This window comes from Microbacterium sp. LWS13-1.2 (genome assembly GCF_040144835.1).
GTDB lineage: Bacteria > Actinomycetota > Actinomycetes > Actinomycetales > Microbacteriaceae > Microbacterium.
The window spans coordinates 728,446-784,282 of sequence record NZ_CP151632.1 but is presented as its reverse complement, the minus strand read 5'-3'; the positions used below and the strand labels follow the sequence as shown (position 1 = coordinate 784,282).

The window sequence follows — 55,837 nt, the reverse complement described above, 5'->3', positions numbered from 1 at the left end:
CGTGGGGCTACGGCGCATCGCTCGAGTGGGCGACCTCGTGCCCGCCGCCGCGTCACAACTTCACGTCCATCCCGCGCATCCGCAGTGAGCGGCCCGCATTCGACCTGAACCACCCCGAGGCGGGCATCCCGGTCGGCGTCGGTCCGGCGAAGGACGCGCCCGAAGCCCCGGTTGCCGACCTCGCCGAGGGAGAGGTGAAGTAAGGTGCGCACCAACACCGGACTCTGGTGGCTGCTGTCCGCGTTCTTCCTGTTCGTGGGAGCCGTCTACACGGGCTGGAGCATCATCGCCCACCCCGACGTGCCGTGGTACCAGGGCATCGAATGGGTCGGCAGCGTGGCACTGCTGTTCACGGCGCTCATGGGCGCACTCATCGCGTTCTACATCGGTCGGGTGCACAACGCCCAGGGCGGCGAACTGCCCGAGGACGTCCTCACCGCCGACATCGACGACGGTGACCCGGAGCTCGGCGAGTTCAGCCCGTGGTCGTGGTGGCCCATCGTGCTCGCCTTCTCGGCGGCGCTCGGCATGATCGGCCTGGCGGTGGGCGCATGGCTCATGCCCATCGGCATCGGCGTCTTCGTCGTGGCGATCGTCGGCTGGGTGTACGAGTACTACCGCGGATACTTCGCCCGCTGATCGGCGAGCCGACGCTCCGCGTGACCTTCCGCACGACGTGCCCGGAGGCCCGTTCATGACGGGCCTCCGGGCACGTCTGCATGCCGCCGCCCGCTCCGACACCGGCCCGCACCGCGCGACCAACCAGGACGCCGCGTTCACGGCGCCATGGGGTGCGGCGGTCGCAGACGGCGTCGGCGGCGGTCCCGCCGGCGACTTGGCCTCGGCCACCTTCGTCCATCGCCTCGCGGCGGGCCGGCTGGACGGACTCGAGCCGGTGCAGCTGGCCGACAGCGTGCGTTCGGCCAACTGGGATCTCCGCGCCCACGTCGAGCGCGATCCGTCGCTGAGCGGCATGGCGACGACGTTCACGGGCCTCTTCGCCGACCGCGACGGCGGGGTGCTGCTCGCACACACGGGCGACTCGCGCGCCTACCGGCTGCGCGGAAGCGAGCTCACCCAGATGAGCCGCGACGACTCGCTCGTGCAGGCGCTCGTCGACCAGGGACTGGTCTCGATCGCCGAGGCAGCCTCCCACCCGCGCCGCAACCTCATCACCGCGTCGCTCAGCGGCGCCGAGCGCGACGCCGCGGTGGTGACGGCCTTCGACGCGCCGGTCGGCGATCGCTGGATGCTGTGCAGCGACGGCCTCACCGATTACGTTCCGGATGCCGACATCCGCGCGATCCTGAACGGCATCGGCGATGCGGACGCGGCCGCCGAGGCGTGCGTGGCCCTCGCGCTGGACGCCGGCAGCCGGGACAACGTCACCGTCGTGGTGTGCGACGTCGTCGATCCCGCGCTGGACAGCGCGGGCGCGTTCGCCCAGACGTCCTTCTACGGATCGGCCGCCACGCGGTACATGGAAGGGCTCGAGTCGGCCTGAGGCGGTCGGTCAGCTCTCCACCTTCGCGCGGACGACCATCACCTGTGGGTCGAACACGCGGGGGAGTTCGCCTTCGTCGTTCTCGGTCGGCTGCCCTTCACGCATCCAGTACTCGTAGCCGCCGATCATCTCCTTGACGGAGTAGCCGAGCTTCGCGAACTCGAGCGCACCCTTCGCGCCGGCGTTGCAGCCGGGGCTCCAGCAGTACACGACCACCGGTGTCGCGGCGTCGATCTCGCGCGGCGCGCGCTCGGCGATCTCTCGATAGGGCATGTGAACGGCCCCACGGATGCGCCCTTGCGCCCATGCCTCGTCACCGCGGACATCCACGAGGATGAACCGCTCCCCGTCCTTCTGCGCGGCGTACACATCGGATGCGTCCGTCTCGAGGGCGAGCTTGGCGGAGAAGTAGGAGAGCGCGTCGGTCATGAACCCACGGTACGACAGCGCTGTGCTGCGCGATCGCGGATGCGCGGTCAGAGGGCGTGCGATTCCTGCCGTTCCGGGAGACGGCCCGCGACGGGGGAGCGAGGAGCATGCGTCGTGCCGGCGACGATAATGCCGGATGCCCCGGCACGATCCTGGTGATCGTGCCGGGGCATCCGGCGGCGCAGCGGAGACGACCTACTGGTCGGACTCCTTCTCGCGGTTCTTCGGCGACTTCGTTCCCTGCTCCGGCTCCGGCACGATGACGTTCGAGGGGCGCACCGGCACCTCGCTGTTCCTGCCGTCGTCGATCGGCTTGTGCGGGGCATCCGGGACACCTGCGCGCTCGTGCGCACCCTGGATCTCGAGGTCCTCCTCCTCGGCGATGTGGCCGAGCTCGTGGTGCTGATGTGCCAGCGCCGCGTCGAGCTCGCTCTGCGAGACCGGCGTGAGGCGGTCCTCGAAGAACCAGCGCGAGATGGACGCGCGGAGGTTCTCATGCCACGGGATGCGTCCCTGAGCGTTCGGGCGGACCACGAGCGGCTCGTAGGTGTCGAAGTCGGCGAGCTTGAAGCGCTCGTACTCGTCGACGGGCTGGTGCACCTCGATGTACTCGCCACCGGGCAGGCGGACGATGCGTCCCGACTCGTAGCCGTGCAGGGCGATCTCGCGATCCTTCTTCTGCAGCGCGACGCAGATGCGCTTCGTCACGAAGTACGCGATCACCGGCCCGATGATCAGCAGCGCCTGCAGCGTGTGGATGACTCCCTCCATCGTCAGCCAGAAGTGCGTGGCGATGATGTCGGAGGCCGCCGCGGCCCAGAGCACTGCGTAGAACGTGACACCGGCTGCACCGATGGCGGTGCGCGTCGCGGCGTTGCGGGGACGCTGTGCGATGTGGTGCTCGCGCTTGTCGCCGGTGACCCACGACTCGATGAAGGGGTAGATCAGCACGAGGACGATGAACAGACCGAGGACGACCAACGGCACGATGATGTTGAACGACCACGTGCGGTTCAGGAAGACGAACTCCCAGCCCGGCGGCACCAGTCGCAGCGCGCCGTCCGCGAAGCCGATGTACCAGTCGGGCTGGGTTCCGGCGGAGACGGGGGACGGGTCGTAGGGGCCGTAGTTCCAGATCGGGTTGATCGTGAACAGCGAGGCGATGAGCACGATCACGCCGAACGTGATGAACAGGAACCCGCCCATCTTGGACATGTACACCGGCATCATCGGGTAGCCCACGACGACGCTGTTGGTGCGCCCGGCACCCGCGAACTGCGTGTGCTTGTTGATCACCATCAGCATGAGGTGGACGACGAGCAGGCCGACCAGGATCGCAGGCAGCAGCAGGATGTGCAGGGTGTACAGGCGCCCGACGATCGCGTCGCCCGGGAACTGCCCGCCGAACAGCAGGAACGAGGTCCACGTGCCGATGATCGGGATGCCCTTGACCATGCCGTCGATGATGCGCAGGCCGTTGCCCGACAGCACGTCGTCGGGGAGCGAGTAGCCCGTGAAGCCTTCGCCCATCGCCAGGATGAAGAGGATGAAGCCGATCACCCAGTTGAGCTCGCGCGGCTTGCGGAACGCACCGGTGAAGAACACACGCAGCATGTGCACGCCGATTCCGGCGACGAACACGAGCGCGGCCCAGTGGTGCATCTGGCGAACCAGGAGACCGCCGCGAAGGTCGAAGGAGATCTCGAGGGTCGATGCCATGGCGGCCGACATCTCGATGCCTCGCATCGGGATGTACGCGCCGTTGTAGTGCGTCTCGACCATCGACGCCTGGAAGAAGAACGTCAGGAACGTGCCGGAGAGCAGCACGACGACGAACGCCCAGAGAGCGATCTCGCCGAGCATGAACGACCAGTGGTCGGGGAAGATCTTGCGGCCGAGCTCTTTGACGAAGCCCGAGAGACTTGTGCGCTCGTCGATGTAGTTCGCGGTGGCGCCGATGAAGCGGCCGCCGAGGGGCTTGTCGCGCCCGTTCGGCGACACGGGCGCCGCGGGAGGAGCCTCAGGCTGCTCGGTGACGGTTGAGGTGCTCAATGACGCTCCCAGAAGCTCGGGCCGACGGGCTCGTTGAAGTCGCTCCTCGCGATGAGGTAGCCCTCGTCGTCGACGGTGATGGGCAGCTGCGGCAGGGGACGCGCGGCCGGTCCGAAGAGGACCTTCGCGTGGTCGGTGACGTCGAACTGCGACTGGTGGCATGGGCACAGGAGGTGGTGCGTCTGCTGCTCGTACAGGGCCACCGGGCAGCCGACGTGCGTGCACACCTTGGAGTACGCGACGATGCCGTTGTACGACCACTCCTTACGCTCCTCGGACTCGACCAGCTGCTCGGGGAGCAGGCGGACCAGGAGGACGATCGCCTTGGCCTTCTCGTCGAGGTAGCCCTCGCTGTGCGACACCTCGGCCAGAGCCTCGGGGATCACGTGCACGGCGGAGCCGAGGGTGAGGTCCGCAGCGCGGATGGGCTCGCCCGAAGGGTCGTGGGCCAGGCGCATGCCCTCCTTCCACATGGTGTGCTCGAGGAGGTATACCGGGTCGCCCGCGTGCGGCTTCTCGGGCGAGTTGAAGGGTGCGAGTCCGCGGAAGAGCACCACGCCCGGGACGACCGAGGCGACGAGTGCGGCGATCAGCGAGTTGCGGATCATCACGCGGCGGCCGAAGCCGGACTCGGCATCCGCGTCGGCGAAGGCCTTGATCGCGGCTTCACGCGTCGTGTCGCGACCACGCGTGGCGTGACGGGGCTCGACGAACTCCCGGTCGGACATGACGGCCTTGGACCAGTGGATCGCGCCGACGCCGATGGCGAGCAGGGCGAAGGCGATGCCGAGACCGATGAAGAGGTTGTTGTTGCGGATGTCGACGATCCGCCCGCTCTCGATCGGGAACAGCATGTACGCCGCGATGGCCCAGATGCTGCCGGCGATCGACAGGTAGAAGAGCGTGTAGACGCCCCGGACGGCCCGCTTCATCGAAGCGGGATCCTTGTCTGTCATCCGCTCGCGATGCGGGGGGAGGCCAGGGTTGCGCACCGGGTCGGGGACCGCGACGGCGAGCCCGGGGGAGGGCTTCCAGGAAGCCCTCTCGTGCTCGAGCGGGTCGTCCTCGTGGGCCATGCTGCTCCTCGTCAGTGTTGCGTGTGTAATACGTAGATCAGTTGGACTTCGCCGTGATCCACACGGTGATGGCGATCAGCGAACCGATCCCGAAGATCCAGATGAAGAGGCCCTCGGAGACGGGGCCGAGCGAGCCGAGCGAGAATCCGCCGGCCGACTCGTTGTCCTGCAGATAGAGCAGGTAGGTGATGACGTCGCGCTTCTCTTCGGTGGTCAGCGTCATGTCGTTGAACACCGGCATGTTCTGCGGTCCGGTGACCATTGCCGCGTACATGTTGAGCGGAGTCGTCGTGTGCAGGTTCGGCGCGTACTTGCCCTCGGTGAGCGCACCGCCGGCGCCGGCGACGTTGTGGCACATCGCGCAGTTGATGCGGAAGAGCTCGCCGCCCTCCGATGCGTTGCCCTCGCCGTCCAGCACCTCGTCGTCCGGGTAGGTGGGACCGGGGGCGATGGACTGGATGTAGGCGCCCACCGCGGCGATCTGCTCGTCGGTGAACTGAGCCGGCTTCTGCGGAGCCTGGGGCCCCTGCATCTGCAGCGGCATACGACCGGTGCTCATCTGGAAGTGCACCGCGAGCTCGCCGACGCCGTACAGCGACGGACCGTCTTCCGTGCCCTGCACGTCCAGGCCGTGGCAGGTGGCGCAGTTCGCCTGGAACAGCTTCTTGCCGTCCTCGGCGGTGAGCGCGGAGTTCGTCACCGTCTCAGGTGTCGTCGCCGCCATCGCGGCGGATGCCCCGGCGTAGACACCGCCGGTGATGAGCAGGCCGATGCCGATCAGTGCGGCTGCGGCCCAGGGGCTGCGGCGGCCTTTCGAGCGGCGCGTGGACTCTCGTGCCATTTCGGGTTACAGCTCCGCTCTCACTTGAGGAAGTAGATGACGAGGAACAGGGCGATCCAGACGACGTCGACGAAGTGCCAGTAGTACGACACGACGATCGAGGACGTCATCTCTTTGCGCCCGAAGTTCTTGACGGCGTACGCGCGGCCGATCACGAGCAGGAAGGCGATGAGGCCGCCCGTGACGTGGAGGGCGTGGAAGCCGGTGGTGAGGTAGAACGCCGAGGCGTACGAGTTCGCGCTGATGGGCATGCCCTCGGCGACGAGCTGGGCGTACTCCCACACCTGGCCCGAGACGAAGATCGCGCCGAGCGCGAAGGTGAGCCAGAACCACTCGACCATGCCCCAGCCGAGCCAGCCGCGCTTCTTCAGCGAATACGGCTGGAAGCGCTCGGCGGCGAACACGCCCATCTGGCACGTCACGGAGGACAGCACCAGGATGATCGTGTTGACGGTCGCGTAGGGGATGTTCAGCAGCTGCGTCTCCTGCGCCCACAGTTCGGGCGAGGTGCTGCGCAGGGTGAAGTAGATCGCGAACAGGCCGGCGAAGAACATCACCTCGCTGCCGAGCCACACGATGGTTCCGACAGCGACCGGATCCGGCCGCTTGACGGACCGCATGGCCTGGGAGTAGGTCGCTGTGGAGGTCGTCACGCTCCCCATTATGGCCGATTCAGGGCCGTGATTTTCGCATCGGAGGGCATGTCTTCACCCGTGCTGGAACTTAGGGGAGCCTAAGAGGACCCTGCGACTCTGCCGTGAACACGTGGTGAAGACGCAGAATCGCACGAGGCGGGACGCCGTGTCACGAAAAGGTTCCGATTCGCGTGCCCGGCTAGGCTTCTCGGTTATGGCGGAGCTGTACACCTGGCCGGGAATCCTCACCACGCTGCTGGAGCGGCGCGACCTCAGCGTCTCGGAGTCGACGTGGGCGATGCGCCAGATCATGTCGGGCAGCGCCACGCCTTCCCAGCTGGGCGGATTCCTGGTCGCGCTGCGCGCCAAGGGCGAGACCGTCGACGAGATCGTCGGCTTCCGCGACGCGATCCTCGAGGCGGCGCTGCCGCTGCCCGTCGACGCCGCGGTGCTCGACATCGTCGGCACCGGAGGCGACCGCTTCGGCACCGTCAACGTCTCCACGATGGCGGCGCTCGTGGCCGCGGCATCCGGAATCCCCGTCGTCAAGCACGGCAACCGGGCGGCCAGCTCGTCGTCGGGCTCGTCGGACGTGCTCGGCGCGCTCGGCATCGACCTCACGCTCTCACCGGACGCCGTCGCCGAGACGCTCTCGCGGGCCGGCATCACGTTCGCGTTCGCGGCCGCATTCCACCCCGGCTTCAAGCACGCCGGCGCGACGCGCAGCGAGCTCGGCGTGCCGACCGTGTTCAACTTCCTCGGGCCGCTGTGCAACCCTGCGCGGGCCGAGGCGAACGCCGTCGGCGTCGCGCACCTCGACCGGGTGCCGCTCATCACCGGCGTGTTCCAGACCCGCGGCGCGACGGCGCTCGTCTTCCGCGGCGACGACGGACTGGACGAGCTCACGACGACCGGACACAGCCGGCTGTGGGAGGTCAGCCGCGGCGACATCCACGAGCACGACCTCGACCCGCGCGACCTCGGCATCCCGCTGGCGGACATCGACGACCTCCTCGGCGGCGATCCCGCGCACAACGCCGCTGTCGTGCACCGCGTGCTCGGCGGCGAGCAAGGGCCGGTGCGCGACATCGTCCTGCTCAACGCGGCGGCCGGCATCGTCGCGTATCGGCTGTTCCGTGACGCCGCTCAGGTGCAGCGACCGATCCTCGAGCGGCTCGCAGAGGCGCGCGACGACGCCGCGGCCGCGATCGACTCGGGCGCGGCCACCGCGACGCTCGAGCGCTGGGTCGAGGCCACGAAGGCGCTCGCGCGCTGACGCCGACACGCCGCTTCTGCACGGCGCGCGGTCTTCCATCGCGCCGGGGGGCGCCGATAGCGTGTGCGACAACGCACCCCGTGATCGAGGAGGACGCATGAGTCAGGAAGAGCCCCGCACCGCCGACGTGATCGAGCCTCCCGAGAAGAAGGTCGGGCTGGTGAAGGCGATCGGGATCCTCGGCATCGTGGGCGGCGTCCTGCTGATCGTGGTGGGTGTGATCGCATGGATCTGCGTCACCAACCAGCTGATGGCGGAGAACATCACGATTCCCGACGACGCTGCGGCGTTCCAGGGCCAGCAGGTGACCGGGCCCTTCACCGCGTACGTCCAGGCCGACATCATCAACCACCATGCGCTGGAGGCGTCGGACGGCAAGACGTACGCCGAGCTCGACCAGGACGATCCGGTGCGCGCGACGGTGATGCAGGCGTCGTTCCTGCGCGCCTCGCTGTTCACCTCGGTCGTCGCGTACGGCGTCGCGCTGTTCGCCGCCGGCATGGGCGTGCTGGCGATCCTGTTCGGCTGGGCGATCCACCGGCTGGCGAGCGTGCCGGTGGTGATCAAGCGGGCGACCGTCGTCTGACCAGGCCGCCGTACACGACGTGAACCCCCACGACGCTCTCACCGAGATCGCGACGCTGCTCGAACGGGAGCGGTCGTCGCGGTACAAGTCGAAGGCGTTCCGGGCGGCGGCCGACGCCATCGAGGGTGTGACCGACGCGGAGCTGCGGGACTCCGCAGCCCTGCGCCGGCGCAAGGGCATCGGCGAATCCACCTTCGCGGTGATCCAGCAGGCGTTGGGCGGCGAGGTGCCCGGCTACCTCGTCGATCTGCGTGAGCGGGCCGGCGTGCAGCGCGACTCGACGCTGCGACCGCTGCTGCGCGGCGATCTGCACGCGCACAGCGACTGGTCGGACGGTCTCACCTCCATCGACCTGATGGTCGAGGCCGCGCGGGCGCTCGGCCATGAGTACCTCGCGCTCACCGACCACTCGCCGCGGCTGCGGGTAGCGAACGGTCTCTCCTCGGAGCGCCTGCGCGCGCAGCTCGAGGTGGTCGCGGGGATGAGCGGCGACGGCTTCACGCTCCTGTCGGGCATCGAGGTCGACATCCTCGAGGACGGCTCGCTGGACCAGGAGAGCGAGATGCTCGAGCGGCTCGACATCGTCGTGGCCTCGGCCCATTCGAAGCTGCGGATGGAGCGCGGGCCGATGACGAGGCGGCTGGTCACCGCGGTGTCGGATCCGCACACCGACGTGCTCGGCCACGTCACGGGCCGGCTCGTCGAGGGCTCCCGGGGGACGAGACCGCCCTCGACGTTCGATGCGCGTGCGGTGTTCGAGGCGTGCGAGGCGCACGGCGTCGCGGTCGAGATCAACTCCCGGCCCGAGCGCCAGGACCCGCCCGATGAGCTGATGACCCTGGCGCTGGAGATCGGATGCCTCTTCTCGATCGACTCGGACGCGCACGCGCCCGGGCAGCTCTCGCTGCTCGACTACGGCGCCGAGCGCGCCGAGCGGCTGGGCGTGCCGCCGGAGCGCATCGTCACGACGTGGCCGCTGTCGCGGCTCCGCGAGTGGACGGGACGCGATCGCGGCGCCTGACCCGCCTGATCAGACGGCGTCGAGCGCGCCGACGATGCGCGTCATCGCGGTGCCGAGCGCCCAGCGTTCGGCGAGGGCCGCGGCATCCGTCTTCGCCCGCTCGTCGAGTGGACGCAGCCGAGAATCGGGCACCTCGAGCGGCAGGTCGCGGACGACGGCCACGACCTGCGCGGCGACGGAGAGGTACTGCAGGCCCGCGAGCACCTTCGATCGCACGCCGGCGGACATCCCCTCGCCGAGCTCGGCGGCGGCGACGATCCCCTCGAGATCGCCGAAGGTCGCCAGCAGCCCCGCCGCGGTCTTCTCGCCGATGCCGGCGACACCGGGCAGGCCGTCCGAGGAGTCGCCGCGGAGGGTGGCGAAGTCGGCGTACTGCGACGGCAGCACGCCGTACTTGGCGACGACCGCGGCGTCGGTGAGGACCTCGAGGTTGCTCATGCCGCGGGCGGTGTACACGACGCGGACATCGCGCGCGTCGTCGACGAGCTGGAAGAGATCACGGTCGCCGGTCACGATGTCGACGGGCATGGTGGCGGTCGTCGCGAGCGTGCCGATGACGTCGTCGGCCTCGTGTGCCGCCGCGCCGACGATGCGGATGCCGAGGGCGTCGAGCGCCTCGCGGATCACGGGCACCTGCACCTCGAGGGGATCGGGCACCTCTTCGACGTCGGGGCCGCCGGCGACGACCTCGGCGACGCGATGCGTCTTGTACGTCGGGATCAGGTCCACGCGCCACTGCGGCCGCCAGTCGTCGTCCCAGCACGCCACGAGGTGCGTCGGACGGTAGGTCGTCACCAGCCGCGTGATGATGTCGAGGAATCCGCGGACCGCGTTGACGGGCCGGCCGTCCGGGGCACGGACTGTGTCGGGCACCCCGTAGAACGCGCGGAAGTAGAGGGATGCGGAATCGAGCAGCATCAGGCGGTCGGTCACGCGTTCATCCTGGCACGCGGCTCCGACGCCCGCACGAGCGCGCGGCGACACCTGTCGTTCATCTGCCGGACCGGCGAGCGTCGCCCGTCGGCACCCGTCGCGTTCACGTCTCGCACCCACCGTGGGGAGACAGCCGTCAGCCCCTTGCGAGGGCACGGCCGCGAGAGGAGACGCCATGGGTCGCGAGGATGTGCTGGCCTGGGTCGAGTCGCCCCTGCAGCTGATCGGCGCCGCCGAGTGGGCCGCGTCGCACCGCACGACCGTGCCCGTCGCCGGACGGCTGACCCCGCAGATCTCCGCCACCGCGGACGAGCTGCTCGCGCGCGGCGCACGTTTCGGCGAGCTGGCACCGTACCTCGGCATCCCGTGGAGCCTGCTCTCCCGTCACGGCCACTGGCTCGTCGGCGACGGCTTCTCGGGGCAGTTCCGGCTCGCCGCCGCCGTGCTCCGCCCGCACCGCATCACGTTCCTCGACGACGGCGCGTACGCCATCGCCTACGCCGACGCCCTGCTGGGCCGCCGTCCCTACGCGCGTCCGAACGTCGCAGAGCGGGGGCTCACCACCGCTGTCGCCCCGTTCGCCGCCGAGCTCGTCCATCGCCGGGCGGTATCGCGACGCACCGGCATGTTCACGGCGTTCGACCTCGGCGAGGATCGCCTCGACGCCCTCGCCGACCGCGGATTCGGCATCCGGCGCCACGACTTCTCGTGGACGCGGGCCGCCGCGCCCGCCGCACCGGCGCTCGGCCGCCGCATCGTGCTCGGCAGTGCGCTCCCGGTCGACGGACGCATGATGCTGATCGACTACATGCGGTGGGTGCGGGATGCCGCGGCCGGCGGCGCCGTGTACCTCCCGCACCGCAGGGAGTCGCCCGAGCAGCTCGCCGCCGTCGCGACGGTGCCCGAACTGCGGATCCATCAGACCGGACTGCCGGTGGAGCTCGTGCTGGCCGGAGCCCGGCATCCGCTCGACGTGCACACGCTGCCGTCGAGCACGACCACGACGCTTCCCCTCGTGCTCGCGGGAACCGGGTCGACGGTGTTCACCGATGTGATCGGACGCAGCGGACGCGCGCGCCGCTCAGCGCGGACGGCAGCCGCATGAGCGAGACGGTGGCGATCATCCCCGCGCGCGGCGGCTCGAAGGGCATCCCGCGAAAGAACCTGCAGCGCGTCGGCGGCGTGCCGCTCGTGGCGCGCGCGGTCGAGGCGGCGCGGACGTGCCCGGCGATCGACCGGGTCGTCGTGACGACCGACGACGCCGACATCGCCGCGGTCGCCGCGGAATGGGGCGCCGAGATCGTCGAGCGACCCGTCGACCTGTCGGGCGACGAGGCGCGCAGCGAGACGGCCGTGCTCCACGCCCTCGACACCCTCGAGGAGCGCAAGGTCGACGTGGGCGTGGTCGCCTTCCTGCAGGCCACCTCGCCGTTCATCGACGTCGAGGCGCTCACCGCGGCCGTGCAGCTCGTGCGATCGCGGCGTCGCGACAGCGTGTTCTCGGCGGTCGAGACCTACGGCTTCCTGTGGGAGAAGGGCATCGGCGACGCGGCCGAGCCGGTCAACCACGAGATCGACGTGCGGCCGCGCCGGCAGGATCGGGAACCCCACTACCTCGAGACCGGCGGGTTCTACGTGGTGCGCGCCGCCGGATTCCGGGTGGCGCAGCACCGGTTCTTCGGCAGCGTCGGCATCGCCGAGGTCGGCCCGCGCACAGCGATCGAGATCGACACCGTCCACGAGTTGGAGCTCGCGCGGCGGCTTGCAGCCGTCGTCGACCGGAACGCCCGGGGCGATCGGGCGATCTCGGTCGACGCCGTCGTGACGGACTTCGACGGGGTCCATACCGACGACACCGTGCGCGTCGACCAGAACGGCCTCGAATCGGTGACCGTCAGCCGATCGGACGGCATGGGCGTCTCGCTGCTGCGTGCCGCCGGCATCCCCGTCCTGATCCTGTCCACCGAGGCGAATCCCGTCGTCGCCGCCCGCGCGCGCAAGCTCGGCGTCGAGGTGCGCCAGGCCGCTGCCGACAAGGCGGCCGTGCTGCGGGAGTGGGCCGACGACCAGCGCATCGCGCTGTCGCGGATCGCGTACCTCGGCAACGACGTCAACGACCTCGCCTGCCTCGAGCTCGTCGGGTGGCCGGTGGCGGTGCCCGACGCCCACCCCCTCGTCCTCTCCGCCGCGCGCGCAGTCCTCGACCGCCGAGGCGGCGACGGCGCCGTGCGCGATCTCGCCGAGCGCGTGCTCGCGGGCGCGTCGTCGACCGCCGGGGCCGCCCTTCGTGCGGCCGCAGGCCCGGCCGGGCGAGGCGAAGCATCCGATCACCCCACTGCACCACTGGAGGCCTCATGACCGTCACCATCGGATCCCGCGTCGTCGGAGGCGGGCGTCCCGCCTACGTCATCGCCGAAATCGGTCTCAACCACAACGGCGACGTCGAACTCGCCAAGCGGCTCATCGATGTCGCCGCCGATGCCGGCGCGGACGCCGTGAAGTTCCAGAAGCGCACGCCGGAGATCGCCACCCCCGAGCACATGCGCGACATCCCGCGCGACACGCCATGGGGTCGGATGACGTACCTCGAGTACCGTCGCCGCGTCGAGTTCGACCGCGAGCAGTACATCGAGATCTCGGACCATGCGCTGCTGCGCGGCCTCGAGTGGTTCGCGTCGCCGTGGGACGTGCCGAGCGTCGCCTTCCTCGAAGACCTGGGCGTCGTCGCGCACAAGGTGGCCTCGGCGTCGCTCACCGACGTGGAGCTGCTCCAGGCGCTGCGCGACACCGGCAAGCCCGTCATCCTGTCGACCGGCATGTCGACGAGCGAGCAGATCGACGCGGCGATAGAGGTGCTCGGCACCGACCGCCTCGTCCTCATGCACGCGACCTCGACCTATCCGATGGAGCCCGAAGAGGCGAACATCCGCATGATCCCGGCCCTGCGCGATCGCTACCCGGGTGTACCCGTCGGCTATTCGGGACACGAGCGCGGGCTTCAGATCTCGCTCGCCGCGGTCGCGCTGGGCGCGGTCGCGGTCGAGCGGCACATCACCCTCGACCGCACGATGTGGGGCTCCGACCATGCGGCGTCGCTCGAGCCGGCGGGCCTGCAGCACCTGGTGCGCGACATCCGCGTCATCGAGGCAGCGCTCGGCGACGGCGTCAAGCGCGTGTACCCCGGTGAGCTCGCGCCCATGGCGAAGCTGCGCCGCGTCCCCGCGTGAGTCCGCACGCGCCGGGCGACGGCAGGCCACGCGTCGTCGCGATCGCCGACACCGACTCCTACGTGAAGTGGGCGGCGGCGCTCCTCGGCGGCGTCGCGAAGCGATGGGATGCCGCGCTGCTGGTGCTCGAGACGCCCCTGGTCGTCAGCGACGGGCAGCTCGCCTCGGCCCTCAGCGGCAGCCGTCTTCCGCGCGAGCGTGTGGAGCGCGTCTCGTACGGCCGGCTGGGCGCTCGTCTCGCCGAGCTGGGGGCAGACGTGGTCGTACTGGGAGGGCGCGGTCCGCTGGTGCGCGTGCTGGCCCGTGAGATCGCGGCGCTGCCGCAGCGACCGGTCGTCGTGACGGGTCTCCCGGGGATCTCGATCCCGGCCACGCGCCGGGCCGTCGTCTACCGACTGCAGTGCGACCTCTTCGTGGTGCACTCACGGCGCGAGGTGCGGGAGTTCGGCGCGCTGTCGGCGCGCACCGGGTACGCGCACCGCTACGCCCTCGCCACGCTGCCGTTCGCCCGCGGCGCGCGCGTGTCGGGGTCGGTCACCGGTGCGAGCAGCGGAGCAGGCGGCGACCTCGTCTTCGCCGCGCAGGCCAAGGTCCCCGCCGAACGCGCTGAGCGTCTGGGGATCGCCCGGATGCTCGTGAGTGCGGCCGAGGCCGACCCGTCGCGGCGGGTGGTGCTGAAGCTGCGCGCCGCGACCGGTGAGCATCAGACGCACGCCGAGCAGGACGGCTACCCCGAGCTTCTCGCCGCCCTCGGTCCGCTGCCGCCGAATCTCGTCACCTCGACGGCCCCGATGCGGAAGGCCCTCGCGACCGCGGAGGGCCTCGTCACCGTCAGCTCGACCGCCGCGATCGAGGCGATCGCGCGCGGCATCCCCGTCATCGCCCTCGACACGTACGGCGTCTCGCCGCAGCTGATCAACGAGACGCTCGCCGACGCCGACCTGCTCGCGAGCGAGGAGGACGTCGTCGCGCGCCGGTTCCGGCATCCGGATCCGGAATGGCTCGACGAGAATTACTTCCATCCGCCGGACGCCGACGACTGGACCGACCACGTGGAGGTTCTGCTGGCGCAGCGGTCGGCCGGCCGCCTGCCCCCGCGCGCTGGGTTCGTGCGACGCGGCGGCGCGCTGCGCGACGCCTGGGAGCGCCGGATCGCCCTGGGGCGCGGCGACACGTCGGCCGCCGGCACCCTCGCGTACGCCGTCGGCCTGCCGCTTCGTTCCGCCGTGCGCCTCGCACACGGCGCACGCCGGCTCGTCGTGGGCGGGGCTCAGCAGCCGGGACCGGTGGGGTCCTCTGCACAGGTGCGGTCGACGAGCGCCGTCCGCACCTCGACGACGCGCACGCCGTAGCCGCCGGCCTCGGCGCGGACCACGCCCGGCACCTGTCGCCAGCCGGTTCCGAAATCGACGGATGCCGCATACTCGACGGTCACCGACACCGCGTACGTTCCGCGGGCACGGTAGGCGTGACTGGTCGCGGTGGGCGTGAACTGCCCCTGCCCGAGGCTGGCCCAGGCCGAGCCGCCCGTGGCGGCGCGGGTGGTGGTGCCGTCGCCGTTGTCGAACACGTACGCGGTGGGCACGAACCGCACCGTCACGTCCCAGCCGAGCACGGTGCCCGGGATGCGCTCCTCGGATGCCGAGGCCAGCAGGTTCGTCGGCATGCCGACGACGCCAAACCCCGCGGGCTCGCCGCCGAGGGCCGGAGCGGCCGGCCGGAACGACGCGAGGTCGGCGAGCGTCACCTCAGGGAGGCCGACGACGGTGTAGTCGATGCAGCGGTTGAGTGGCCCGCAGTCCTCGGGAGGGGGAGGGGTGGCAATCGGGTCGCTGGGCCTCCCCTCCTGGGCCTTGGAATCGCGAGCGACATCTTCGCCTCCCGTGCCGGCAGACACGTCAACGCTGGAGCCGGAGTTGTCCACATCGCAGTACGTCCACGCGCTCGATCCAGCGCAGCCAGAGGTTGGTGCGTCTTGGATGGGTAACACGCCGGCGATTGCCACGATGGCGGCCGCGATTATGCGCACCGCTCGTCCTCCACCGCCGTGCTCTGGCTGATCACGAAGCTCGTTGTGGTCGGCGACATCTGGAATATCACCTCGAGCGCGTAGACGTCTGGCCTGTCTGCGGACACCACCGAGTGTCCGTTCGCGTCCAGAACCTCAACCGCTGCGACGTCGCTACAGACCACCGCCTGAAGAGTCTCGCCAGAGTACGAATCACCCAGGAACGCTTTGATGCCAGTGTCGCCTGCGACAGTCCACCCATCGGCGTGCATTTGGGAGAGCGATTTTCGTTCGTTGGCGTTCGCCTCCCCAGTGGTCAGCTCGTACACGGCCTCGAACGTCTCCGGGTCGCTCAGGTCCACCTGGTTCAGCGCGTCCACGTACGCCCGGTATGTCGCCTCGGCTGCGGCGAACGCCTCCTCTTCCGAGGAGAACGCGGGCGTCGGCGTCGGCTCCGGCTGCTCCGGGGTCGTGCAGCCGGCGAGCGCCAGCACGAGGATGGCGCCGAGCGCCGCGGCCGTGACCCGAGTCCTCACGTCCCCACGTTAACCGGTGGCACCGGCGCGCTTCCCGAGTTATCCACAGCGGGGATCGAAGAAGCCGGCGATCGCGTCCGGGGGGTGGCGGATCGCCGGCTCCGGGGCGGGTCGATGAGACCGCCCCTCGTGCCCATCGGGTTGGGCACGAGGAGCGGTCCCCGGCGACACAGCGCCGTTCGGGGGTTCGCGCAGCAGGCAGGGGGCACTCGCTGCGCGATGCTTCCAGCGTCCGCGTCCGACCTGGGAGATCCCTATCGCCCGACCGCGTGAACGCCTCACGCTGGCCGTGCAGGCGCTGTGCTGCCATCATGACGCCATGAGCATCGCCAGACCTGTCGCTGCGGTCCTCGTCGTCGTCGCCCTCGCCGCGCTCGCCGGGTGCGCCGCACCGGAGCCGGTCATCACGCCCGTGGTCCGCGATGTGGGCGATCTGCAGGGCACGACCGTGGAGCTCGAGGTCGGCCAGGTGCTCGACATCGACACCGGCGACCTCGCGGTCGACAGCTACAGCGGCGTCGTCTCCGATCCCTCCGTCGCGACCTTCACGCCCGGACGCGAGGAGGACGGCACGACCTTCAACCCGGGGGTCGAGGCGCTCGCCGAGGGGACGACCGAGGTCGTGCTGTCGAATGAGGACGGCGGCATCCAGGACGTCACCTTCGCCGTCGAGGTGTCGGACTGACCGCCACCGAAGCGCGCTGACCCCCTTCACCCTGATCCGGCACGGCTCCTGCCGGGCGGAGACCGGCGGGCGTATCCTCGTGCGATGACCACCGCCGCGAGCCGGACCGAGCTGCGAGCGCTCCTGGACGAGCTGCACGACGCGGCGACGGCGCGCATCGCGGCGATGGATGAGAACCTGGCCGAACTGCGCGCCGACCGCCGCGGCGACGTCGCCGACGACGAGCACGACCCCGAGGGTGTGACGCTGTCGGGCGAATGGTCCCGCGCCGTCGCATTGGAAGAGGCCGCCCGCCGCGAGGTGGCCGAGATCGATGAGGCGGTCCGGCGCTGGGAGGGCGGCACGTACGGTGTGTGCGTCGACTGCGGCCGCGGCATCCCGATCGCCCGCCTCCGTGCCCGCCCGTTCGCCACCCGCTGCGTGACGTGCGCGGAGAAGGCCGGCGCCTGACGTGTCGTTCGGCGCTGCGGCCTCGAGAGCCGCTCCGGAGGGCTTCCCGCGCGTGGCGGACGGCGATCCGTGCCCGTGCGGCAGCGGCGATAGCTTCGCCGGATGCTGCGCCCCGGCGCTCCGGGGAACCCCGCCGTCGACGGCCGAGGCGTTGATGCGCTCGCGCTACACGGCGTTCGTGGTCGGCGATGCGCGGTATCTGGCGGAGACGTGGCATCCCGGCACGCGCCCGGACGAGCTCGCCCTCGACGCCGCCCAGCGGTGGACCGGGCTCGAGATCGTGGATGTCGACGCCGGTGCCGAGGGCGACTCGCGCGGGGTCGTCGAGTTCCGCGCGACGTGGCGCCACGGTCGCGAACGAGGTTCGCTGCACGAACGCAGCCGGTTCCTCCGGCGGAGCGGCCGCTGGTGGTACCTGGACGGCGAGATCCGGCCGTCCTGACCGGCCCTCGACCGGGCGGGTCGCCGATAACGTGACATGCATGACCACTCAGGCTGAGAAAGCACAGACCCTTGCGCGGCTCCACGCCGCGCCCGAGATCCTGCGCGTCGTCAACGTATGGGACGCCGTGTCGGCCCGCGCCGTCGCCGCCCTTCCCGAGACCCGCGCCATCGCGACGGCCGGCCACGCGATCGCCGCGACGTTCGGCTACCCCGACGGCCAGATCCCGCTCGACATCACCCTCGACATGGTCGGCCGGATCGTGGATGCCGTGGGCGACCTGCCCGTCACCACCGACCTCGACGACGGTTACGGCGACGCGGGCGAGACCGTGCGCCGCGTCATCGGCAAGGGCGTCGTGGGTGCGAACGTCGAAGACCGCCTGCGCCCGCTGGACGAGGCCGTCGCCGCCGTCGAGGCGATCGTCGCGGCCGGCGCCGCGGAGGGCGTTCCGTTCGTCCTCAACGCGCGCACCGATGCGTTCGTGCGCGCCGGCAAGCGCCCCGTCGAGGAGTCGGTCGCGGATGCGATCGAACGCGGCCGCGCGTACCTGGCTGCGGGCGCCGACCTGGTGTTCGTGCCGGGCATCCTCGATGCCGACATCACCCGGCGGCTGGTCGAGGGCATCGGCGAGCGCAAGGTCAGCGTCATCGGCCTGCCGGGCGCGCTCTCGGCGGGGGAGTACGAGGCCCTCGGCGTCGCGCGCATCTCCTACGGCCCGCTGCCGCAGCGCGTCGCGCTGACCGCTTTGCAGGACGTCGCCGCCGATCTCTACCGCGACGGCGTCATCCCGGCGTCCACGCGAGCCCTCAACTGAGGCGAGCGGCGCGACCGCCGCGTCCGGCCCGCGGGAATCCCCGCGGGCCGGACGCTGTTGATGCCGGCATGGAACCCGCAGCCGTCGATGTCATCGTGATCGGCGGGGGACAGGCGGGTCTCTCGGCGGCCTACAACCTGCACCGCCGCGGGTTCGTGCCGCTGCAGCGGGCGACCGACGCGGAGCCGACGTTCCTCGTCGTCGACGCCAACCCCGCTCCGGGCGGCGCGTGGCAGCACCGCTGGCCGTCCCTCCGCATGGCGACGGTCAACGGCATCCATGAACTGCCGGGCTTCGCGGTGCCGCCGGCGGACCCGGTGGCGGCGAGCCGCGACATCCTCCCGTCGTACTTCGCGGAGTACGAGGAGCGCTTCGCCCTCGATGTCCTGCGGCCGGTGCGCGTGAAAGCCGTGCGGCGCGCCGATGAGGATCAGGCCGGCCGGCTGGTGGTCGAGACCGACCGCGGCAGCTGGTCGGCACGGTACGTCATCAACGCGACCGGAACGTGGACCCGGCCGTTCCGGCCGCACTACCCGGGGCAGGAGCGCTTCCGCGGCCGGCAGCTGCACGTGGCGGACTACGCGTCGGCGGAGGACTTCCGCGGGAAGCGCGTGGTGGTCGTCGGGGCCGGCGTCTCGGCCGTCCAGCTGCTGGACGAGATCTCGCACGTGGCGGAAACGTTCTGGGTGACGCGTCGTGAGCCCGAATGGGTGGAGGCGGACTTCGACATCCCGGCGCGCGTCGCCGCCATCGCCGGCGTCGAGGACCGCGTGCGCCGCGGCCTGCCGCCCGGGAGCGTGATCTCGGTCACCGGCATGCACTGGACGCCGTGGGCTCGTGCCGCGCAGGCGCGGGGCGTGCTGGTGCGGCATCCGATGTTCGCCTCGATCGAGGAGGACGGGGTGCGGATGCCGGACGGCTCGTTCGAGCCGGCCGACGTGATCCTCTGGGCCACGGGGTTCCGCCCGGCGCTCGACCATCTCGCCCCGCTGCGGCTGCGCACCCCCGCAGGCGGCTTCCGGGTCGAGAACGGCCGCTCCCTCGACGAGCCGCGGCTCTTCCTGATCGGCTACGGCCCCTCGCAGTCGACCGTGGGCGCCAACCGTGCCGGCCGCGACGCCGTCCGCGCCATCATGGCCGAGCGGGTGCCTGTCGCGGCCTGAGCCCGCCGCGGCCGCGCCGGTCGCCGGGCGGAACGCGCCAAAGCTGTAGGGCCGCCGGCAAGGCCTGCTCGCGCAGGCGGAGCGGGAGACGGATGACGCCACCGCCGCCGGTTCGCCTGCCGCCGGCGTCGACCCGGGCGACGGCGGCTCCGGCACCTGACCCGGAGCGGCTCGGGCGTATCGTGGCGTACGACGGAGGGAGACCCAATGGCCCGCATCCTGATCTTCGGCGGACACGGCAAGGTCGCGCTGCTCCTCGAGCCGCTGCTCGTGGCGCAGGATCACACCGTGACAGCCGTCATCCGCGATCCCGCGCACGAGGCGGAGGTCGCCGCGACCGGCGCGCAGCCGGTCGTCGCGGATGTCGAGATCCTCGACGGCGACCAGCTGACGAACCTGATCGCCGGCAACGACGTCGTCGTCTGGTCGGCGGGCGCAGGCGGCGGCGACCCGGCGCGCACGTACGCGGTGGACCGCGACGCGGCTGTGCGCTCCATGGACGCCGCCGTGGCTGCCGGAGTGCTCCGCTACGTCATGGTGTCGTGGATCGGCTCGCGCGCCGACCACGGCGTCGGCAGGGAGTCCTCGTTCTTCCCCTACGCCGACGCCAAGTGGGCGGCAGACGCCCACCTCGCCGGAAGCGCGCTCGACTGGACGATCCTCGCACCGGGCACCCTCACGCTCGATGCGCCGACCGGGCGCATCGAGCTCGATCCGGACGGCTCAGGGTCCGTGCCGCGTGCGGACGTGGCCGCCGTCATCGCCGCGACCATCGCAGACGACAGCACGATCGGGCGGACCATCCGGTTCGGCGCCGGCGGTGAAGTCATCGGCCACGCCATCGCGGGCTGAGGGCCTCAGTCCTCGCTGGAGTGCAGTCCTCGCCTGACCGACAGCAGGGTGATCTCGGGACGGTCGGCGACGAGGCGCTCGGCGTGATCGAGCACGTCCCGCACGTGCGACGAGCCCGACGCGACGATCGACACGCCGATGCTCGCCCGCCGGTGAAGGTCGTGCTCGCCCACCTCGGCCGCGGCCGCCTCGGTGCGGCGACTGAGCTCGGCGATGAGGGGGCGCAGCACGCTGCGCTTCTCTTTCAGCGAGCGGATATCGCCGAGCAGCAGGTCGAACTCGATCCACCCGATCCACATAGGGCCATCGTGCCAGCGGCGCCGCCCGGGCGCTCGCGGTCCTAGGCTCGATCCATGCTCGCCACCGTCATCCACGCCGCGCGCGACATCCGCGTCGAGACCGTCCCCGACCCCGTGCTGTCCACCGGCGCCGACGCGATCGTGCGCGTCGTCGCGGCGTGCGTGTGCGGCTCCGACCTCTGGCCCTACCGCGGCGTCACACCCACGAACGAGCCCCACCGCATCGGCCACGAGTTCGTCGGCATCGTCGAGGAGGTCGGCGCCGACGTGCGGGTCATCCGCCCGGGCGACTTCGTCATCGCCCCGTTCTACGTGTGCGACGGCACGTGCGCGAACTGCCGGAACGGCGTCAGCACCTCGTGCCTGCACGGCGGCTGGTGGGGCAGCGACGACCGATTCGGCGGCTTCGCCGACGGCGGCCAGGGCGAGCGGGTGCGGGTTCCGCTCGCGGACGGCACCCTCGCCGTCGTTCCCGCGCCAGTGGGCGACCACGAGATCCCGGGCCTGCTGACCCTCAGCGACGTCATGGGCACGGGACATCACGCCGCGGTGTCGGCGGGTGTGGGTCCCGGCGACGCGGTGGCCGTCGTGGGCGACGGCGCCGTGGGCCTGTGCGCCGTCATCGCGGCGAAGCGGCTCGGCGCCACCACCATCATCGCGATGTCGCGGCATCCGCAGCGCCAGGCGCTCGCCCGCGAGTTCGGCGCCACCCACATCGTCGAGGAGCGGGGGGATGCCGGCATCGAAGCGGTGCGCGCACTCACCGGCGGCATCGGCGCCGACCGTGTCCTCGAGTGCGTCGGCACGAAGGAGTCGATGGACCAGGCGCTGCGCTCGACCCGCCCCGGCGGGATGGTCGGCTACGTCGGCGTGCCCAACGGCGGGCCCGAGCTGCCCGTGCGTCAGATGTTCAACCGCAATGTGGGCGTCAACGGCGGCGTCGCTCCCGTGCGCGGCTACATCGAGGAGCTCCTCCCGGACGTCCGCTCCGGCGCGATCCGGCCGGGCCGCGTGTTCGATCTCGAGCTTCCCCTCGCCGAGGCGGCAGAGGCGTACGCCGCGATGGACGAGCGCCGCGCCACGAAGGTGCTGCTGCGACCGTGAACGCCGGCGCCGCGGAACGCTGATCGCACCTCCCACCGAATGGCGACGCGCCCGCGCGCCTGCGCACGCAGCGGCCGTCGTGCGGTAGAACAGCAGAAGTCGAAGGGAACCCCGGACCGTGAAGCTCGTCAAGCGCATCGTCGTGGTGCTCGTCATCGCGTTCGCGGCGTTCTACCTCATCACCCGGCCGCAGGACGCGGCGAATGCGGTTCAGGGCGCCATCGGCGCGGTCTGGGGCGCCGGTGCCGCCGTAGTCGACTTCTTCATGGCTCTCGCCGCGGGCTGAGCATGTTCGATCCGCGGATCGAGAAGCACCTGATCACGGATCAGGGGGAGCACGTCGTCGACGAGGTGCGCAAGCACTGGGCGGCCACGGTCTCCGCCGTCCTGGAGCTGTTCGGTGGCATCGTCGTGCTCCTCCTGTCGTTCTTCGTGCCGGCGCAGGCCTGGTGGGTACCCGCACTCCTCGGCGTCGCGATCACCGGCCACGCCATCTGGCGGTGCTTCGAGCAGCACACCGACCGCTTCGTCATCACCAACATGCGCGTCTTCCGCGTGCACGGCATCCTGTCGCAGCGCATCGCGACGATGCCGCTCGCGCGCATCCTCGACATCTCGGTCTACAAACCGGTCGTGGGACGTGTCTTCGGCTACGGCCACTTCGTCTTCGAGTCGGCGGCGCAGGAGCAGGGTCTCCGCGAGATCCGCTACGTCGGGGATCCCGACGAGCGCGGCCTCACGATCCAGCGCGTCATCCAGCAGGCGGGTCTGCGCGGCGCGGCAGGCCGGGCCGAGCAGTTCGGAGGCGCCCACATCATGCCGCCCCCGCCGCCCGCACCCGTGGCATCCGTCACCACGGCGGACGCTGCGCACGACGACAATCCCACTGCGCCGGTGCCCGATGTGCGCCCCGCCACGAACCCGTCGGGGTGGGACTGGCTCGCCGACGCGCAGCGGCGTGAGGACGAGCGGCTGGCGCAGCTGCGCGGCGAGCCGGCGCCGGCACCCGCGCCGTTCGACCCCGATCGCACGAACACCGCGCCGATCCAGCTGCCCCGCTGAGTCGACGCCTCATCAGGCCCGCCGAGGCCTCCGTGACGCCGGATTTCGAGGTGTGCGGGAACATCGCGGGCGACCCGGCCGTTCTGTTACCCTGGAGTGTCACTCGTGTGGCTGTTTCGCCACGCTCGGGTACCGGTTCGCGCCGGTGTCCCACATCCCGCAAGGGTCCGGGCGACATCGCTGGAAAATCCGCTTCGCCTCGGCTCGAGGCATCCGTTCGCCCTTGCGCGAAGATGCCGCTGAAAGCCGGAGCCCGACACCAAACCCAACAAGGACAACCCACTACATGACTACCGCAACGACCGCCCCGGCCACCAAGCAGGTCGCGATCAACGACATCGGATCTGCCGAGGACTTCCTGGCCGCGGTCGAGAAGACCCTGAAGTTCTTCAACGACGGCGACCTCATCGAGGGCACCGTCGTGAAGATCGACCGCGACGAGGTGCTCCTCGACGTCGGTTACAAGACCGAGGGTGTCATCCCCTCGCGCGAGCTCTCCATCAAGCACGACGTCGACCCCAACGAGGTCGTCAAGGTCGGCGACGAGGTCGAAGCCCTCGTTCTCCAGAAGGAGGACAAGGAAGGCCGCCTCATCCTCTCCAAGAAGCGCGCGCAGTACGAGCGCGCCTGGGGCGACGTCGAGAAGATCAAGGAGAACGACGGTGTGGTCACCGGCTCCGTGATCGAGGTCGTCAAGGGTGGTCTGATCGTCGACATCGGCCTGCGCGGCTTCCTGCCCGCTTCGCTGATCGAGCTCCGCCGCGTCCGCGACCTCACGCCGTACCTCGGCCAGGAGATCGAGGCGAAGATCCTCGAGCTCGACAAGAACCGCAACAACGTCGTGCTCTCGCGCCGCGCCCTGCTCGAGCAGACGCAGTCCGAGTCGCGCACCACGTTCCTCAACAACCTGCACAAGGGCCAGGTCCGCAAGGGCACGGTCTCGTCGATCGTCAACTTCGGTGCGTTCGTCGACCTGGGTGGCGTGGACGGTCTCGTGCACGTCTCCGAGCTCTCGTGGAAGCACATCGAGCACGCGTCCGAGGTCGTCGAGGTCGGCCAGGAGGTCACCGTCGAGATCCTCGAGGTCGACCTGGACCGCGAGCGCGTCTCGCTGTCGCTCAAGGCGACGCAGGAGGACCCGTGGCAGGTCTTCGCCCGCACGCACGCGATCGGTCAGGTCGCTCCGGGCAAGGTCACCAAGCTCGTTCCGTTCGGTGCGTTCGTGCGCGTCGCGGACGGCATCGAGGGCCTCGTGCACATCTCGGAGCTGTCGGGCAAGCACGTCGAGCTCGCCGAGCAGGTCGTGTCGGTCGGCGAAGAGGTCTTCGTCAAGATCATCGACATCGACCTCGAGCGTCGTCGCATCTCGCTCTCGCTGAAGCAGGCGAACGAGTCGGTCGACCCCAACGGCACCGAGTTCGACCCGGCGCTGTACGGCATGGTCACGGAGTACGACGAGAACGGGGAGTACAAGTACCCCGAGGGCTTCGACCCCGAGACCAACGCGTGGCTCGAAGGCTTCGACGAGCAGCGCGAGAAGTGGGAGCAGGAGTACGCCGCTGCCCACGCTCGCTGGGAGGCCCACAAGGCAGCCGTCACGAAGGCTCTCGAGGCCGAGGCTGCCGCCCCGGTCGAGACCGGCTCGTCGACCTTCTCGTCCGACAGCAGCCCGGTGGGCACGCTGGCCGACGACGAGGCGCTCGCCGCTCTGCGCGAGAAGCTCTCGGGTCGCTGATCCTGAGCTGAGCCGCCTGGTTCTCTGAACCGCTGGTTCCGGAAGGGCCGTCACCTCCGACCGCAAGGTCGGTGGGGCGGCCCTTCCGCCTTCCTGGAACACGAGCCCACGGCTCGATGAGCACGTCGGTGGGGGCGGGTACTGTCGCGGTGTGCCTGCGAACCGAGTCTCCGCCCCCTGCCTGGTGGACGACGACGGATGCCGGGGCCCGGTGCCCCTCGATGCTCCTATTCCGCTCTGCGAGCGGCATCTCGCCGTGGCGGCGGAATGGGGTGGGGCGCATGACGGGCTCACGGACGTCCTGCCGTCACCCTGCGGGCTGTGCGGATCGCGCCTCGGCGTCCGCTATCCGTCGGGATGGCTGTGCGCGGTGTGCGAGTGGCGCCACGGCGAGATCCCCGATGCCGAGATCCCGCCGCCGCGCGTCGACGTGGTCTACTACCTGCGCTACGCCGATCGGGTGAAGATCGGCACGAGTGCGAACCCGCGCCAGCGCTTCGGGGCGATCTGGCACGACGAGCTGCTGGCGTTCGAGCGCGGTGGGCGCGCGCTCGAACAGCGACGGCACGTGCAGTTCACGGCCGACCGCTATCCCGGCACGGAGTGGTTCCGTCGCTCGGAAGCGCTCACCGCGCACATCGCGGTGCTCGCGGCCGGCGTCGACGATCCGTGGCAGCTCCACGCCCGGTGGCTGAGCGAGGCGCTCGCGGCACAGGGGTGAGCCGTACGCCCTCGGTGAACCGCGGCGGATCCTCCAGCCCTCTCCGAGGAACCGCGCCTAGCGTGGTGGTCCACCCCGCCTCGGGATCCGCGCAATCGGCCCACGGACGGGCCCGGCTCAGAGAAGGAGCGCCACATGGGATTCCTCGATCGACTGTTCGGAGACTCGGATGCCGAGCGTCAGGCGCCCCCCGTGCCGCCGAACCGCTACGGCACGCCGGCACCTGGTGCGCAGGCGCCCGGTGCACCGGCACCCGGTGTGCAGCCCCCGCGGAGCGAGGACGAGATCGCCATCGAGCGCTACCGCTACCTGCTGAGGACCGCGCCGCCCGAGACCATCGAGCAGGTGCACGCCGAGGCGTTCGGCAGGCTCACCGAGCCGCAGCGTCAGCAGGTGCTCGCCGAGCTCTCCGCCGGACTTCCGCCCGCCGAGCGGCCGCGCTCGGGTGACCCGCAGACGATGGCCCGCGCGGCGACGCGCGCCGAGTACCTCAACCCCGGCTTCATGGAGCGCACCCTCGGGCCGCAGCGCCAGGGGCCGTCGTTCGGCTCCATGCTGGGCTCGTCGATCCTCGGCACCGTCGTCGGGTACGTCATCGGCTCGGCGCTGGTGAGCTCGTTCCTCGCGCCGACGTTCGCCTCCGACCAGGGCTCCCAGGACGGCTCTGCGACGGATGGCGGCGGCGACGCCGGCACCGATGCGGGCACGGACGCCGGCGGCGAGTCGGCGACGGCCGACGCGGGCTGGGGCGACAGCGGGTCGGGCTGGGGCGGTGACACGAGCGGCGACGCGGCCGGCTCCGACCTCGGCGGATTCGGCGATTTCGGCGACTTCGGGTTCTGACGACGCGCCCGCCTGGCGCGCCATGGACGCCCGGCGAGCGTGACATCGAGCGCGCCCTTCCCGCACAGGGGCGCGGCATCCGTTACCGTCGCGGTATGACCGCCGCGACGCCGGGCGACACGGGGGCGCCCGCGGTGCGCTCCCGCCCCCGCGTGACCGCGCCCGAGGCCGCAGACCGCACGCGCGGCCGCACCGCGATGCTCAACCAGCTGCTGCTGGCCGCCGTCGTGTTCGTACTCGGCGTGCTGGTGGCGGTCGGCCCCTTCGGCGGCGAGCCCGTGCTGTTCTTCAGCGGGGTCGTGGTGGTGGTCGCGGTGACAGCGGCGACGCTCGTGATCCCGTGGAATCGCCTGCCGTACGGGTGGGTCGCCGTGGTGCCCGCGGTCGACATCCTCGCCATCACGCTCATGCAGATCGCCGCACCCGACACGGTGCTCGGCCTGCTCTGGATCTTCCCGACGATGTGGCTCGCCGCCGGCTTCGGGCTGTTGGGCCTGTTCGGCGTGATCGTCGCGATCGCCGGCATCGTCAGCGTGCTGACGGCGCTCAGCGCTACCGAGGTGACCTACCGCACGTTCCTGCTGCCTCTCGTGCTGTTCGCCGTCGCCGCGACGAGCCACCTCAACGCCCGCCGGTCGGACGCGCAGCGCATGCTGCTGGCGAAGCAGTCGCAGCTGCTGCAGAGCGTCCTGGCGCGCACGCGCCGGCAGGAGCAGGTCGTGACGGAGGTGCTCGACGCCGTGGACTTCGGCGTCGTGCGCATCGGTCCCGCCGGACGGGTCGCCGTCCGCAACGAGGCGCACGGCCGACTGCAGCAGGGCCACGAGCCCGACGACGACCGGGCTGAGGTGCTCGCCTTCCGCGACGACGGCAGCTCACCGCTGCCGCCCGACGAGCTCCCGCTCGAGCGCGCGCGCCGCGGCGAGGCGTTCGACGACCAGGTGGTGTGGTTCGGGGTGGAGCCCGGTCCCCGCCGCGCGCTGACGATCACCGCGCGCCGCCTCACCGACCCCGATGGGGGCGACGCAGGAGCCGTCGTCGTCTCGCGGGACGTGACGGCGGAGCTGACCGCCCTCCGCGCACGCGACGACCTGGTCGCCTCGGTGTCGCACGAGCTGCGCACCCCGCTGACTTCGATCCTCGGCTACCTCGACCTCGCGATCGAGGACCCCGACACCCCCGACGCGGTGCGCGCGAGCCTCGACGTCGCCGAGCGCAACGCCGAGCGCCTGCTGCGCATCGTCGCCGACATCCTCGCCGCCTCGAGCTCGTCGCCGTCATCGGTGGAGGCATCGCTCGCTCCGCAGCTCGTCGACGCGCGCGAACTCGTGGCCGCCGCCGTCGACGATGCCCTGCCGCGCGCCGCCGCGCGGGCCATCACGATCGATGCGACGGGTCTGGAGCCGGCGATGGCGTGGGCGGATCCGCTGCGGCTGCGGCAGGTCGTCGACAACCTCGTGTCGAATGCCATCGCCTACAACAAGGACGGCGGCACGGTCTTCGTCGGCACGACGACGGACGGCGACTCGAGCTGGATCCTGGTGCGCGACACCGGCGTGGGCATCTCGGACGCCGACCGCTCGCGGCTCTTCCAGCGCTACTACAAGGCGGGCGGCGATCGGCGGACGGGCACCGGTCTCGGCCTCGCGATCACGCGCGACATCGTGCGCGCGCACGGGGGCGAGCTCGCCCTGCACAGCGCGCCAGGAATCGGCTCGACCTTCATCGTGAAGCTGCCCGCGACCGCCCCCGAGGGAGATGCACCATGACCCTGGATCTGGCGAGCGTGCTGATCATGACCGCCCTGGTGGTCAACGTCAGCGGCGTGCTGTTCATTCTCGAGACGCTGCTGCGCCGCGACGAGGGTGCGGGGCGCATCTGGTCGGTCGGCTTCCTCGCGGCCATGCTCACCACCCTCGCCTACACCGTCTGGGTGCAGTCCGACGGCGCATGGTGGGCCATCGCGGTCGGCAACGCCGCCTTCGTCGCCGGCACCGGCTGCATGTGGCTGGGATGCCGCCGCTTCAACGGGCGCCGCATGCGCTGGTCGTCGATCCTCGTGGCCGCCGCCGTCGTCGCGGCCGCGCTCGGCGTGGCCCTCGAAGGGGCCGACGGCGGCGACTGGGCCGGCGTCCTGTGGATGTTCGTGCCCCTGGTGGGCTTCGCCGGGGCCGGCGCCGTGGAGTGCCTCCGCGGCGACATGCGGGAGTCGCGCACGGCGTGGGTGCTCGGAGCGGTGCTGGGGTTCCAGTCGCTGTACTACGTGTCGCGGACGACCGCCTTCCTCACGTCCGGTCCCGACAGCGCCCTGTTCCAGGCAGCGTTCGGCACCGTCAGCACCAGCTACCTCACGGTGACGCTGACCATCGTCGCCGTGGTCGTGACCTCGGTGCTGCGGGCGAGCCGCGCGCCGATGCGCGGCTACCTGCGCGACGCCCGGACGGTCGACGAGGAGCAGGGGATCGTCAGCGACGAGTCCTTCGCTCTCCTGCTGGACGGCATCTGCCGGCGGGCCGAGCGCGGCCACGAATCGGTGGCCGTGACGGCCGTGCGCCTCGACGACCTCGATCCCATCTCCACCGCCTTCGGCAGCGACGTGGCCGGATCGGTGGCGGCGACGTGGCGGACCGGCGTGCGCCATCACGCGCCGACCAACGCCGTCGTCGGCCAGGACGGGCCGACCGGGCTCGTCGTGGGGATGGCCGTGGCGTCCGAGCAGGAGGCGCGTCGTCAGGCGGGCGCGATCTACCGCGGCCTCTTCGACGATCTCGGCAAGGTCGGCGGGGGAGTGATCCCCGTCGTCGGCGTCGGCGTCGCGCTGAGCGATACCGCCGGGTACGACCCGGCCGAGCTCGTCCGCGCGGCCCGCGAGGCCGCGAGCCGGGCGGCCGCGAACGTCGAGACGTCCGTGCTCATCGACGACGGCGAGTAGCGGCTTCGCCCGCGACGGAGGCTCCACGCGACGCCACGCGACGCGCGCGCACCGCTCCCGCGGCGCGCGCGCTGCTCTGCCGAGGGCTCAGGCGGTGAGCCGGTAGCCGACTCCGCGCACGGTCTCGATCCATCGCGGCTGGGCCGGCGACTCGCCGAGCTTGCGCCGCAGATTGGCCATGTGCACCTCGATGGCGCGTGCGTCGCTGTCGGAGACGAAGTCGCTCACCGCGTACTGGTCGCCGCGCAGCATGAGGGCGAGGTCGGACTTCGCCCGCACGCGCCGGCCCGCGACCAGCAGATCGGCGAGGATGTCGAACTCGCTGCGCGTCAGCTCGACATCCTGATCGTCGACCGTGACGAGGTGGGTGGCGGCGTTCAGCCGGAGTCCGTGGTGCTCGAGCCAGACGCCGTCGGAGGAGACGGGCGTCGCGCCGCCGTCCGGATCGGGAGGCGTGACCTGCCGCGGTCGCCGGAGCATCGCGTCGATGCGCGCGCGCAGCTCACGAGGGCGGAACGGCTTCGCGACGTAGTCGTCGGCGCCCGCCTCGAGCCCCTGCAGCGCGTCGATCTCCTCGCTGCGGGCGCTCAGCATCACGATGTACGTCGAGCTGATGGCCCGGATGCGCTTGGCGGTCTCGAAGCCGTCGATGCCGGGCATGTTGACATCGAGCGTCGTGACCAGGGGGCGATGCTCGCGGACCAGCTCGACGCCGTCGGCGCCGTTCGCCGCGCCGTGCACTTCGAAGCCCGCCTGGGCGAGGACCGTCGACAGGAGAGAACGGATGTCCTCTTCGTCTTCGATCACGACGGCGACGCGCGCTTCTTCCACCGATGCACCCTCCGGATCCGGGAGTGTCGACGGATCCTGGACGTCGGTCATGATATCCCAGAACGCGCTCCGGAACGCGTGCGATGACGCGCTGGTCACGTGCGGTGTCCGCATATGTACGGCTCCGCAGAGCCCGCTGCGCGCCGGGACGACCCTCCTGGGAGGGCACGGGCCGCGCGTAGGGCGGGAGATTTCCCCACATCCCGCCCTGCGCGCGTCCTCGGTGCACGGACCTCGGCCGCCTTGGTCCCCACGCGGGCGGCCGGCCCGCACCTCAGAACCGTCCGTCTGCCCCCGTCGTCGCGAAGACGTCGGGTGCGTCGCATACAGCAGTACGCGTTGTCGTCGAACGCAACGGTGTCGCGTCCAACGTTCACTTGCGCCATCCCCAGCTGTACGGGTGGACCTGTCCTTCGGGTGCCCCGAGGCTACCGCCGCCTCCTCAGCGCCCGCTCAGGCCCGCCTCAGGAACAGGTCAAGGAGTCGGCGTGGCATGCTCGATGCATGCCGCTCGTCGCGCTCACCGGAGGCATCGCCTCGGGAAAGTCCACCATCGCCCGTCGCCTCGCCGAGCACGGCGCCGTGATCGTCGACGCGGATCAGCTCGTGCGCGAGGTGCAGGCGCCGGGTGGGCCGGTGCTGGCGGCGATCGCCGACACCTTCGGCGAGGGCATGCTGCGCCCCGACGGATCCCTGGACCGTGCGGCCCTCGGCACACGGGTGTTCGGTGACGCGGCGGCGATCGCCCAGCTCAACGCGATCGTCCATCCTGCCGTACGCGCCGAGTCCGCGCGCCGCTTCGCCGCTGCGTTCGCGGCCGACCCGGATGCCGTCGTCGTCTACGACGTGCCGCTGCTGGTCGAAGCGCGCGTCGACGACCCCTGGCAGCTCGTCATCGTGGCGCACGCGCCGGCAGATGTGCGAGCGGACCGCCTCGTCGGGCTGCGGGGTCTCAGCCACGCGGATGCCGCGGCGCGCATCGCCTCGCAGGTGCCCGACGAGGCGCGTCTGCGGATCGCCGACGTGGTGATCGACACGGCGGGCGCCCTCGACGACACGCTGCGCCAGGTCGACGAACTGTGGGAGAGGCTCGACGAGCACGTGGCGCGGCGCGCGGGGGCCTCCTAGCCGTCACCGAGGCGGTCGTCGGAACCGGCGCTGTGGCCGTACCGCGACGTCGCTCTGCGGACTAGCCTGGGATCAGACCCGAGGAGGTGTCGCATGGGTATGCTCTCCAAGTTCCGGCGGCGTCGTGCCCCCTATCGTGCGGCGAGCGAAGAGGAGCGCATCTCGCGCTACGTCTACCTGCTCGGGACGCTCCCGGCCTCGGTGATCGAGAGCGCGCACGCGTCTGCGTTCGCCGACGTTCCGCCGCAGCGTGGCCGCGAGATGTTCGAGCAGCTGCGCCCGTTCCTCGCGGAGTCCGAGCGTGACGCGGCGGCCGAGGATCCCACCGTGATCGCCCGTCTCGTCCGTCGTGCAGAAGAGCACCGCGCCGCCCGGCGCGCGGCGGACGACGGCACGGATGCCGCGACGCGAAGCGCTGCGGATCCGGTGCGCACGGCGGTCGGCGTCGACGAGTCGGACCCGCGCGACCAGGTCGATGTGCGGAACATGCTCACGAGCGTCGGGATCGTGGCGATCGTCGCGAACCAGTTCCTGCTGTCGACCTCGGTGACCATGTACTACACCATGGGTGCGGGGTCGCTTCTGCTCGGCTCCGAGCCGGCCTGGGTGGGCGAGACGTACGATCCCGGCTTCACGGGGTTCGACGGCGGCGGCTCGGGAGGGTTCGACGGGGGCGGCGGAGCGTTCGACGGCGGAGGATTCGACGCCGGAGGGTTCGGCGGCGGTGGCTTCGACGGCGGCGGGGGATTCGGCGGCTGACCCGCAGGACGCCTGACCGCGGCATCCGCTCGTCGCGAACGCCGCCCCGATGTCGGACGCGCCGCCTACGCTGGACAGGTGCAGACCACTCGATCCGTGCGGCCGTTCGAGGTCGTGAGCGAATTCGCCCCGTCGGGCGACCAGCCGCAGGCGATCGCCGAGCTGGCGGCGCGCATCAACGCCGGTGAGACCGACGTCGTGCTGCTCGGCGCGACCGGCACCGGAAAGTCGGCGACGACGGCATGGCTCGTCGAAGCCGTGCAGCGCCCGACCCTCGTGCTGGCGCACAACAAGACGCTCGCGGCGCAGCTGGCCAACGAGTTCCGCGAGCTCATGCCCCACAACGCGGTCGAGTACTTCGTCAGCTACTACGACTACTACCAGCCCGAGGCGTACGTCCCGCAGACCGACACCTTCATCGAGAAGGACTCCTCGGTCAATGCCGAGGTCGAGCGGCTGCGGCACTCGACGACCAACTCGCTGTTGAGCCGCCGCGACGTCATCGTCGTCAGTACCGTCTCGTGCATCTACGGACTCGGTGCGCCCGACGAGTACCTGCGGGCGATGGTCGCGCTGCAGGTGGGTGAGGTGTACGACCGCGACGCGCTCATCCGCAAGTTCATCGCGATGCAGTACAACCGCAACGACGTCGACTTCTCGCGCGGCAACTTCCGCGTGCGGGGCGACACCATCGAGATCATCCCGGTGTACGAGGAGTACGCCATCCGCATCGAGATGTTCGGGGACGAGATCGAGGCGCTCTTCATGCTGCATCCGCTCACCGGCGATGTGGTCCAGCGGCTCGACAGCGTGCCCATCTTCCCGGCGTCGCACTACGTCGCCGGCACCGAGACGGTGCAGCGCGCGATCGGCACCATCGAAGACGAGCTGGCCGAGCGGCTGAACGAGCTCGAGTCGCAGAACAAGCTGCTCGAGGCCCAGCGCCTGCGCATGCGCACGACGTTCGACCTCGAGATGCTGCAGCAGCTCGGCTTCTGCTCGGGCATCGAGAACTACTCGCGGCACATGGACGGCAGGGCGCCCGGTGAGCCGCCGCACACGCTGCTGGACTTCTTCCCCGACGACTTCCTCATGGTGATCGACGAGTCGCACGTCACCGTTCCCCAGATCGGGGCGATGTACGAGGGGGATGCCTCGCGCAAGCGCACCCTCGTCGAGCACGGCTTCCGCCTGCCGAGTGCGCTCGACAACCGGCCGCTGCGGTGGGACGAATTCAAGAACCGCGTGGGCCAGACCGTCTATCTCTCGGCGACGCCGGGACGCTATGAGATGGGCATCGCCGATGGCGTCGTCGAGCAGATCATCCGCCCGACCGGCCTCATCGACCCCGAGATCGTGGTGAAGCCCTCCAAGGGGCAGATCGACGACCTCCTCGAAGAGATCCGCCTCCGGGTCGAGCGCGACGAGCGCGTGCTCGTCACCACGCTCACGAAGAAGATGGCGGAGGAGCTCACCGACTTCCTCGGCGAGCACGGGGTGCGGGTGCGCTACCTCCACTCCGACGTCGACACGCTGCGCCGGGTCGAGCTGCTCAGCGAGCTGCGCGCCGGCGTGTACGACGTGCTCGTCGGCATCAACCTCCTCCGAGAGGGCCTCGACCTCCCCGAGGTGTCGCTGGTGTCGATCCTCGATGCCGACAAGGAGGGCTTCCTCCGCAGCGGCACCTCGCTGATCCAGACGATCGGCCGTGCGGCGCGCAACGTCTCGGGCCAGGTTCACATGTACGCCGACACGATGACCGACTCGATGGCCAAGGCGATCGAAGAGACCGACCGGCGCCGCGAGAAGCAGATCGCCTACAACACGGCCCACGGGATCGACCCGCAGCCGCTGCGCAAGCGCATCGCCGACATCACCGAGGTGCTGGCGCGAGAGGCGTCCGATACGGATCGGATGCTGCGGGGCAAGGCCGCTGCGAAGACCAAGTCCGGCATGGGCAAGAGCCCGACGCCGCAGCTGCGACGCGAGGGCATCGCGGCCGAGGGGGCCGAACAGCTCGAGGCGACCATCGCCGACCTCAGCCAGCAGATGCTCGCGGCCGCTGGCGAACTCAAGTTCGAGCTCGCCGCGCGCCTGCGCGACGAGGTGCAGGATCTCAAGAAGGAACTGCGCGCCATGGAGCGCGCGGGGCACGCGTAGTCGCACCTCCTCGGGCCGGGCGGCCGGTGTCGGCTCAGGGGCAGTGCATCAGGGGCTTCGGTCCCGAGCGATCGAAGGTGTGCTGTGCGATGGGCGCGCCGCACAGCGGGCACGCGCGTTCGGCGCGCTCGGCAGGCGTGGGCGGGGGAGCCGTCTCGTACGGACCGACCGCCGCAGGTCCCGCCACGCGGATCAGGTTCGCATTGAGAAACGCGTACCACCCGCCGGCCTCCCGCACACGTTCGCGGAGAGGGCGGCGGGCGGCGGGAGCGGCATCCGGTTCAGGCATGGTTATTAGTGTACTAACGATTCGTGCACGATAGGATGACGGACGTGAACGATGCCGACCTCAGCCCCGATGACCTGCTCGCACTCGACAACCAGGTGTGCTTCGCCCTGGTGACCGCCGCGCGCAACATCGTCGGCCTGTACCGGCCGATCCTGGAGCCGCTCGGGCTCACGCACCCGCAGTACCTGGTCATGCTCGCGCTCTGGGAGCGATCGTCCCGGTCGCTGCGCGAACTCGCCGTCGAGCTGGCCCTGGAGCCTGCGACCCTGTCGCCGCTGGTGAAGCGACTCGAGGCTCAAGGGCTCGTGACGCGTTCGCGGCGGGACGACGACGAGCGCGTGCTCGACGTGCGGCTCACCGACGCGGGGCGGAGACTGCGCGAGCAGGCTCTCGAGGTGCCTGGCAAGGTGATGGCGAGCGTCGGAACGGACGCCCAGGCGCTCCTGGCCCTCCGCGACGCGCTGCGCCCGTTCGCCGGCGCGCGCTGACCTGGGCCGCCGCGCCGGACGCGCCGTCTTCGCCCACGGCGAACGGCTCCCAGGCCTCATGTCGGAGGCCCCGCCTACACTTGACTGGTGCCCATCGTCCCTGTCGCCCTGCCCGCGAACATGCCCGCAAAGACCGTCGGCGGCACCAGCGGAATGCTGAGCGTCCGCGGTGCCCGCGTGCACAATCTGAAGGATGTCGACCTCGACATCCCGCGCGATTCGCTCGTCGTCTTCACGGGGCTGTCCGGCTCCGGCAAGTCCAGCCTCGCGTTCGACACGATCTTCGCCGAGGGGCAGCGCCGGTACGTCGAGTCGCTGAGCGCGTACGCGCGCCAGTTCCTGGGACAGGTCGATCGTCCCGACGTCGACTTCATCGAGGGCCTGAGCCCTGCCGTGTCGATCGACCAGAAGTCGACCAACCGCAACCCCCGGTCGACCGTCGGCACGATCACCGAGATCCACGACTACATGCGCCTGCTGTGGGCGCGCATCGGCGTGCCGCACTGTCCCGAGTGCGGCGAGGTCATCCAGCGCCAGACGGTGCAGCAGATCGCCGACCAGCTCATCGAGCTGCCCGAGCGCACGCGGTACCAGATCGTCGCCCCGATCGTCACCCAGAAGAAGGGCGAGTTCGTCGACCTCTTCAAGGAGCTCGGCGCCAAGGGCTATGCGCGCGCCATCGTCGACGGCGAGCTGATCCAGCTGGCCGAGCCGCCCGTGCTCAAGAAGAGCTACAAGCACGACATCGCCGTCGTGGTCGACCGCCTCGTCGCGGCGCCCGCCATCCTGGATCGCGTCACCGACTCGGTCGAGACCGCGCTGTCGCTTGCCGGCGGCGTCATGCAGATCAACTTCGTCGACGAAGAGGGCGACGCCGCCTGGCAGTCCTTCTCCGAGAAGCTCGCGTGCCCGAACGGCCACCCGCTGCAGCTCACCGAGATCGAGCCGAGGACGTTCTCGTTCAACGCCCCGTTCGGCGCGTGCCCGGCCTGCTCGGGCCTCGGCACCCGAATGTCGGTCGACGTCGAGCTCATGCTGGGCGACGAGGACCTGTCGATCCGCGAGGGCGTCCTCATCCCGTGGACGACCCAGGGCAAGGGGCTCTTCCAGTACTACGAGCGCCTGCTCGAAGGCCTCGCGAACGACCTCGGCTTCTCGCTCGACACTCCGTGGAAGAAGCTGCCGTCCGACGTCCGCGAGGCCGTGCTGCGGGGCGAGAACTACAAGGTCACGGTGCGGTGGAAGAACCGCTACGGCCGCGAGATGCGCTACTCGTCGGGTTTCGAGGGCGTCGTGCCGTACATCGAGCGACAGTACACGCAGGCCGAGTCCGACACGCAGCGGCAGCGCTGGTCGGAGTACCTGCGCGAGGTGCCGTGCCCCGTGTGCGACGGCGCGCGCCTGAAGCCCGAGGTGCTGGCCGTGCAGGTGCACGGCCATTCGATCGCGGATGCCTCGCGCCTGAGCCTCGGCGAGGCGCGCGAGTACTTCGCGAAGCTGACGCTCACCGAGCGCGAGGCGACGATCGCCGCGCAGGTGCTGCGCGAGATCCGCCTGCGACTGGACTTCCTCATCCGCGTGGGTCTGGACTACCTCAGCCTCAGCCGCGCAGCCGCGACCCTGTCCGGCGGCGAGGCGCAGCGCATCCGGCTGGCCACGCAGATCGGCTCGGGCCTGACGGGTGTCCTCTACGTGCTCGACGAGCCGTCGATCGGCCTGCACCAGCGCGACAACCGCCGCCTCATCGAGACGCTCGTCGCGCTGCGCGACCTCGGCAACACGCTCATCGTCGTCGAGCACGACGAGGAGACGATCCACGCCGCCGACTGGGTCGTCGACATCGGCCCGGGCGCCGGCGTCAACGGGGGAGAGGTCGTGCACTCCGGTCCGATCGAGGAACTCCTCGCCGACCGCGACTCGATCACCGGCGACTACCTGTCGGGGCGTCGGGCGATCCCGACGCCGAAGAAGCGCCGCAAGATCGACAAGAAGCGCCAGGTCGGCGTGGTGGGCGCGCGTGAGAACAACCTGAAGAACGTCTCCGTCGACTTCCCGCTCGGCGTGCTCACCTCGGTGACCGGCGTGAGCGGCTCCGGCAAGTCGTCGCTGGTCAACGGCATCCTCTACCAGGTCCTGGCGACGCGCCTCAACGGCGCCCGCCGGGTGGCCGGCAAGCACACGCGCGTGACCGGGCTCGAGAACCTCGACAAGGTGGTCCACGTCGACCAGGCGCCGATCGGACGCACCCCGCGGTCCAACCCGGCGACGTACACCGGCGTGTTCGACCGCATCCGTACGCTGTTCAGCGAGACGCCCGAGGCGAAGGTCCGCGGCTACCAGCCCGGTCGCTTCAGCTTCAACGTCAAGGGCGGCCGCTGCGAGGCGTGCTCGGGCGACGGCACGATCAAGATCGAGATGAACTTCCTGCCCGACGTGTACGTCGACTGCGAGGTCTGCCACGGCAAGCGGTACAACCGCGACACCCTCGCCGTGCACTACAAGGGCAAGAACATCGCCGAGGTGCTGGAGATGCCGATCGCCGAGGCGGCGGAGTTCTTCGAGCCGATCCAGGCGATCCATCGCTACCTGAGGACGCTCGTCGACGTCGGTCTCGGCTACGTCCGGCTGGGGCAGTCCGCCACGACGCTGTCGGGCGGCGAGGCACAGCGCGTCAAGCTCGCCACCGAGCTGCAGCGCCGCACCAACGGCCGCTCCATCTACGTCCTCGACGAGCCGACGACCGGCCTGCACTTCGAGGACGTCCGCAAGCTCCTCGAGGTGCTGAACGGCCTCGTCGACAAGGGCAACACCGTCATCGTGATCGAGCACAACCTCGACGTGATCAAGTCCTCCGACTGGGTCATCGATCTCGGCCCCGAGGGGGGTGCCGGTGGCGGTGAGGTCATCGCGACGGGCACACCCGAGCAGGTCGCGCGCGTCGAAGCCAGCCACACCGGCGTCTTCCTCGCCGAGGTGCTGGGCGTCGGCGGCCAGGCGGAGCTCGTCGAGGCCCGCAAGGCCGGCTGAGCGGCATGGCGCGCTCCGCTCCCACCGTCCCGTACAAGCCGAACCCGGGCGAGATCCCCACCAATCCGGGGGTGTACCGGTTCCGCGACCGGGACGGGCGCGTGCTGTACGTCGGCAAGGCGAAGAACCTCCGCGCGCGCCTGTCGAACTACTTCGCTCCGCTGCACACGCTGCACGAGCGCACCCGTCGCATGGTGACGACGGCGGCGTCCGTGGAGTGGACCGTGGTCGCGACCGACGTCGACTCGCTGCAGCTCGAGTACCAGTGGATCAAGGAGTTCGATCCGCCGTTCAACGTCCGCTACAAGGACGACAAATCGTACCCGTTCATGGCGATCACGCTCGCCGACGAGGCGCCGCGGGTGATCGTGACGCGCAACCGCCGCATCCCGGGCGCCAAGTACTTCGGCCCGTACCCCAAGGTGTGGGCGGTGCACGACACGATCGACCTGATGATCAAGGTCTTCCCGATCCGCACCTGCAGCGACTCGTCGTACAAGAAGGCCATGGCGAGCGGCCGTCCGTGCTTCCCGGGCCAGATCGGGCGCTGCGGCGGACCGTGCTCGATGAAGGTCACGATCGAGGAGCACCGCGCGATCGTCGACGACTTCATCGCCTTCATGTCCGGCGGCGACCAGCGCTTCACGAAGCAGCTGACGGCGCGCATGCGCGAGGCCTCGGCGGCCATGGACTACGAGGCCGCCGCCGTCTACCGCGACCGCCTCCACTCCATCGACGCGGTGCTGAACAAGAGCGCGCTCGTGCTCGCCGCCGACACCGACGCCGACCTGTTCGGCATCGCCGAGGACGAGCTGGCCGCCACGGTGCAGCACTTCGTGATCCGCGGTGGCCGCGTGCGCGGTGTGCGCGCGACGACGATCGAGAAGGAGATCGACATCTCCGACGGCGATCTCGTCGACCAGGTCATCCAGCGCACCTACGGCAACGCGGCGGGTGCCGACATCCCGAAGCAGGTGCTCGTGCCCTCGATGCCGGACGACGCGGCCGACCTCGAGGAGTGGCTGCGCGCCCGGCGGGGCAAGGGCGTGACGATCCAGGTGGCGCAGCGCGGCCGCAAGGCCGATCTCATGCGCACCGCCACGCTGAACGCCCAGCAGGCGCTGATGCTCCACAAGACCCGGCGCACCAGCGACTACGTCGCCCGCAGCCAGGCGCTCACCGACCTGCAGGAAGCGCTCGACCTCGCCGAGGCGCCGCTGCGCATCGAGTGCTTCGACGTGTCGCACCTGAGCGGCACCAACGTGGTGGCCTCGATGGTCGTCTTCGAGGACGGACTGCCGCGCAAGGATCAGTACCGCTCGTTCGGCGTCGCCGAGACCACGGACGACACCGACTCGCTCTACCAGGTGCTCACACGGCGCCTCGCCTACCTGGACCGCCCGGAGGAGAACGACACGCCGCTCGTGCCCGACGTGACCTCCGACGAGACCGTCGTCACCGAGCGGCGGCGCCCGCGCTTCGCCTACCGGCCGCAGCTGCTGGTGGTCGACGGCGGCAAGCCGCAGGTGGAAGCGGCGGCCCGCGCACTCCGTGATGCGGGCCACGAGGAGATCGCGTTGTGCGGCATCGCCAAGCGCCTCGAAGAGGTGTGGCTGCCGGGGGAGGAGTACCCGGTCATCCTGCCCCGCACCTCCGAGGCGCTCTACCTGCTGCAGCGTCTGCGCGACGAGGCCCACCGCTTCGCGATCACCCACCAGCGCAAGCGGCGGCGCCGCGACATCCAGAGCGTGCTGGCCGAGGTGCCGGGTCTCGGCGAGGCCCGCATCAAGGCGCTGCTGCGTCACTTCGGATCGGTGTCGGCGCTGCGCAAGGCGACCCCCGAAGAGATCGCCGAGCTCCCGGGCGTCGGCCCGAAGCTCGCCGCGGCGATTCACTCGCACCTCGCGGAGCCCGCGCCCGTCACCAGTGGGTAGGCTGGGCTCGACGGGGGTGGTCATGGGCGAGGCGACGCGTCACGACGTCGGAGAAGTGCTGATCGTCACGGGCATGTCGGGCGCCGGAAGATCGACCGCGGCGAACTCGCTGGAGGACCTCGACTGGTACGTGGTCGACAATCTGCCGCCGCAGATGCTGAAGCCGCTCCTCGACCTCACCGAGCTCGCCGGGGGAGTGCTGCCGAGGGTCGCCGTCGTCGTCGACGTGCGTGGCCGCGACCTCTTCTCCGACCTTCCCGATGCGATGCGGGCGCTTCGCGAGCGCCGGCAGATCCGGGTCATGTTCCTCGACGCCTCCGACGATGTGCTCGTGCGCCGGTTCGAGGCGGTGCGGCGCCCGCACCCGCTGCAGGGCGAGGGGACCATCCTCGACGGCATCCGCCGGGAGCGTGCGCGTCTCGCGGCCGTCCGCGAGGGTGCCGACGTCATCATCGACACGTCGTCGTACAACATCCACCAGCTCGCCACCAAGGTCGCCGATCTCTTCACCGAGGAGGGGTCCGCGCGGCACACGCTCACCCTGCAGAGCTTCGGCTTCAAGTACGGGCTGCCGCCCGACGCCGACCTCGTGGCCGACATGCGATTCCTGCCGAACCCGTTCTGGGACGAGCGGCTCCGCCCGTTCACCGGCGAGGACGCCGAGGTGCGCGAGTACGTGCTGGCCCAGACCGGCGCGGCCGAGTTCCTGGAGGCGTACAGCGCGGCGCTGCGCCCGGTGCTCGAGGGGTATCAGCGCGAGAACAAGAGCCACTCGGTCGTCGCCGTGGGCTGCACCGGCGGCAAGCACCGCTCGGTGGTGATGGTCCGCGAGCTCGCGGAGCGCCTCGCGGCGGTGCCCGGCGTGGCGGTCCGTGTGACGCATCGCGACCTCGGTCGGGAGTGATGAGGCGCGTCCCGGCCGGTAGGGTGGAGGGTCGTTCCCGAAAGACCCGCGAAGGAGTCCCGTGTCGCTGACCGCTGACGTGAAGGCCGAGCTGATCACCGTGCGAGACCCGCGCCCGACCGCACGGGTCGCCGAGCTCACGTCGCTGCTGCGATTCTCGGGCGGCCTGCACTCGATCGCGAACCGCGTCGCGGTCGAGGCCGAACTCGATTCCGACATCCTCGCCCGGCGCACCGCGCGCGACCTCGTCGAGCTTTACGGCGTGCGCCCGGAACTCGTGCACGTGCAGGGCTCCGGTGCCCGCACGGGCAGCCACTACGCGGTGCGCGTGATCGAGGGCGGCGAGACCCTCGCCCGCCAGACCGGCCTCCTCGACCAGCGGCGCCGTCCCGTGCGCGGGCTTCCCAACAAGCTCACGACGGGCTCACGCGGGGATCTCGCCGCGATCTGGCGCGGCGCGTTCCTGGCGGCCGGAACGCTCACCGACCCGGGTCGCTCCGCCGCGCTGGAGATCACCTGCCCGTCCTCCGAGGCCGCGATGGCCCTGGTGGGCGCCGCGCACCGTCTCGGCATCGCCGGCAAGGCCCGCGAGGTGCGCGGCATCCCGCGCGTCGTCGTGCGCGAGGGTGAGGCGATCCGCGCGGCCCTGGCCGCGATGGGCGCCATGCGCGCGGCGGCCGACTGGGACCAGATGCGTCAGCGCCGCGAGGTGCGTGCGGGCGTCAACCGGCTCGTGAACTTCGATGACGCGAACCTCCGTCGCTCGGCGCAGGCCGCCGTCGCCGCCTGCGCGCGCGTCGAGCGTGCGCTCGCGATCCTCGGCGACGAGGTGCCCGAGCACCTCCGCCAGGCCGGTGACCTGCGTCTCGCGCACCGCGATGCGAGCCTCGACGAACTGGGCCATCACGCCGACCCGCCGCTGACCAAGGACGCGGTCGCCGGTCGCATCCGTCGCCTCCTCGCGATGGCCGACAAGAAGGCCGAGGCCGAGGGTCTGCCCGGCACCGAGTCGGCCGTCCCCGCCGGCATCGAGGACTGATCCTGCGCGGCTGATGCCGCGGGCCACGGCCCGGCCGCGCACGCCCGAGCCTCCGCGGAGCGTGAAGCGATGCGTGAGGAGACCAGGGACCGTCTTCCACACGTCACAGTGGGAAGCAACCCCGTCGCCCGTGCGTTGCCGCTCAGTAGGATGATTCCGTCACCCTCGCTGCGCCGGGGAATTCGGCGCGCGCCGACAGGAAGAAGAGAACATGGCGAAGTACACCTTGCCCGACCTCCCTTACGACTACGCCGCCCTCGAGCCGCACATCAGCGGCAAGATCATGGAGCTGCACCACAGCAAGCACCACCAGGCGTACGTCACCGGCGCGAACACCGCGCTGGAGCAGCTGGCCGAGGCGCGTGAGACCGGCAACCTGGCCAACGTGAACAAGCTCGAGAAGGACCTCGCGTTCAACCTCGGCGGTCACGTCAACCACTCGATCTTCTGGACCAACCTGTCGCCCGAGGGCGGCGGAGAGCCCGAGGGCGAGCTGCGCGCCGCGATCGACGAGTTCTTCGGCGGCTTCGACAAGTTCCAGGCGCACTTCACCGCCGCCGCGACCGGCATTCAGGGCTCCGGCTGGGCCGTCCTCAGCTGGGACCCGATCGGCGAGCAGCTCATCATCCAGCAGCTGTTCGACCAGCAGAGCAATACCGCACAGGGCACGATCCCGGTGTTCCAGCTCGACATGTGGGAGCACGCCTTCTACCTCGACTACCTCAACGTCAAGGCCGACTACGTGAAGGCTGTCTGGAACATCGCGAACTGGCAGAACGTGGCGCAGCGCCTCGACGCCGCCCGCCAGAAGACCTCGGGCCTGCTGGTACTGTCATAAAAGGCGCGGCTGTCCCGGCGGGACGCCCGCCGGGACGCCGTTGTCCTCGTTCGCACTGCACCAACCGCGCACTCGCGCACGACACATCTCAGGAGAAACTCCGTGACTGTCAAGATCGGCATCAACGGCTTCGGCCGAATCGGACGCAACTACCTCCGCGCGGCGCTCGCGCAGGGTGCGGACCTCGACATCGTGGCGGTGAACGACCTCACCGACAACAAGACGCTCGCTCACCTGCTCAAGTACGACTCGGTCGGCGGCCCGCTGGACGCCGAGGTGTCCTACGACGAGGACTCGATCACCGTCGGCGGCAAGAAGATCAAGGTCTTCGAAGAGCGTGACCCTGCCAACCTCCCCTGGGGCGAGCTGGGCGTCGACATCGTCATCGAGTCGACCGGTCGCTTCACCAAGGCCGACGACGCCAAGAAGCACGTCTCGGGCGGCGCCAAGAAGGTGCTCATCTCCGCTCCCGCCACCGGTGACGACGTGACTGTCGTCATGGGCGTCAACGAGGGCGACTACGACCCCGAGAACCACGTCATCATCTCGAACGCGTCGTGCACCACGAACTGCCTCGCCCCGCTGGCCAAGGTCTTCAACGACGCCTTCGGCATCGAGCGCGGCTTCATGATGACCGCCCACGCGTACACGGCCGACCAGAACCTCCAGGACGGCCCGCACAGCGACCTCCGCCGTGCCCGCGCCGCGGCGATCAACATCGTCCCGGCCTCGACCGGTGCCGCGAAGGCCATCGGGCACGTGCTCCCCGAGCTCAACGGCAAGCTCAGCGGCTCGTCGTACCGCGTGCCGGTTCCCACCGGCTCGATCGTCGACCTCACGATCGTCACCCCGACCGAAGGCCTCACGGTCGACCAGGTCAACGCCGCCTACGAGGCCGCCGCGGCCGACGGTCGCCTCGCCGGCTACCTGCAGTACACGGAGGACCCGATCGTCTCCAGCGACATCCAGGGCAACCCGCACTCGTCGATCTTCGACTCGGAGCTGACCAACGTCAGCGGCAACCTGGTCAAGGTGTCGGCCTGGTACGACAACGAGTGGGGCTACTCCAACCGCCTCGTCGACCTCACCGAGTACGTCGCCGAGAGCCTGTAACCACCGCCATGGCTCTGCGCACCCTCGATTCGCTGGGTTCGCTGGCCGGCAAGCGCGTCATCATCCGTGCTGATCTCAACGTCCCTCTCAAGGACGGGATCATCACGGACGACGGCCGTGTGCGGGCCACGCTCCCCACGCTCAACGCCCTGATCAATCAGGGCGCACGCCTCGTCGTCTGCTCGCACCTTGGTCGCCCCGACGGGGCTCCCGATGCGAAGTACAGCCTCGCGCCGGTCGCGCAGCGCCTGTCGGAGCTGCTCGGCAAGCCCGTCGCTTTCGCCCGCGACACCGTCGGCGAGTCCGCTCAGGAGGCCGTCCTGGCCCTCGAGGACGGCGACGTCGCGGTGATTGAGAACCTCCGGTTCAACCCGGGGGAGACCGCGAAGGACGAGGGGGAGCGCCGAGCGTTCGCCGAACAGCTCGCCGCACTCGGCGACGCACTCGTCTCGGACGGCTTCGGCGTCGTGCACCGCAAGCAGGCGTCGGTGTACGAGCTCGCCGAGATCCTGCCGTCCGCGGCGGGTCTGCTCATCGCGACCGAGCTGGACGTCCTGGACCGGCTCACCGAGAGCCCGGAGCGGCCCTACACGGTCGTCCTCGGAGGCTCGAAGGTCAGCGACAAGCTGGGTGTCATCTCGCACCTGCTGCCGCGCGTCGACCGGCTGCTCATCGGCGGCGGAATGCTCTTCACGTTCCTCGCCGCCCAGGGCCACAAGGTCGGCTCGAGCCTGCTCGAGGCAGACCAGCTCGACACCGTCCGCGAGTACATGCGCCGCGCGGAGGAGTCGGGCGTCGAGCTCGTGCTGCCGACCGACGTGGTCGTCGCCTCGAAGTTCGGAGCCGACGCGGAGCACGTGGTGACGCGCGCGGATCAGATCGAGGAGACGCCGTTCGGCGCCTCCGGGCTGGGCCTGGACATTGGGCCCGACACTGCAGCGCGGTTCGCCGAGCTCGTCCGCGGCTCGAAGACGGTGTTCTGGAACGGCCCGATGGGCGTGTTCGAGCTCGCGCCGTTCGCGGCCGGGACCAAGGCCGTCGCGCAGGCGCTCACCGAGGTCGACGGTCTGTCGGTCGTCGGCGGAGGCGACTCCGCCGCGGCGGTCCGCCAGCTCGGGTTCGCCGACGACGCCTTCGGTCACATCTCGACCGGCGGCGGCGCCAGCCTCGAGTTCCTCGAGGGCAAGAAGCTCCCCGGACTGGAGGTCCTCGGATGGCAGTAGACAGCGCTGGTTCAACGGCTGCTGCGCAGACCAGGCGTACCCCGCTCATCGCCGGCAACTGGAAGATGAACCTCGACCACCTGCAGGCGGTCGCGTTCGTCCAGAAGCTGCACTGGACGCTCAAGGACGCGAAGCACGAGGACGGCTCGGTCGAGGTGGCGGTCTTCCCGCCCTTCACCGATCTCCGCACGGTGCAGACCCTTCTCGACGCCGACAAGATCCCGTTCGCGCTCGGTGCACAGGACATCTCGTCGCACGACTCCGGCGCGTACACGGGCGAGGTCTCGGGCGCGTTCCTCGCGAAGCTCGACAACCGCTACGTGATCATCGGCCACTCCGAGCGTCGCGAATACCACCACGAGGGCGACGACATCGTCGCCGCGAAGGTGCAAGCGGCGCTGAAGCACGGGCTGGTTCCCGTGATCTGCGTGGGCGAGACCGCCGACGACCTCGAGAAGCACGGTGCGAGCGCCGTACCGGTCGGTCAGCTCCAGGCCGCACTCGAAGGCGTGAAGGCGGATGCCGACATCGTCGTGGCCTACGAGCCCGTGTGGGCGATCGGATCCGGCCAGGCGGCGACGCCCGAGCAGGCCCAGGAGGTGTGCGCCAAGCTTCGCGAGGTCATCGCCGACAAGCTCGGAGCGGATGCCGCGGCCCGCACACGGGTTCTGTACGGCGGCTCGGTGAAGGCCGCGAACATCGCCAGCTTCATGCGCGAGCCCGATGTCGACGGTGCGCTGGTCGGCGGTGCGAGCCTCGTCGTCGACGAGTTCGCCGCGATCATCCGCTACCAGAAGCACGTCGGCGTCTGAGCGCTGACCGGCGGGCGGCGAGGATTCCTCGCCGCCCGCCGGCGTACACGTATACTTGACCCTTGTGCGATCGGCGAACGATCGCGGCGAAAGGCTTCTACGACTGTGCAGATCCTCGAGTTCGTCCTGCAGGTGCTTCTCGGCATCACGAGTCTCCTGCTGACCCTCCTCATCCTGCTCCACAAGGGGCGCGGTGGCGGCCTGTCCGACATGTTCGGCGGCGGCATGACCTCGGCCATGGGCTCCTCGGGCCTCGCCGAGCGCAACCTCAACCGATTCACGGTGGTCCTCGCCCTGGTGTGGTTCGCATCGATCGTGGCGCTCGGCCTGATCACGAAGTTCCAGGCCATCTGATGGCCACCGGAGGCAACGCGATCCGCGGCACCCGCGTCGGTGCCGGTCCGATGGGCGAGCAGGACCACGGCTTCCACGCCGACCGCATCGCCATCTCGTACTGGGACGCCCTGGGCAACGAGACGGTGCGCTACTTCGCAGCGGGCATCCCCGAGGAGGAGATCCCCGAGACGATCGACTCGCCCCACTCGGGCCTGCCGGCCGGGCGCGACAAGGAGAACCCTCCCGCCGTCGCGAAGACCGAGCCGTACAAGACCCACCTCGCGTACGTGAAGGAGCGCCGCACCGAAGAGGAAGCCGAGACGCTCCTCGACGACGCCCTGAAGCAGCTCCGCGAGCGCCGCGGACAGGGCTGACGCGCCGCATACAGCACAGAAGAGAAGAGCGGATGCCGAGGCATCCGCTCTTCTCTTCTGTCCGCGTGCAGCAGCCGGGGTCAATACTCGCGGTCGATGAGCTCCGGCGGCACCTGCGCGGCGGCCGCCTGGTCGACGAAGAACGTCGTGCGCTTGCGGCCCTTGGCGCCGGCGGCGGGAACACTCGCGTAGCTGGCTCCGGCCAGCGCGAGGCCCAGCGCGGCCGCCTTGTCGGCGCCCGACAGTACGAGCCACACGCGCTTCGAGCTGTTGATGACGGGACGGGTCATCGTGATCCGCTCCGGCGGAGGCTTGGGGGAGTCGCGCACCGCGACCACCGAGCGATCCGTGATCTGGATCTCGGCGCGGTCGGGGAAGAGCGACGCGATGTGCCCGTCCGGCCCGACCCCGAGGAAGCACACATCGAACGAGGGCCACGCGCCTTCGGCCCCGGGGAAGCGGGCGAGCTCGTCGGCGTACGCGGCGGCGGCGGCATCCAGATCCACGCCGTCATCGCTGCCGAGCGTGGCGTGGATGTTCTCGGCCGGGATGTCGAAGCGGTCGAGGAACGCCTCACGCGCCTGGCGGTCGTTGCGGTCGGAGTGGCCGAGGGGGACGAACCGCTCGTCGCTCCACCAGAAGTGGACGCGCGACCAGTCGATGCGGGCCGCGCGCGGACTGCGTCCTGCGGCAGCGAGCACTGCCGCACCCATCGATCCGCCCGTGAGTGAGATGTGGGCGAGCTTGCCCTCGTCGACCCGCTTGGCGACGCGGCTCAGGAAGCGCGGAGCGACGGAGTCGACGAGTGCAGCGGGATCGGGACTGATGATGACGCGCTTCTCGGCCCAGCCTTCAGGCATCCGTCTTCGTCCTGTCCGTCACCCGTGCACTGTCCATCAGGCCTGCGTCCCCTTCGTCGCCGGAGGGTCGAGCAGCTCCCAGCCCTCGGTGATGACTCGACCATACAGGACGTCCGGGTCGAGGCGACGGAGCTCCTCTGCCAGGCACTCGCGCAGCGTCCGGCGCGGGAACGCCAGGTCGTGCGTGGGCTGTCCGGGCTGGGTGAGGATCGCCACACCGCGCGTCGGGCGCTCCAGGAGCACCTCACCGCTGGGACGCACCAGCGCCACGGACTTGATGCCGTGCGGCCACTCCTCGGCGTCGAGATACGCCCAGTCGACGGGCACGTCGAGCGTGAGGCGCAGCCACGCCGCGAGGAGCGCAGTGGAGGGCGAATCCGACGCACCGCGCACCCGCGCGCCGACCACGGGCTCGTACGGCGGCTGGTCGAGGATGGCGGCCAGCTGCTCGCGCCAGCGCGTCAGACGCGTCCACGCGAGGTCGGTGTCGCCGGGCGCGTACTGCTCGCCCAGGCCCGCGACCCATGCCGACGGGTCGGACTTGGTCGCGGCATCCGTGATCCGGCGCTGGGCGATGCGACCGATCGAGGTCTTCGAGATGTTGTCGGGCGTGCGGTTGGGCCACCACACCACGACGGGAGCGTCGGGCAGCAGCAGGCCCGTCACGAGGCTCTCGAGGTTCGAGTGACCGGCGTCGCCGAACGCCCGGAGGGTGACGACCTCGCTCGCGCCGGCGTCGCCGCCCACGCGGATCTGCGCGTCCAGGCGCGGTTCGGCGTCGTAGCCGTCGGGGATCAGCAGCACGATGACGCGCATCGGGTGCTCGCGCGATGCGTCGTTGGCGGCTTCGATGACCTCTTCGACCGCGGCCTCACGCGTGAGGATGACGAGGGTCAGCACGCGGCCGAGCGCGACCGCGCCGCCCTCCTCGCGCACGTTGACGAGCGCACGCGAGATCTTGCTGACAGTGGTGTCGGGAAGATCGACGATCACGGGCGCCTCCAGGTCCGTCCGTCGCGGGCGAGCATCTCGTCCGCGGAGTCCGGGCCCCACGACCCGGGTGAGTACTGTTCGAGCGGACCGCCCTGGGCATCCCAGAACTGCTCGATCGGGTCGAGGATCTTCCACGACAGCTCGACCTCTTCGTGCCGCGGGAACAGCGGCGGGTCGCCGAGCAGCACGTCGAGGATGAGACGCTCGTAAGCCTCGGGGCTCGCCTCGGTGAAGGCATGGCCGTAGCCGAAGTCCATCGTGACGTCGCGCACCTGGGCACCGGCACCCGGGACCTTCGAGCCGAACCGGATCGTGACGCCCTCGTCGGGCTGCACACGGATCACCAGGGCGTTCTGGCCCTGACCCGACGTCTGGCTGCGCGAGAACAGCAGCTCGGGGGCGCGCTTGAAGACCACGGCGATCTCGGTGACACGGCGGCCGAGACGCTTGCCGGTGCGGAGGTAGAACGGCACGCCTGCCCAGCGACGGGTATTCACCTCGAGGGTCACGGCGGCGTACGTCTCGGTCGTCGAGTGAGGGTTCATGCCGTCCTCCTCGAGGAAGCCGAGCACCTTCTCACCGCCCTGCCAGCCGCCCGCGTACTGGCCGCGCGCGGTCGAGCGGGCGAGGTCCTCCGGCAGGGTGACGGCGGCGAGCACCTTCTCCTTCTCGGCGCGGAGGTCCTTCGCGTCGAACGAGATGGGCTCCTCCATGGCGGTCAGCGCCATCAGCTGCAGCAGGTGGTTCTGGATCACGTCGCGTGCCGCGCCGACACCGTCGTAGTAGCCCGCGCGGCCGCCCACGCCGATGTCTTCCGCCATGGTGATCTGCACGTGGTCGACGTAGTTGCGGTTCCAGATCGGCTCGTACAGCTCATTGGCGAAGCGGAGGGCCAGGATGTTCTGGACCGTCTCCTTGCCGAGGTAGTGGTCGATGCGGAAGATCGAGTCCGTCGGGAACGCCGAGCGCAGCACGTCGTTCAGCGCGCGCGCCGACTCCTGGTCGTGCCCGAACGGCTTCTCGATGACGACACGGCGCCAGCGGTCGGGCTGGTCGGCGGTGTCGTCCACGAGACCCGACGACTTCAGCTGCTCCGCCACGAGCGGGAACGCCTTCGGCGGGATCGACAGGTAGAACGCGTGGTTCCCCATCGTGCCGCGATCGGTGTCCAGCCGGTCGACGGTGTCCTTCAGGCGACGGAACGCGTCCGGGTCGTCGAACTCGCCCGACACGAAGCGGATGCCCTGCAGCAGCTGCTGCCAGGTCTCGTCGCGGAACTCGGTGCGCGCGTACTGGCGCACCGCGTCGTACACGACCTGGGCGAAGTCCTGGTCGGCCCAGTCGCGCCGCGCGAAGCCGACGAGCGCGAAGCCCGGAGGCAGCAGACCGCGGTTGGCGAGGTCGTAGACGGCGGGCATGAGCTTCTTGCGGGAGAGGTCTCCCGTGACACCGAAGATGACGAGCGCGCTCGGACCGGCGATGCGGTTGAGGCGACGGTCTTCGGGGTCGCGCAACGGGTTGTGCCCGCGCGAGATCTCGACGGTCATGTGGGGCTCGAACTCCTACTGGGCCGCTTCGAAGAGCGAGAGCACTTCGATCTGGGGATCGGTGAGGGTCAGGGTCACGACGGGTCGGCCGTGGCCATCGGCGAGAACGGTCGCGTCTCCCGCGGCCTGCGCCTGGATGAGCTGGCCGAACGTGAACGGCCGGCCCGGGATCTCGAGGTCGACATCGGTCTGCTCGAGGATCTGGAGGAACACGCCGTTCGCGGGGCCGCCCTTGTGGTACTGCCCGGTCGAATGCAGGAACCGCGGTCCCCAGCCGAACGTGGTGGGACGCCCGGAGTCTGCGGCGACGAGTTCGCGCAGGCCCGCGAGCTGCGACAGCTCGAGCCGGTTGACGTACGCCTGGATCGCGACGTAGCCGTCCTCCGGCAGCCGTGCCCACAGTGCGTCGAGGACCCCGGCGACGGTGCCGGATGCCGCGAGGGCGGGGTCGGAGACCCGCACCTCGACGCCCTCCACGGCGAACGCCGGAGCCGTCGGCTCGGGTCGTGCGTCGAGGAGGCCGCGCGCGGCCACCTTGGCGGACTCGACATCGGGCTGGTCGAAGGGATTGATGCCCAGCATCCGCCCCGCGATCGCCGTCGCGTACTCCCAGACGACGAACTGCGCGCCCAGCGAGCCGCTCACGAGCAGCTCGCCCTCGTGGTGCTCGAAGAGGTGGAACTGCTTGGCCTCGTCGACGAGGCGCACGATCTGCAGGTCGGCCGGCTTCGCGTCGACCTCGGGGGAGACCGGGAGCAGGACGACGGGCAGGATGCCGGTGCCTTCCTTGCCGGTCGACTCGGCGACGAGCTGCTCGATCCAGTCCGGCAGGCCCACGATGTGCGTGCCGTCGGTAACGAGGCCGAGCTTGTCCCTGCGAGACGCTGCGCCGTCGACCTCCTGGCCGCCCGCGATCGCCGCGGCCAGCACGAGCGCCGGATTCTCGGGGCTGTCGATCGACACCGCGAGCAGCGTCGCCTCCGCCTCGTCGAGGAGCTCGGAGATGTCGACGCCGGCGAGACCGGCCGGCACCAGCCCGAACGCGGTGAGGGCCGAGTAGCGGCCGCCGACGGTCGGGTCGGCGTTGAAGACCGTGTACCCGTCCGCGCGCGCCTCCTGCTCCAGCGGCGAGCCGGGGTCGGTCACGACGACGATGCGTTCGGCGGGGTCGATCCCCAGGTCGCGGAACGCCGCCTCGAACGCCCGCTTGGCGGAGTCGGTCTCGACGGTGGAGCCGGACTTCGACGACACGACGAGCGCCGTGCGCGTGAGGTCACCGGCCTGCGCGTCGCCGTCGATCGCCGCGAGCACCTGGCCGGGGGCCGTGGAGTCGAGGATCACGAGGGGAACGCCCGAGGTCTGGGCGATCACCTCGGGGGCGAGCGACGAGCCGCCCATTCCGGCGAGCACGATGCGCGTGATGTTGCGCGAGCGCAGCCGCTCGCGGAGAGCCAGGATCTCGGCGACCAGGGGGCGCGAGACGCTGACGGCCTCGACCCAGCCCAGGCGTCGCGACGCCTCGTCCTCGGCCGCGGGGCCCCACAGGGACGCGTCGCCGCCGGTGATGCCGGATGCCACGAGACTCGACACGAGCCCGGGCAGTGTGGCCTCGACGACGGACTTGACGTGTCCGCTGAGGTGGATGTCGAAGCTCATCGGGTGGCCTGGAGCGCGTCCTCGAGCGCCGTCTTGACGGTGCCCTGCAGGTCGTGCCAGGAGGCGATGAACTTGTCGACCCCTTCGTCTTCGAGCACCTGGGTGACGTCGGCGAAGTCCACGCCGACGGCGGCGAGACGATCGAAGACCTCGTGCGCAGCGGCGTAGGTGCCCGTGACGGCGTCACCGGCGATCTGGCCGTGGTCGAAGGTCGCCTCGAGCGTCTTCTCGGGCATCGTGTTGACGGTGCCGGGGGCGACGAGCTCGGTGACGTAGAGGGTGTCGGGCAGGGACGGGTCCTTGACGCCGGTCGACGCCCACAGCGGCCGCTGCACGTGCGCGCCGGCATCCGTCAGCGCCTTCGCGCGGTCGGTGGCGAACGCCTGCTCGAACAGCTCGTACGCGAGCCGGGCGTTCGCGACGCCGGCGAGCGACTTGAGCGCCGTGGCCTCATCGGTGCCGACGGCGACGAGCCGCTTGTCGACCTCGGTGTCCACGCGCGAGACGAAGAACGAGGCGACCGAGTGGATCTTCGAGATGTCGTGGCCGTTCGCCTGCGCCTGCTCGAGCCCCGCCAGGTAGGCGTCGATGACCTCGGAGTAGCGCTCCAGGCTGAAGATCAGCGTGACGTTGACCGAGATGCCTTCGGCCAGCACGGCGGTGATGGCGGGAAGACCGGCCTTCGTCGCAGGGATCTTGATGTGCACGTTGGGGCGGTCGACCGTGGCCCACAGCTCCTTGGCCTGGGCGATCGTCGCCTCGGTATCGTGGGCGAGGTCGGGGGAGACCTCGATCGACACGCGGCCGTCGACGCCGTCCGTCGAGTCGTAGACCGGGCGGAAGATGTCGGCCGCGTCGCGCACGTCGTCGGTCGTCGCGGCGAAGATCGCGTCGTCGACCGATGCGCCGGCCGCCGCGAGCTCCGAGATCTGCGTGGCGTACGAGTGCCCGCCGCCACCGATCGCGCCCTGGAAGATCGTCGGGTTCGTCGTGACGCCGCTGACGTTGCGCGTCGAGATGAGCTCGGTCAGATTGCCCGACGTGATGCGCTCGCGCGACAGGTCGTCGAGCCAGATGCTCACGCCCTCGGCGACCAGCTTCTCAGTGGGGGTGCTCATGCTGCCTTCTCCTCGTGCTTAAACGTCGCTCGCGGCCGCGAGAGTCTCGCGGGCGGCCTCGACGACGGCGTCGGCGGTGATGCCGAACTTCTGGAACAGGGTCTTGTAGTCGGCCGACGCACCGAAGTGGTCGATCGCGACGGAACGGCCGGCGTCGCCGACGATGCCGCGCCAGGTGAGCGCCGAGCCGGCCTCGACCGACACCCGCGCCTTCACTGCGGCGGGCAGGACCTTCTCGCGGTAGGCGGCATCCTGCTCGTCGAACCACTCGAGCGACGGCGCCGACACCACGCGGGCGTTCACACCCTCGGCGGCGAGGGTCTCGCGGGCGGAGACGGCGAGCTGCACCTCGGAGCCGGTCGCGATGAGGATCACGTCGGGCGTGCCGCCCGGCGCTTCGGCGAGGATGTAGGCGCCCTTGGCGACGCCGTCCGTCGACGCGAAGACGTCGCCGTCGGCCTCGCCCTCGCCCCGCTCGAACACCGGGATGTTCTGGCGCGTCAGCGCGATGCCGATGGGGCCGCCCTGGCGACGGACGATCTCGAACCACGCGGCCGAGGTCTCGTTCGCGTCCGCGGGACGCACCACGGTGAAGTTCGGGATGGCGCGCAGTGTCGCGAGCTGCTCGACCGGCTGGTGGGTGGGCCCGTCCTCGCCGAGCGCGACGGAGTCGTGCGTCCAGACGAAGATCGACGGGATGTCCATCAGCGCGGCCAGCCGCACCGAGGGGCGCATGTAGTCGCTGAAGATCAGGAACGTGCCGCCGAACGGGCGTGTCGGGCCGTGCAGCTTGATGCCGTTGACGATGGCGCCCATCGCGTGCTCGCGGATGCCGAAGTGCAGCACGCGGCCGTACGGGTCGCCGGACCACTCGTGCGTCGACCACTCGGCCGGGATGAAGGACTTCGCGTCCTTGATCGTCGTGAGGTTCGACTCGGCGAGGTCGGCCGAGCCGCCCCACAGCTCCGGAAGCTCGGCGGCGAGGGCGTTGATCACGATGCCCGACGCGGCGCGTGTGGAGACGTCCTTGCCCGCTTCGAACGAGGGGAGGGCTGCTGCCACGTCTGCGGGCAGCTCGCCGGCCTCGAGGCGGTCGAACAGCGCCTTGCGCTCGGGGTTCGCCGCCGCCCATGCGTCGAACGACTCCTGCCAGGCCGCGCGCTCCTCATGGGCGCGGTCCTTCAGGGAGCGCGTGTGCGCGAGGACGTCCTCGGCGACGACGAAGGACTGCTCGGGGTCGAAGCCGAGCACCTTCTTCGTCGCGGCGAGCTCGTCGCCGCCCAGCGCGGAGCCGTGGATCTTGCCGGTGTTCTGCTTGCCGGGCGACGGCCAGCCGATGATCGTGCGGAGGATGATGAGCGACGGCTTCGCCGTCTCGCCCTGCGCCGCCTCGATCGCGGCGAACAGCTCGGCGACATCCTCGACGTACTCGCCCGACTTCTTCCAGTCGACGACTTGCACCTGCCAGCCGTAGGCCTCGTAGCGCTTCGCGACGTCCTCGGTGAAGGCGACGTTCGTGTCGTCCTCGATCGAGATCTGGTTCGAGTCGTAGATGGCGATGAGGTTGCCGAGGGCCTGGTGGCCGGCGAGCGACGAGGCCTCGGAGGTGATGCCCTCCTGCAGGTCGCCGTCGCCGGCGATCACGTAGATGTGGTGGTCGAAGGGCGACGTGCCGGCGGCGGCGTCCGGATCGAACAGGCCGCGCTCGTAGCGGGCGGCGTACGCGAAGCCGACGGCCGACGCGAGGCCCTGGCCGAGAGGGCCGGTCGTGATCTCGACGCCCTTGGTGTGCCCGTACTCGGGGTGTCCCGGCGTGAGGGAGCCCCACGTGCGCAGCGCCTTCAGGTCGTCGAGCTCCAGCCCGAACCCGCCCAGGTAGAGCTGCACGTACTGCGTGAGCGAGGAGTGCCCGGCCGACAGGATGAACCGGTCGCGGCCGACCCAGTGGGTGTCGGCGGGGTCGTGACGCAGCACGCGCTGGTAGAGCAGGTACGCCGCCGGCGCCAGGCTCATCGCGGTGCCGGGGTGGCCGTTGCCGACCTTCTCCACGGCATCCGCAGCCAGGACGCGAGCAGTGTCCACCGCGCGCCGATCGATCTCATCCCAACGCAGTTCCGACACCGGGCCGCCTTTCTCGAGGAGGTGCGCCCAGAATGTGGCCGGCTCGCGGCCCCTGTCCGGATGGATAAGGGGGAATCGGCGACGGGCGCGCGTGTTTCTCAGCATAGCGAAGGGGTAGACCGCCGAGGCGATGCGAGACGTGTATGTGACGCAGTCTTGCGAAGGCCTGTGCGCCGTCCATGACATCCCGGTGTCGCGGGCGTCACGTTCTGCTCACCTGCGCCCGGGCGGCGTTGTGATCCGCCGGCGCCGGGGGAGGCGGTCGCCCGGGCGCGGGGTGCGACACGCCGATGCCCTAGACTTGGGGCGAATCTGCAGGCGGCGATTGCGGGGGTCATGGACAGCACGAAGACGGCCGGGGCTGCGGCGGAGTCCGCACGCGCGGGCGTGGGGACGATCGACACACCCCGCCGGCCTCGGCAGAGCTTCGGCCGCACCGTCCGCGCCTATGTCGCGCTGATGAAGCCGCGCGTGCTCGAGCTGCTGCTGGTCACGACGGTCCCGGTGATGATCCTCGCGGAGGGCGGCTTCCCGGACGTCTGGCTGGTCGTCGCGACCGTCGTCGGCGGCACGGCGAGTGCCGGCTCGGCGGCGGCATTCAACATGTACCTCGATCGCGACATCGACGCTCACATGCAGCGCACGGTGAACCGGCCGCTCGTCACGGGCGAGGTCTCGCCCCGCGGCGCGCTGATCTTCGCCTGGTCGCTCGCGGTGTTCTCGACGGTGTGGCTGTGGCTCACGACGAACTGGCTGGCGGCGACGCTGTCGGCCGCGGCCATCTTCTTCTACGTCGTGATCTACACGATGATCCTCAAGCGCCGCACTGAGCAGAACATCGTGTGGGGCGGCATCGCCGGCTGCTTCCCGGTGGTCATCGGCTGGACGGCCGTCACCGGCTCGCTGGCGTGGTCGCCGGTGATCCTGTTCGCGCTGGTGTTCCTGTGGACGCCGCCGCACTACTGGCCGCTTTCGATGAAGTACAAGGACCAGTACGAGGGCGTCCAGGTGCCGATGCTGGGCGCCACGCGCGGCGGCTCGCAGGTCGGCCTGCAGGT

The 55,837-nt window shown here is 70.5% G+C and carries 56 protein-coding genes (2 of these 56 running past the window's edge); 39 read left to right on the top strand and 17 right to left on the bottom strand.

Annotated elements, in window-relative coordinates:
- The 3 genes in view from ctaD to MRBLWS13_RS03815 are tightly spaced (at most 55 nt apart) and all read left to right on the top strand, a layout consistent with a single transcriptional unit that may run on beyond the window.
- Window positions 1–203, top strand: partial view of a cytochrome c oxidase subunit I gene (gene ctaD, locus MRBLWS13_RS03825; RefSeq protein ID WP_349427722.1) — the 3' portion only. The gene continues 1,561 nt to the left of window position 1, outside the view; 203 of the gene's 1,764 nt are visible here — the last part of the coding sequence; its start codon lies off the left edge, out of view; its stop codon occupies window positions 201–203.
- Between the two features lies 1 nt (window position 204).
- Window positions 205–639 (top strand): cytochrome c oxidase subunit 4, encoded by a 435-nt coding sequence (locus MRBLWS13_RS03820; RefSeq protein ID WP_349427721.1) that lies wholly within the window; start codon window positions 205–207, stop codon window positions 637–639.
- A 55-nt stretch (window positions 640–694) separates the two neighbouring features.
- A complete protein-coding gene (locus MRBLWS13_RS03815; RefSeq protein WP_349427720.1) occupies window positions 695–1,504 on the top strand; it encodes a protein phosphatase 2C domain-containing protein in 810 nt (269 codons plus the stop codon).
- 9 nt (window positions 1,505–1,513) lie between these two features.
- Here MRBLWS13_RS03815 and MRBLWS13_RS03810 read toward each other — a convergent pair whose 3' ends face one another.
- The 5 genes from MRBLWS13_RS03810 to MRBLWS13_RS03790 all read right to left on the bottom strand — a co-directional run bounded on the left by MRBLWS13_RS03810 (window position 1,514) and on the right by MRBLWS13_RS03790 (window position 6,564).
- Complete coding sequence (locus MRBLWS13_RS03810; RefSeq protein WP_349427719.1) at window positions 1,514–1,933, bottom strand: rhodanese-like domain-containing protein; 420 nt, start codon at window positions 1,931–1,933, stop codon at window positions 1,514–1,516.
- Between the two features lie 195 nt (window positions 1,934–2,128).
- Entirely contained in the window at window positions 2,129–3,934 is a 1,806-nt protein-coding gene (locus MRBLWS13_RS03805) for a cytochrome bc complex cytochrome b subunit (RefSeq protein WP_349428975.1), read from the bottom strand.
- Between the two features lie 47 nt (window positions 3,935–3,981).
- A complete protein-coding gene (locus MRBLWS13_RS03800) occupies window positions 3,982–5,061 on the bottom strand; it encodes a Rieske 2Fe-2S domain-containing protein (RefSeq protein ID WP_349427718.1) in 1,080 nt (359 codons plus the stop codon).
- A gap of 37 nt (window positions 5,062–5,098) precedes the next feature.
- Window positions 5,099–5,902, bottom strand: a complete 804-nt coding sequence (locus tag MRBLWS13_RS03795) for a cytochrome c (protein ID WP_349427717.1) — start codon at window positions 5,900–5,902, stop codon at window positions 5,099–5,101.
- 20 nt (window positions 5,903–5,922) lie between these two features.
- Complete coding sequence (locus MRBLWS13_RS03790) at window positions 5,923–6,564, bottom strand: heme-copper oxidase subunit III (protein WP_349427716.1); 642 nt, start codon at window positions 6,562–6,564, stop codon at window positions 5,923–5,925.
- A gap of 187 nt (window positions 6,565–6,751) precedes the next feature.
- Here MRBLWS13_RS03790 and trpD point away from each other — a divergent pair, with 187 nt between their 5' ends.
- The 3 genes from trpD (at window position 6,752) to MRBLWS13_RS03775 (ending at window position 9,420) form a co-directional block, all read left to right on the top strand.
- Window positions 6,752–7,813 carry an anthranilate phosphoribosyltransferase gene (gene trpD, locus MRBLWS13_RS03785; RefSeq protein ID WP_349427715.1) on the top strand — a complete coding sequence of 354 codons (1,062 nt, stop codon included), beginning with the start codon at window positions 6,752–6,754 and terminating at the stop codon, window positions 7,811–7,813.
- Between the two features lie 97 nt (window positions 7,814–7,910).
- Entirely contained in the window at window positions 7,911–8,399 is a 489-nt protein-coding gene (locus MRBLWS13_RS03780; protein WP_349427714.1) for an aromatic ring-opening dioxygenase LigA, read from the top strand.
- A 19-nt stretch (window positions 8,400–8,418) separates the two neighbouring features.
- Window positions 8,419–9,420 carry a PHP domain-containing protein gene (locus MRBLWS13_RS03775; protein WP_349427713.1) on the top strand — a complete coding sequence of 334 codons (1,002 nt, stop codon included), beginning with the start codon at window positions 8,419–8,421 and terminating at the stop codon, window positions 9,418–9,420.
- Between the two features lie 9 nt (window positions 9,421–9,429).
- On the opposite strand, the gene MRBLWS13_RS03770 is transcribed toward MRBLWS13_RS03775, so the two are convergent.
- Entirely contained in the window at window positions 9,430–10,353 is a 924-nt protein-coding gene (locus MRBLWS13_RS03770) for a 5'-3' exonuclease (protein WP_349427712.1), read from the bottom strand.
- A gap of 175 nt (window positions 10,354–10,528) precedes the next feature.
- Here MRBLWS13_RS03770 and MRBLWS13_RS03765 point away from each other — a divergent pair, with 175 nt between their 5' ends.
- Genes MRBLWS13_RS03765 through MRBLWS13_RS03750 form a run of 4 tightly spaced genes read left to right on the top strand, consistent with a single transcriptional unit; the run spans window position 10,529 to window position 14,932 of the window.
- A complete protein-coding gene (locus MRBLWS13_RS03765) occupies window positions 10,529–11,458 on the top strand; it encodes a hypothetical protein (protein WP_349427711.1) in 930 nt (309 codons plus the stop codon).
- Entirely contained in the window at window positions 11,455–12,711 is a 1,257-nt protein-coding gene (locus tag MRBLWS13_RS03760) for an acylneuraminate cytidylyltransferase (protein ID WP_349427710.1), read from the top strand. The genes MRBLWS13_RS03765 and MRBLWS13_RS03760 overlap by 4 nt, the downstream gene beginning before the upstream one ends.
- Entirely contained in the window at window positions 12,708–13,580 is an 873-nt protein-coding gene (locus MRBLWS13_RS03755; RefSeq protein ID WP_349427709.1) for an N-acetylneuraminate synthase family protein, read from the top strand. The genes MRBLWS13_RS03760 and MRBLWS13_RS03755 overlap by 4 nt, the downstream gene beginning before the upstream one ends.
- Window positions 13,577–14,932: a DUF6716 putative glycosyltransferase gene (locus MRBLWS13_RS03750; protein WP_349427708.1), complete on the top strand. Its 1,356-nt coding sequence runs from the start codon at window positions 13,577–13,579 to the stop codon at window positions 14,930–14,932. The genes MRBLWS13_RS03755 and MRBLWS13_RS03750 overlap by 4 nt, the downstream gene beginning before the upstream one ends.
- Here the strand turns inward: MRBLWS13_RS03750 and MRBLWS13_RS03745 are convergent.
- Both MRBLWS13_RS03745 and MRBLWS13_RS03740 read right to left on the bottom strand, forming a co-directional pair.
- Window positions 14,851–15,477, bottom strand: a complete 627-nt coding sequence (locus MRBLWS13_RS03745) for a hypothetical protein (RefSeq protein ID WP_349427707.1) — start codon at window positions 15,475–15,477, stop codon at window positions 14,851–14,853. The genes MRBLWS13_RS03750 and MRBLWS13_RS03745 overlap by 82 nt on opposite strands.
- A 122-nt stretch (window positions 15,478–15,599) precedes the next feature.
- A complete protein-coding gene (locus MRBLWS13_RS03740) occupies window positions 15,600–16,124 on the bottom strand; it encodes a hypothetical protein (protein ID WP_349427706.1) in 525 nt (174 codons plus the stop codon).
- Between the two features lie 319 nt (window positions 16,125–16,443).
- Here MRBLWS13_RS03740 and MRBLWS13_RS03735 point away from each other — a divergent pair, with 319 nt between their 5' ends.
- From MRBLWS13_RS03735 to MRBLWS13_RS03710, 6 genes are all read left to right on the top strand, one after another.
- On the top strand, window positions 16,444–16,809 hold the full coding sequence (locus tag MRBLWS13_RS03735; RefSeq protein ID WP_349427705.1) for a hypothetical protein: 366 nt from the start codon (window positions 16,444–16,446) through the stop codon (window positions 16,807–16,809).
- Window positions 16,810–16,893: 84 nt separating this feature from the next.
- Window positions 16,894–17,259, top strand: coding sequence for a TraR/DksA C4-type zinc finger protein (locus MRBLWS13_RS03730; protein WP_349427704.1), 366 nt, complete (start codon window positions 16,894–16,896; stop codon window positions 17,257–17,259).
- A 154-nt stretch (window positions 17,260–17,413) separates the two neighbouring features.
- Window positions 17,414–17,701, top strand: a complete 288-nt coding sequence (locus MRBLWS13_RS03725; RefSeq protein ID WP_349427703.1) for a YchJ family metal-binding protein — start codon at window positions 17,414–17,416, stop codon at window positions 17,699–17,701.
- A gap of 40 nt (window positions 17,702–17,741) precedes the next feature.
- Window positions 17,742–18,518, top strand: a complete 777-nt coding sequence (locus MRBLWS13_RS03720) for an isocitrate lyase/phosphoenolpyruvate mutase family protein (protein WP_349427702.1) — start codon at window positions 17,742–17,744, stop codon at window positions 18,516–18,518.
- A gap of 68 nt (window positions 18,519–18,586) precedes the next feature.
- Window positions 18,587–19,681 (top strand): NAD(P)-binding domain-containing protein, encoded by a 1,095-nt coding sequence (locus MRBLWS13_RS03715; RefSeq protein ID WP_349427701.1) that lies wholly within the window; start codon window positions 18,587–18,589, stop codon window positions 19,679–19,681.
- A 207-nt stretch (window positions 19,682–19,888) separates the two neighbouring features.
- Complete coding sequence (locus MRBLWS13_RS03710; RefSeq protein ID WP_349427700.1) at window positions 19,889–20,533, top strand: SDR family oxidoreductase; 645 nt, start codon at window positions 19,889–19,891, stop codon at window positions 20,531–20,533.
- A gap of 5 nt (window positions 20,534–20,538) precedes the next feature.
- Here MRBLWS13_RS03710 and MRBLWS13_RS03705 read toward each other — a convergent pair whose 3' ends face one another.
- Window positions 20,539–20,832, bottom strand: coding sequence for a DUF503 domain-containing protein (locus MRBLWS13_RS03705; RefSeq protein ID WP_349427699.1), 294 nt, complete (start codon window positions 20,830–20,832; stop codon window positions 20,539–20,541).
- A gap of 54 nt (window positions 20,833–20,886) precedes the next feature.
- Between MRBLWS13_RS03705 and MRBLWS13_RS03700 the strand changes: the two genes are divergently transcribed.
- The 8 genes from MRBLWS13_RS03700 to MRBLWS13_RS03665 all read left to right on the top strand — a co-directional run bounded on the left by MRBLWS13_RS03700 (window position 20,887) and on the right by MRBLWS13_RS03665 (window position 29,229).
- Window positions 20,887–21,936: a zinc-dependent alcohol dehydrogenase family protein gene (locus tag MRBLWS13_RS03700; RefSeq protein ID WP_349427698.1), complete on the top strand. Its 1,050-nt coding sequence runs from the start codon at window positions 20,887–20,889 to the stop codon at window positions 21,934–21,936.
- A gap of 118 nt (window positions 21,937–22,054) precedes the next feature.
- Window positions 22,055–22,222 carry a hypothetical protein gene (locus tag MRBLWS13_RS03695; RefSeq protein WP_204260153.1) on the top strand — a complete coding sequence of 56 codons (168 nt, stop codon included), beginning with the start codon at window positions 22,055–22,057 and terminating at the stop codon, window positions 22,220–22,222.
- Between the two features lie 2 nt (window positions 22,223–22,224).
- Entirely contained in the window at window positions 22,225–22,998 is a 774-nt protein-coding gene (locus tag MRBLWS13_RS03690; protein WP_349427697.1) for a PH domain-containing protein, read from the top strand.
- A 286-nt stretch (window positions 22,999–23,284) separates the two neighbouring features.
- A complete protein-coding gene (gene rpsA / locus MRBLWS13_RS03685; RefSeq protein ID WP_331909034.1) occupies window positions 23,285–24,733 on the top strand; it encodes a 30S ribosomal protein S1 in 1,449 nt (482 codons plus the stop codon).
- Between the two features lie 151 nt (window positions 24,734–24,884).
- Window positions 24,885–25,454: a GIY-YIG nuclease family protein gene (locus MRBLWS13_RS03680; protein ID WP_349427696.1), complete on the top strand. Its 570-nt coding sequence runs from the start codon at window positions 24,885–24,887 to the stop codon at window positions 25,452–25,454.
- A gap of 135 nt (window positions 25,455–25,589) precedes the next feature.
- A complete protein-coding gene (locus MRBLWS13_RS03675) occupies window positions 25,590–26,297 on the top strand; it encodes a hypothetical protein (RefSeq protein WP_349427695.1) in 708 nt (235 codons plus the stop codon).
- Window positions 26,298–26,392: 95 nt separating this feature from the next.
- Window positions 26,393–28,066 carry an ATP-binding protein gene (locus MRBLWS13_RS03670; protein WP_349427694.1) on the top strand — a complete coding sequence of 558 codons (1,674 nt, stop codon included), beginning with the start codon at window positions 26,393–26,395 and terminating at the stop codon, window positions 28,064–28,066.
- Window positions 28,063–29,229: a hypothetical protein gene (locus tag MRBLWS13_RS03665; protein WP_349427693.1), complete on the top strand. Its 1,167-nt coding sequence runs from the start codon at window positions 28,063–28,065 to the stop codon at window positions 29,227–29,229. The genes MRBLWS13_RS03670 and MRBLWS13_RS03665 overlap by 4 nt, the downstream gene beginning before the upstream one ends.
- A gap of 87 nt (window positions 29,230–29,316) precedes the next feature.
- Here the strand turns inward: MRBLWS13_RS03665 and MRBLWS13_RS03660 are convergent, their stop codons facing one another.
- Window positions 29,317–30,111: a response regulator transcription factor gene (locus MRBLWS13_RS03660; protein WP_349427692.1), complete on the bottom strand. Its 795-nt coding sequence runs from the start codon at window positions 30,109–30,111 to the stop codon at window positions 29,317–29,319.
- Window positions 30,112–30,564: 453 nt separating this feature from the next.
- On the opposite strand from MRBLWS13_RS03660, the gene coaE reads away from it, so the two are divergent.
- The 3 genes from coaE to uvrB all read left to right on the top strand — a co-directional run bounded on the left by coaE (window position 30,565) and on the right by uvrB (window position 34,107).
- A complete protein-coding gene (gene coaE / locus MRBLWS13_RS03655; RefSeq protein ID WP_349427691.1) occupies window positions 30,565–31,188 on the top strand; it encodes a dephospho-CoA kinase in 624 nt (207 codons plus the stop codon).
- A gap of 93 nt (window positions 31,189–31,281) precedes the next feature.
- Complete coding sequence (locus MRBLWS13_RS03650; protein ID WP_349427690.1) at window positions 31,282–31,947, top strand: hypothetical protein; 666 nt, start codon at window positions 31,282–31,284, stop codon at window positions 31,945–31,947.
- Window positions 31,948–32,025: 78 nt separating this feature from the next.
- Entirely contained in the window at window positions 32,026–34,107 is a 2,082-nt protein-coding gene (uvrB, locus tag MRBLWS13_RS03645; RefSeq protein WP_349427689.1) for an excinuclease ABC subunit UvrB, read from the top strand.
- A 34-nt stretch (window positions 34,108–34,141) separates the two neighbouring features.
- On the opposite strand, the gene MRBLWS13_RS03640 is transcribed toward uvrB, so the two are convergent.
- A complete protein-coding gene (locus MRBLWS13_RS03640) occupies window positions 34,142–34,396 on the bottom strand; it encodes a hypothetical protein (protein WP_349427688.1) in 255 nt (84 codons plus the stop codon).
- Window positions 34,397–34,431: 35 nt separating this feature from the next.
- Between MRBLWS13_RS03640 and MRBLWS13_RS03635 the strand changes: the two genes are divergently transcribed.
- From MRBLWS13_RS03635 to MRBLWS13_RS03585, 11 genes are all read left to right on the top strand, one after another.
- Window positions 34,432–34,884, top strand: a complete 453-nt coding sequence (locus MRBLWS13_RS03635; protein WP_349427687.1) for a MarR family transcriptional regulator — start codon at window positions 34,432–34,434, stop codon at window positions 34,882–34,884.
- 120 nt (window positions 34,885–35,004) lie between these two features.
- On the top strand, window positions 35,005–37,911 hold the full coding sequence (gene uvrA, locus MRBLWS13_RS03630) for an excinuclease ABC subunit UvrA (protein WP_349428974.1): 2,907 nt from the start codon (window positions 35,005–35,007) through the stop codon (window positions 37,909–37,911).
- Window positions 37,912–37,916: 5 nt separating this feature from the next.
- Window positions 37,917–39,845 carry an excinuclease ABC subunit UvrC gene (gene uvrC / locus MRBLWS13_RS03625; RefSeq protein ID WP_349427686.1) on the top strand — a complete coding sequence of 643 codons (1,929 nt, stop codon included), beginning with the start codon at window positions 37,917–37,919 and terminating at the stop codon, window positions 39,843–39,845.
- Between the two features lie 22 nt (window positions 39,846–39,867).
- Window positions 39,868–40,749, top strand: a complete 882-nt coding sequence (gene rapZ, locus MRBLWS13_RS03620) for an RNase adapter RapZ (protein WP_349427685.1) — start codon at window positions 39,868–39,870, stop codon at window positions 40,747–40,749.
- A 61-nt stretch (window positions 40,750–40,810) separates the two neighbouring features.
- Window positions 40,811–41,788 carry a DNA-binding protein WhiA gene (gene whiA, locus MRBLWS13_RS03615; RefSeq protein WP_308867440.1) on the top strand — a complete coding sequence of 326 codons (978 nt, stop codon included), beginning with the start codon at window positions 40,811–40,813 and terminating at the stop codon, window positions 41,786–41,788.
- A gap of 211 nt (window positions 41,789–41,999) precedes the next feature.
- Window positions 42,000–42,626 (top strand): Fe-Mn family superoxide dismutase, encoded by a 627-nt coding sequence (locus tag MRBLWS13_RS03610; RefSeq protein ID WP_308867439.1) that lies wholly within the window; start codon window positions 42,000–42,002, stop codon window positions 42,624–42,626.
- Window positions 42,627–42,728: 102 nt separating this feature from the next.
- Window positions 42,729–43,739 carry a type I glyceraldehyde-3-phosphate dehydrogenase gene (gene gap / locus MRBLWS13_RS03605; protein ID WP_349427684.1) on the top strand — a complete coding sequence of 337 codons (1,011 nt, stop codon included), beginning with the start codon at window positions 42,729–42,731 and terminating at the stop codon, window positions 43,737–43,739.
- 8 nt (window positions 43,740–43,747) lie between these two features.
- On the top strand, window positions 43,748–44,962 hold the full coding sequence (locus MRBLWS13_RS03600) for a phosphoglycerate kinase (RefSeq protein WP_349427683.1): 1,215 nt from the start codon (window positions 43,748–43,750) through the stop codon (window positions 44,960–44,962).
- Entirely contained in the window at window positions 44,953–45,774 is an 822-nt protein-coding gene (tpiA, locus tag MRBLWS13_RS03595) for a triose-phosphate isomerase (RefSeq protein ID WP_349427682.1), read from the top strand. The genes MRBLWS13_RS03600 and tpiA overlap by 10 nt, the downstream gene beginning before the upstream one ends.
- Window positions 45,775–45,879: 105 nt before the next feature.
- A complete protein-coding gene (gene secG / locus MRBLWS13_RS03590; RefSeq protein ID WP_308867435.1) occupies window positions 45,880–46,128 on the top strand; it encodes a preprotein translocase subunit SecG in 249 nt (82 codons plus the stop codon).
- On the top strand, window positions 46,128–46,484 hold the full coding sequence (locus tag MRBLWS13_RS03585; RefSeq protein ID WP_349427681.1) for an RNA polymerase-binding protein RbpA: 357 nt from the start codon (window positions 46,128–46,130) through the stop codon (window positions 46,482–46,484). The genes secG and MRBLWS13_RS03585 overlap by 1 nt, the downstream gene beginning before the upstream one ends.
- An 80-nt stretch (window positions 46,485–46,564) precedes the next feature.
- On the opposite strand, the gene pgl is transcribed toward MRBLWS13_RS03585, so the two are convergent.
- From pgl to tkt, 6 genes are read right to left on the bottom strand one after another with little or no spacing between them, the layout of a single operon-like run.
- A complete protein-coding gene (gene pgl / locus MRBLWS13_RS03580; RefSeq protein ID WP_349427680.1) occupies window positions 46,565–47,344 on the bottom strand; it encodes a 6-phosphogluconolactonase in 780 nt (259 codons plus the stop codon).
- 36 nt (window positions 47,345–47,380) lie between these two features.
- Entirely contained in the window at window positions 47,381–48,337 is a 957-nt protein-coding gene (locus MRBLWS13_RS03575) for a glucose-6-phosphate dehydrogenase assembly protein OpcA (RefSeq protein ID WP_349427679.1), read from the bottom strand.
- Window positions 48,334–49,884 (bottom strand): glucose-6-phosphate dehydrogenase, encoded by a 1,551-nt coding sequence (zwf, locus tag MRBLWS13_RS03570; RefSeq protein WP_349427678.1) that lies wholly within the window; start codon window positions 49,882–49,884, stop codon window positions 48,334–48,336. Before zwf ends, MRBLWS13_RS03575 begins: the two co-directional genes overlap by 4 nt.
- A gap of 15 nt (window positions 49,885–49,899) precedes the next feature.
- Window positions 49,900–51,540, bottom strand: a complete 1,641-nt coding sequence (locus tag MRBLWS13_RS03565; protein ID WP_349427677.1) for a glucose-6-phosphate isomerase — start codon at window positions 51,538–51,540, stop codon at window positions 49,900–49,902.
- Complete coding sequence (gene tal, locus MRBLWS13_RS03560; protein WP_349427676.1) at window positions 51,537–52,658, bottom strand: transaldolase; 1,122 nt, start codon at window positions 52,656–52,658, stop codon at window positions 51,537–51,539. The genes MRBLWS13_RS03565 and tal overlap by 4 nt, the downstream gene beginning before the upstream one ends.
- Before the next feature lie 18 nt (window positions 52,659–52,676).
- A complete protein-coding gene (gene tkt, locus MRBLWS13_RS03555) occupies window positions 52,677–54,779 on the bottom strand; it encodes a transketolase (protein WP_349427675.1) in 2,103 nt (700 codons plus the stop codon).
- A gap of 336 nt (window positions 54,780–55,115) precedes the next feature.
- Between tkt and MRBLWS13_RS03550 the strand changes: the two genes are divergently transcribed.
- A protein-coding gene (locus tag MRBLWS13_RS03550; RefSeq protein ID WP_349427674.1) for a heme o synthase crosses the window boundary here: on the top strand, window positions 55,116–55,837 show its 5' portion. 244 nt of this gene lie beyond the right edge of the window; 722 of the gene's 966 nt are visible here — the first part of the coding sequence; it begins with the start codon at window positions 55,116–55,118; its stop codon lies beyond the right edge, outside the window.

Bases quoted from the DNA above. Each gene is read 5' to 3' on its own strand.
- MRBLWS13_RS03815 (WP_349427720.1), top strand. From the start codon at position 695: ATGACGGGCCTCCGGGCACGTCTGCATGCCGCCGCCCGCTCCGACACC.
- MRBLWS13_RS03810 (WP_349427719.1), bottom strand. From the start codon at position 1,933: ATGACCGACGCGCTCTCCTACTTCTCCGCCAAGCTCGCCCTCGAGACG.
- MRBLWS13_RS03800 (WP_349427718.1), bottom strand. From the start codon at position 5,061: ATGGCCCACGAGGACGACCCGCTCGAGCACGAGAGGGCTTCCTGGAAG.
- MRBLWS13_RS03795 (WP_349427717.1), bottom strand. From the start codon at position 5,902: ATGGCACGAGAGTCCACGCGCCGCTCGAAAGGCCGCCGCAGCCCCTGG.
- MRBLWS13_RS03790 (WP_349427716.1), bottom strand. From the start codon at position 6,564: ATGGGGAGCGTGACGACCTCCACAGCGACCTACTCCCAGGCCATGCGG.
- trpD (WP_349427715.1), top strand. From the start codon at position 6,752: ATGGCGGAGCTGTACACCTGGCCGGGAATCCTCACCACGCTGCTGGAG.
- MRBLWS13_RS03780 (WP_349427714.1), top strand. From the start codon at position 7,911: ATGAGTCAGGAAGAGCCCCGCACCGCCGACGTGATCGAGCCTCCCGAG.
- MRBLWS13_RS03765 (WP_349427711.1), top strand. From the start codon at position 10,529: ATGGGTCGCGAGGATGTGCTGGCCTGGGTCGAGTCGCCCCTGCAGCTG.
- MRBLWS13_RS03760 (WP_349427710.1), top strand. From the start codon at position 11,455: ATGAGCGAGACGGTGGCGATCATCCCCGCGCGCGGCGGCTCGAAGGGC.
- MRBLWS13_RS03755 (WP_349427709.1), top strand. From the start codon at position 12,708: ATGACCGTCACCATCGGATCCCGCGTCGTCGGAGGCGGGCGTCCCGCC.
- MRBLWS13_RS03735 (WP_349427705.1), top strand. From the start codon at position 16,444: ATGAGCATCGCCAGACCTGTCGCTGCGGTCCTCGTCGTCGTCGCCCTC.
- MRBLWS13_RS03730 (WP_349427704.1), top strand. From the start codon at position 16,894: ATGACCACCGCCGCGAGCCGGACCGAGCTGCGAGCGCTCCTGGACGAG.
- MRBLWS13_RS03725 (WP_349427703.1), top strand. From the start codon at position 17,414: ATGCGCTCGCGCTACACGGCGTTCGTGGTCGGCGATGCGCGGTATCTG.
- MRBLWS13_RS03720 (WP_349427702.1), top strand. From the start codon at position 17,742: ATGACCACTCAGGCTGAGAAAGCACAGACCCTTGCGCGGCTCCACGCC.
- MRBLWS13_RS03715 (WP_349427701.1), top strand. From the start codon at position 18,587: ATGGAACCCGCAGCCGTCGATGTCATCGTGATCGGCGGGGGACAGGCG.
- MRBLWS13_RS03710 (WP_349427700.1), top strand. From the start codon at position 19,889: ATGGCCCGCATCCTGATCTTCGGCGGACACGGCAAGGTCGCGCTGCTC.
- MRBLWS13_RS03705 (WP_349427699.1), bottom strand. From the start codon at position 20,832: ATGTGGATCGGGTGGATCGAGTTCGACCTGCTGCTCGGCGATATCCGC.
- MRBLWS13_RS03700 (WP_349427698.1), top strand. From the start codon at position 20,887: ATGCTCGCCACCGTCATCCACGCCGCGCGCGACATCCGCGTCGAGACC.
- MRBLWS13_RS03690 (WP_349427697.1), top strand. From the start codon at position 22,225: ATGTTCGATCCGCGGATCGAGAAGCACCTGATCACGGATCAGGGGGAG.
- rpsA (WP_331909034.1), top strand. From the start codon at position 23,285: ATGACTACCGCAACGACCGCCCCGGCCACCAAGCAGGTCGCGATCAAC.
- MRBLWS13_RS03675 (WP_349427695.1), top strand. From the start codon at position 25,590: ATGGGATTCCTCGATCGACTGTTCGGAGACTCGGATGCCGAGCGTCAG.
- MRBLWS13_RS03670 (WP_349427694.1), top strand. From the start codon at position 26,393: ATGACCGCCGCGACGCCGGGCGACACGGGGGCGCCCGCGGTGCGCTCC.
- MRBLWS13_RS03665 (WP_349427693.1), top strand. From the start codon at position 28,063: ATGACCCTGGATCTGGCGAGCGTGCTGATCATGACCGCCCTGGTGGTC.
- MRBLWS13_RS03660 (WP_349427692.1), bottom strand. From the start codon at position 30,111: ATGACCGACGTCCAGGATCCGTCGACACTCCCGGATCCGGAGGGTGCA.
- coaE (WP_349427691.1), top strand. From the start codon at position 30,565: ATGCCGCTCGTCGCGCTCACCGGAGGCATCGCCTCGGGAAAGTCCACC.
- MRBLWS13_RS03650 (WP_349427690.1), top strand. From the start codon at position 31,282: ATGGGTATGCTCTCCAAGTTCCGGCGGCGTCGTGCCCCCTATCGTGCG.
- MRBLWS13_RS03640 (WP_349427688.1), bottom strand. From the start codon at position 34,396: ATGCCTGAACCGGATGCCGCTCCCGCCGCCCGCCGCCCTCTCCGCGAA.
- MRBLWS13_RS03635 (WP_349427687.1), top strand. From the start codon at position 34,432: ATGACGGACGTGAACGATGCCGACCTCAGCCCCGATGACCTGCTCGCA.
- uvrA (WP_349428974.1), top strand. From the start codon at position 35,005: ATGCCCGCAAAGACCGTCGGCGGCACCAGCGGAATGCTGAGCGTCCGC.
- uvrC (WP_349427686.1), top strand. From the start codon at position 37,917: ATGGCGCGCTCCGCTCCCACCGTCCCGTACAAGCCGAACCCGGGCGAG.
- rapZ (WP_349427685.1), top strand. From the start codon at position 39,868: ATGGGCGAGGCGACGCGTCACGACGTCGGAGAAGTGCTGATCGTCACG.
- MRBLWS13_RS03610 (WP_308867439.1), top strand. From the start codon at position 42,000: ATGGCGAAGTACACCTTGCCCGACCTCCCTTACGACTACGCCGCCCTC.
- MRBLWS13_RS03600 (WP_349427683.1), top strand. From the start codon at position 43,748: ATGGCTCTGCGCACCCTCGATTCGCTGGGTTCGCTGGCCGGCAAGCGC.
- tpiA (WP_349427682.1), top strand. From the start codon at position 44,953: ATGGCAGTAGACAGCGCTGGTTCAACGGCTGCTGCGCAGACCAGGCGT.
- MRBLWS13_RS03585 (WP_349427681.1), top strand. From the start codon at position 46,128: ATGGCCACCGGAGGCAACGCGATCCGCGGCACCCGCGTCGGTGCCGGT.
- pgl (WP_349427680.1), bottom strand. From the start codon at position 47,344: ATGCCTGAAGGCTGGGCCGAGAAGCGCGTCATCATCAGTCCCGATCCC.
- zwf (WP_349427678.1), bottom strand. From the start codon at position 49,884: ATGACCGTCGAGATCTCGCGCGGGCACAACCCGTTGCGCGACCCCGAA.
- MRBLWS13_RS03565 (WP_349427677.1), bottom strand. From the start codon at position 51,540: ATGAGCTTCGACATCCACCTCAGCGGACACGTCAAGTCCGTCGTCGAG.
- tal (WP_349427676.1), bottom strand. From the start codon at position 52,658: ATGAGCACCCCCACTGAGAAGCTGGTCGCCGAGGGCGTGAGCATCTGG.